General features: G+C 65.5%; 58 protein-coding genes (2 of these 58 only partly in view). 29 read left to right on the top strand and 29 right to left on the bottom strand.

Features of this window, described 5'->3' with window-relative positions; genetic code table 11:
• Positions 1 to 719, top strand: partial view of a LysR substrate-binding domain-containing protein gene (locus FN976_RS05695; protein WP_255440155.1) — the 3' portion only. Its footprint begins 148 nt before the window's first position; only the last 719 of its 867 coding nucleotides appear in the window; the start codon falls outside the window, past its left edge; its stop codon occupies positions 717 to 719.
• 4 nt (positions 720 to 723) lie between these two features.
• Here FN976_RS05695 and metG read toward each other — a convergent pair whose 3' ends face one another.
• Both metG and FN976_RS28780 read right to left on the bottom strand, forming a co-directional pair.
• Entirely contained in the window at positions 724 to 2,757 is a 2,034-nt protein-coding gene (metG, locus tag FN976_RS05690) for a methionine--tRNA ligase (RefSeq protein ID WP_145891877.1), read from the bottom strand.
• Positions 2,758 to 2,819: 62 nt separating this feature from the next.
• On the bottom strand, positions 2,820 to 3,671 hold the full coding sequence (locus FN976_RS28780; protein ID WP_186510755.1) for a hypothetical protein: 852 nt from the start codon (positions 3,669 to 3,671) through the stop codon (positions 2,820 to 2,822).
• Positions 3,672 to 3,739: 68 nt separating this feature from the next.
• Between FN976_RS28780 and apbC the strand changes: the two genes are divergently transcribed.
• Complete coding sequence (apbC, locus tag FN976_RS05680) at positions 3,740 to 4,828, top strand: iron-sulfur cluster carrier protein ApbC (RefSeq protein WP_145891875.1); 1,089 nt, start codon at positions 3,740 to 3,742, stop codon at positions 4,826 to 4,828.
• A gap of 34 nt (positions 4,829 to 4,862) precedes the next feature.
• Here the strand turns inward: apbC and FN976_RS28775 are convergent, their stop codons facing one another.
• From FN976_RS28775 to FN976_RS05635, 10 genes are all read right to left on the bottom strand, one after another.
• Positions 4,863 to 5,357 (bottom strand): hypothetical protein, encoded by a 495-nt coding sequence (locus FN976_RS28775; RefSeq protein ID WP_186510754.1) that lies wholly within the window; start codon positions 5,355 to 5,357, stop codon positions 4,863 to 4,865.
• A gap of 14 nt (positions 5,358 to 5,371) precedes the next feature.
• Complete coding sequence (locus FN976_RS05675) at positions 5,372 to 6,628, bottom strand: formate dehydrogenase subunit gamma (protein WP_432417848.1); 1,257 nt, start codon at positions 6,626 to 6,628, stop codon at positions 5,372 to 5,374.
• Complete coding sequence (locus FN976_RS05670; RefSeq protein WP_145891870.1) at positions 6,612 to 6,833, bottom strand: hypothetical protein; 222 nt, start codon at positions 6,831 to 6,833, stop codon at positions 6,612 to 6,614. Before FN976_RS05670 ends, FN976_RS05675 begins: the two co-directional genes overlap by 17 nt.
• On the bottom strand, positions 6,830 to 7,447 hold the full coding sequence (fdh3B, locus tag FN976_RS05665) for a formate dehydrogenase FDH3 subunit beta (RefSeq protein WP_145891867.1): 618 nt from the start codon (positions 7,445 to 7,447) through the stop codon (positions 6,830 to 6,832). Before fdh3B ends, FN976_RS05670 begins: the two co-directional genes overlap by 4 nt.
• Before the next feature lie 15 nt (positions 7,448 to 7,462).
• Complete coding sequence (locus FN976_RS05660) at positions 7,463 to 10,456, bottom strand: formate dehydrogenase subunit alpha (RefSeq protein ID WP_145891865.1); 2,994 nt, start codon at positions 10,454 to 10,456, stop codon at positions 7,463 to 7,465.
• A 21-nt stretch (positions 10,457 to 10,477) separates the two neighbouring features.
• Positions 10,478 to 10,714, bottom strand: a complete 237-nt coding sequence (locus FN976_RS05655) for a twin-arginine translocation signal domain-containing protein (RefSeq protein ID WP_145891863.1) — start codon at positions 10,712 to 10,714, stop codon at positions 10,478 to 10,480.
• A gap of 163 nt (positions 10,715 to 10,877) precedes the next feature.
• Complete coding sequence (locus tag FN976_RS05650; protein ID WP_145891861.1) at positions 10,878 to 11,495, bottom strand: TorD/DmsD family molecular chaperone; 618 nt, start codon at positions 11,493 to 11,495, stop codon at positions 10,878 to 10,880.
• Complete coding sequence (locus tag FN976_RS05645; RefSeq protein WP_255440153.1) at positions 11,492 to 13,579, bottom strand: 4Fe-4S binding protein; 2,088 nt, start codon at positions 13,577 to 13,579, stop codon at positions 11,492 to 11,494. Before FN976_RS05645 ends, FN976_RS05650 begins: the two co-directional genes overlap by 4 nt.
• Positions 13,506 to 14,117: a DUF3306 domain-containing protein gene (locus tag FN976_RS05640; protein WP_145891856.1), complete on the bottom strand. Its 612-nt coding sequence runs from the start codon at positions 14,115 to 14,117 to the stop codon at positions 13,506 to 13,508. Before FN976_RS05640 ends, FN976_RS05645 begins: the two co-directional genes overlap by 74 nt.
• Positions 14,110 to 14,655, bottom strand: a complete 546-nt coding sequence (locus FN976_RS05635; RefSeq protein WP_145891854.1) for a DUF3305 domain-containing protein — start codon at positions 14,653 to 14,655, stop codon at positions 14,110 to 14,112. Before FN976_RS05635 ends, FN976_RS05640 begins: the two co-directional genes overlap by 8 nt.
• Before the next feature lie 96 nt (positions 14,656 to 14,751).
• On the opposite strand from FN976_RS05635, the gene FN976_RS05630 reads away from it, so the two are divergent.
• Positions 14,752 to 15,369 carry a response regulator transcription factor gene (locus FN976_RS05630; protein WP_145891852.1) on the top strand — a complete coding sequence of 206 codons (618 nt, stop codon included), beginning with the start codon at positions 14,752 to 14,754 and terminating at the stop codon, positions 15,367 to 15,369.
• Positions 15,366 to 17,159: an ATP-binding response regulator gene (locus tag FN976_RS05625; RefSeq protein WP_255440152.1), complete on the top strand. Its 1,794-nt coding sequence runs from the start codon at positions 15,366 to 15,368 to the stop codon at positions 17,157 to 17,159. The genes FN976_RS05630 and FN976_RS05625 overlap by 4 nt, the downstream gene beginning before the upstream one ends.
• A 14-nt stretch (positions 17,160 to 17,173) precedes the next feature.
• On the opposite strand, the gene FN976_RS05620 is transcribed toward FN976_RS05625, so the two are convergent.
• From FN976_RS05620 to FN976_RS05565, 12 genes are all read right to left on the bottom strand, one after another.
• Positions 17,174 to 17,437, bottom strand: a complete 264-nt coding sequence (locus tag FN976_RS05620; RefSeq protein ID WP_145891851.1) for a hypothetical protein — start codon at positions 17,435 to 17,437, stop codon at positions 17,174 to 17,176.
• A gap of 129 nt (positions 17,438 to 17,566) precedes the next feature.
• A complete protein-coding gene (gene fdhF, locus FN976_RS05615) occupies positions 17,567 to 20,365 on the bottom strand; it encodes a formate dehydrogenase subunit alpha (RefSeq protein ID WP_186510753.1) in 2,799 nt (932 codons plus the stop codon).
• 88 nt (positions 20,366 to 20,453) lie between these two features.
• On the bottom strand, positions 20,454 to 22,187 hold the full coding sequence (locus tag FN976_RS05610) for an NADH-ubiquinone oxidoreductase-F iron-sulfur binding region domain-containing protein (protein WP_145891849.1): 1,734 nt from the start codon (positions 22,185 to 22,187) through the stop codon (positions 20,454 to 20,456).
• Positions 22,188 to 22,233: 46 nt separating this feature from the next.
• Positions 22,234 to 23,340 carry an AI-2E family transporter gene (locus FN976_RS05605; RefSeq protein ID WP_145891847.1) on the bottom strand — a complete coding sequence of 369 codons (1,107 nt, stop codon included), beginning with the start codon at positions 23,338 to 23,340 and terminating at the stop codon, positions 22,234 to 22,236.
• A 66-nt stretch (positions 23,341 to 23,406) separates the two neighbouring features.
• Positions 23,407 to 24,576: an ABC transporter substrate-binding protein gene (locus FN976_RS05600; RefSeq protein WP_145891845.1), complete on the bottom strand. Its 1,170-nt coding sequence runs from the start codon at positions 24,574 to 24,576 to the stop codon at positions 23,407 to 23,409.
• Positions 24,577 to 24,713: 137 nt separating this feature from the next.
• Positions 24,714 to 25,949, bottom strand: a complete 1,236-nt coding sequence (locus FN976_RS05595; protein ID WP_186510752.1) for an ABC transporter substrate-binding protein — start codon at positions 25,947 to 25,949, stop codon at positions 24,714 to 24,716.
• 168 nt (positions 25,950 to 26,117) lie between these two features.
• Complete coding sequence (locus FN976_RS05590; RefSeq protein WP_145891843.1) at positions 26,118 to 27,278, bottom strand: ABC transporter substrate-binding protein; 1,161 nt, start codon at positions 27,276 to 27,278, stop codon at positions 26,118 to 26,120.
• A 142-nt stretch (positions 27,279 to 27,420) separates the two neighbouring features.
• Positions 27,421 to 29,277 carry an AMP-dependent synthetase/ligase gene (locus FN976_RS05585; protein ID WP_145891841.1) on the bottom strand — a complete coding sequence of 619 codons (1,857 nt, stop codon included), beginning with the start codon at positions 29,275 to 29,277 and terminating at the stop codon, positions 27,421 to 27,423.
• 8 nt (positions 29,278 to 29,285) lie between these two features.
• Entirely contained in the window at positions 29,286 to 30,083 is a 798-nt protein-coding gene (locus tag FN976_RS05580; RefSeq protein WP_145891839.1) for an ABC transporter ATP-binding protein, read from the bottom strand.
• Positions 30,083 to 30,883, bottom strand: a complete 801-nt coding sequence (locus FN976_RS05575) for an ABC transporter ATP-binding protein (RefSeq protein WP_145891837.1) — start codon at positions 30,881 to 30,883, stop codon at positions 30,083 to 30,085. Before FN976_RS05575 ends, FN976_RS05580 begins: the two co-directional genes overlap by 1 nt.
• A gap of 1 nt (position 30,884) precedes the next feature.
• Positions 30,885 to 31,961 (bottom strand): branched-chain amino acid ABC transporter permease, encoded by a 1,077-nt coding sequence (locus tag FN976_RS05570; protein WP_145891835.1) that lies wholly within the window; start codon positions 31,959 to 31,961, stop codon positions 30,885 to 30,887.
• 4 nt (positions 31,962 to 31,965) lie between these two features.
• A complete protein-coding gene (locus FN976_RS05565; protein ID WP_145891833.1) occupies positions 31,966 to 32,841 on the bottom strand; it encodes a branched-chain amino acid ABC transporter permease in 876 nt (291 codons plus the stop codon).
• A 130-nt stretch (positions 32,842 to 32,971) separates the two neighbouring features.
• Between FN976_RS05565 and FN976_RS05560 the strand changes: the two genes are divergently transcribed.
• Entirely contained in the window at positions 32,972 to 33,772 is an 801-nt protein-coding gene (locus FN976_RS05560) for a crotonase/enoyl-CoA hydratase family protein (RefSeq protein WP_145891831.1), read from the top strand.
• Here FN976_RS05560 and FN976_RS29365 read toward each other — a convergent pair.
• Together FN976_RS29365 and FN976_RS05550 are read right to left on the bottom strand one after the other, a co-directional pair.
• Positions 33,769 to 35,370 carry a tetratricopeptide repeat protein gene (locus FN976_RS29365; protein ID WP_145891829.1) on the bottom strand — a complete coding sequence of 534 codons (1,602 nt, stop codon included), beginning with the start codon at positions 35,368 to 35,370 and terminating at the stop codon, positions 33,769 to 33,771. The two genes, FN976_RS05560 and FN976_RS29365, sit on opposite strands and share 4 nt — an antisense overlap.
• Entirely contained in the window at positions 35,367 to 35,777 is a 411-nt protein-coding gene (locus FN976_RS05550; protein ID WP_145891827.1) for an acyl-CoA thioesterase, read from the bottom strand. Before FN976_RS05550 ends, FN976_RS29365 begins: the two co-directional genes overlap by 4 nt.
• A 42-nt stretch (positions 35,778 to 35,819) precedes the next feature.
• Here FN976_RS05550 and FN976_RS05545 point away from each other — a divergent pair, with 42 nt between their 5' ends.
• Together FN976_RS05545 and FN976_RS05540 are read left to right on the top strand one after the other, a co-directional pair.
• Positions 35,820 to 37,679: an ABCB family ABC transporter ATP-binding protein/permease gene (locus FN976_RS05545; protein WP_145891825.1), complete on the top strand. Its 1,860-nt coding sequence runs from the start codon at positions 35,820 to 35,822 to the stop codon at positions 37,677 to 37,679.
• Positions 37,680 to 37,720: 41 nt separating this feature from the next.
• A complete protein-coding gene (locus FN976_RS05540) occupies positions 37,721 to 38,356 on the top strand; it encodes a pyridoxamine 5'-phosphate oxidase family protein (RefSeq protein WP_145891823.1) in 636 nt (211 codons plus the stop codon).
• Between the two features lie 22 nt (positions 38,357 to 38,378).
• On the opposite strand, the gene FN976_RS05535 is transcribed toward FN976_RS05540, so the two are convergent.
• Positions 38,379 to 39,431 (bottom strand): integron integrase, encoded by a 1,053-nt coding sequence (locus FN976_RS05535; RefSeq protein ID WP_432417852.1) that lies wholly within the window; start codon positions 39,429 to 39,431, stop codon positions 38,379 to 38,381.
• 284 nt (positions 39,432 to 39,715) lie between these two features.
• Here FN976_RS05535 and FN976_RS05530 point away from each other — a divergent pair, with 284 nt between their 5' ends.
• The 4 genes from FN976_RS05530 (at position 39,716) to FN976_RS05515 (ending at position 41,496) form a co-directional block, all read left to right on the top strand.
• Positions 39,716 to 40,147 carry a hypothetical protein gene (locus FN976_RS05530; RefSeq protein WP_145891821.1) on the top strand — a complete coding sequence of 144 codons (432 nt, stop codon included), beginning with the start codon at positions 39,716 to 39,718 and terminating at the stop codon, positions 40,145 to 40,147.
• A gap of 87 nt (positions 40,148 to 40,234) precedes the next feature.
• The gene (locus tag FN976_RS05525) at positions 40,235 to 40,522 is read left to right on the top strand and encodes a hypothetical protein (RefSeq protein WP_255440150.1); all 288 of its coding nucleotides are present in this window, start codon (positions 40,235 to 40,237) and stop codon (positions 40,520 to 40,522) included.
• 87 nt (positions 40,523 to 40,609) lie between these two features.
• Positions 40,610 to 40,930, top strand: a complete 321-nt coding sequence (locus FN976_RS05520; protein WP_145891819.1) for a hypothetical protein — start codon at positions 40,610 to 40,612, stop codon at positions 40,928 to 40,930.
• A gap of 89 nt (positions 40,931 to 41,019) precedes the next feature.
• Positions 41,020 to 41,496 carry a DUF6714 family protein gene (locus tag FN976_RS05515; RefSeq protein WP_145891817.1) on the top strand — a complete coding sequence of 159 codons (477 nt, stop codon included), beginning with the start codon at positions 41,020 to 41,022 and terminating at the stop codon, positions 41,494 to 41,496.
• A 30-nt stretch (positions 41,497 to 41,526) separates the two neighbouring features.
• On the opposite strand, the gene FN976_RS05510 is transcribed toward FN976_RS05515, so the two are convergent.
• Positions 41,527 to 42,471 carry an IS30 family transposase gene (locus tag FN976_RS05510; RefSeq protein WP_145891815.1) on the bottom strand — a complete coding sequence of 315 codons (945 nt, stop codon included), beginning with the start codon at positions 42,469 to 42,471 and terminating at the stop codon, positions 41,527 to 41,529.
• Between the two features lie 197 nt (positions 42,472 to 42,668).
• Between FN976_RS05510 and FN976_RS05505 the strand changes: the two genes are divergently transcribed.
• From FN976_RS05505 to FN976_RS05470, 8 genes are all read left to right on the top strand, one after another.
• Positions 42,669 to 43,082: a DMP19 family protein gene (locus FN976_RS05505; protein WP_145891813.1), complete on the top strand. Its 414-nt coding sequence runs from the start codon at positions 42,669 to 42,671 to the stop codon at positions 43,080 to 43,082.
• Positions 43,083 to 43,223: 141 nt separating this feature from the next.
• Positions 43,224 to 43,499: a BrnT family toxin gene (locus FN976_RS05500; RefSeq protein ID WP_145891811.1), complete on the top strand. Its 276-nt coding sequence runs from the start codon at positions 43,224 to 43,226 to the stop codon at positions 43,497 to 43,499.
• A complete protein-coding gene (locus tag FN976_RS05495) occupies positions 43,483 to 43,731 on the top strand; it encodes a BrnA antitoxin family protein (protein ID WP_222432774.1) in 249 nt (82 codons plus the stop codon). The genes FN976_RS05500 and FN976_RS05495 overlap by 17 nt, the downstream gene beginning before the upstream one ends.
• Positions 43,732 to 43,813: 82 nt before the next feature.
• The gene (locus tag FN976_RS05490; protein ID WP_145891806.1) at positions 43,814 to 44,137 is read left to right on the top strand and encodes a hypothetical protein; all 324 of its coding nucleotides are present in this window, start codon (positions 43,814 to 43,816) and stop codon (positions 44,135 to 44,137) included.
• A 975-nt stretch (positions 44,138 to 45,112) separates the two neighbouring features.
• On the top strand, positions 45,113 to 45,907 hold the full coding sequence (locus FN976_RS05485; RefSeq protein WP_222432773.1) for a DUF5984 family protein: 795 nt from the start codon (positions 45,113 to 45,115) through the stop codon (positions 45,905 to 45,907).
• Between the two features lie 71 nt (positions 45,908 to 45,978).
• Positions 45,979 to 46,632: a hypothetical protein gene (locus FN976_RS05480; RefSeq protein WP_145891801.1), complete on the top strand. Its 654-nt coding sequence runs from the start codon at positions 45,979 to 45,981 to the stop codon at positions 46,630 to 46,632.
• A 127-nt stretch (positions 46,633 to 46,759) separates the two neighbouring features.
• Positions 46,760 to 47,374, top strand: a complete 615-nt coding sequence (locus FN976_RS05475) for an SMI1/KNR4 family protein (RefSeq protein ID WP_145891799.1) — start codon at positions 46,760 to 46,762, stop codon at positions 47,372 to 47,374.
• A gap of 574 nt (positions 47,375 to 47,948) precedes the next feature.
• Positions 47,949 to 48,644, top strand: coding sequence for a hypothetical protein (locus FN976_RS05470; RefSeq protein ID WP_145891797.1), 696 nt, complete (start codon positions 47,949 to 47,951; stop codon positions 48,642 to 48,644).
• 121 nt (positions 48,645 to 48,765) lie between these two features.
• Here the strand turns inward: FN976_RS05470 and FN976_RS05465 are convergent, their stop codons facing one another.
• A complete protein-coding gene (locus FN976_RS05465) occupies positions 48,766 to 49,026 on the bottom strand; it encodes a hypothetical protein (RefSeq protein WP_145891795.1) in 261 nt (86 codons plus the stop codon).
• Positions 49,027 to 49,127: 101 nt separating this feature from the next.
• Between FN976_RS05465 and FN976_RS05460 the strand changes: the two genes are divergently transcribed.
• From FN976_RS05460 to FN976_RS05415, 10 genes are all read left to right on the top strand, one after another.
• A complete protein-coding gene (locus FN976_RS05460) occupies positions 49,128 to 49,706 on the top strand; it encodes a 3'-5' exonuclease family protein (protein ID WP_145891794.1) in 579 nt (192 codons plus the stop codon).
• Positions 49,703 to 50,122 (top strand): hypothetical protein, encoded by a 420-nt coding sequence (locus tag FN976_RS05455; protein ID WP_145891792.1) that lies wholly within the window; start codon positions 49,703 to 49,705, stop codon positions 50,120 to 50,122. Before FN976_RS05460 ends, FN976_RS05455 begins: the two co-directional genes overlap by 4 nt.
• On the top strand, positions 50,119 to 50,592 hold the full coding sequence (locus tag FN976_RS05450) for a hypothetical protein (RefSeq protein WP_145891790.1): 474 nt from the start codon (positions 50,119 to 50,121) through the stop codon (positions 50,590 to 50,592). The genes FN976_RS05455 and FN976_RS05450 overlap by 4 nt, the downstream gene beginning before the upstream one ends.
• Positions 50,589 to 51,017, top strand: a complete 429-nt coding sequence (locus FN976_RS05445) for a GNAT family N-acetyltransferase (RefSeq protein WP_145891788.1) — start codon at positions 50,589 to 50,591, stop codon at positions 51,015 to 51,017. The genes FN976_RS05450 and FN976_RS05445 overlap by 4 nt, the downstream gene beginning before the upstream one ends.
• A gap of 8 nt (positions 51,018 to 51,025) precedes the next feature.
• Positions 51,026 to 51,298, top strand: a complete 273-nt coding sequence (locus FN976_RS05440) for a DUF2164 domain-containing protein (RefSeq protein WP_145891786.1) — start codon at positions 51,026 to 51,028, stop codon at positions 51,296 to 51,298.
• Positions 51,299 to 51,317: 19 nt separating this feature from the next.
• Positions 51,318 to 51,593 (top strand): DUF2277 domain-containing protein, encoded by a 276-nt coding sequence (locus tag FN976_RS05435; protein WP_145891784.1) that lies wholly within the window; start codon positions 51,318 to 51,320, stop codon positions 51,591 to 51,593.
• Between the two features lie 16 nt (positions 51,594 to 51,609).
• On the top strand, positions 51,610 to 52,290 hold the full coding sequence (locus FN976_RS05430) for an aspartate/glutamate racemase family protein (RefSeq protein WP_145891782.1): 681 nt from the start codon (positions 51,610 to 51,612) through the stop codon (positions 52,288 to 52,290).
• A gap of 7 nt (positions 52,291 to 52,297) precedes the next feature.
• Positions 52,298 to 53,230 (top strand): LysR substrate-binding domain-containing protein, encoded by a 933-nt coding sequence (locus tag FN976_RS05425; protein WP_145891780.1) that lies wholly within the window; start codon positions 52,298 to 52,300, stop codon positions 53,228 to 53,230.
• Between the two features lie 109 nt (positions 53,231 to 53,339).
• Entirely contained in the window at positions 53,340 to 54,800 is a 1,461-nt protein-coding gene (locus tag FN976_RS05420) for an aspartate ammonia-lyase (protein WP_145891779.1), read from the top strand.
• A 100-nt stretch (positions 54,801 to 54,900) separates the two neighbouring features.
• Positions 54,901 to 55,131: the 5' portion of an amino acid ABC transporter substrate-binding protein gene (locus tag FN976_RS05415; RefSeq protein WP_145891777.1), read on the top strand. Its footprint extends 669 nt past the window's final position; the window shows 231 of its 900 coding nt (coding positions 1–231); the start codon lies at positions 54,901 to 54,903; the stop codon falls past the right edge of the window.

Here is a 55,131-nt window from a genome sequence, read left to right as displayed (position 1 = left end):
GCGGCGTGGAAACCACGCCGGCCGGGCTGCAGCTGCGCGCGCTGGCTGAAAAGCCGGTCGCCGCGCTCGAGGCCGCGGCGCACAAGCTGCGGCGCGCGCCAGAACGCATGCGGCTGCGCCTGAGCGTGGTCACCAGCCTGGGCAACTTGTGGCTGATGCCCCGCCTCGAGAAGTTTCGCAGTGCGCACCCCGAGGTGGAACTGGAGTTCCGGACCTACCACCCGAACGAGACCTTCGCGCGCGAGGACGTGGATCTGTGGATCGACCTGAAACCCAGCCCGCAGCACCGGTGGCCCCGGCAGATCAGCGCGAGCTACCTGATCGGGCGCGAGATCGTGGCGGTCTGCGCGCCGGCGTTGGCGCAAGGCGTGCGTGGCGCGGACGACCTGCTCGCGCGGCCCATCCTGTACCACTCGAACTACCCGCAGAACTGGGACACCTGGGCTGCCGCCGCCGGCGCGCGCATGCCCAAGAACTGGAAGGGCTTCGGCTTCGACCTGGTCGCCAACCTCATCGGCGCGGCGCGCGCGGGCACGGGCGTGGCCGTGGTGCAGAAGTGCGTGGTCGAGGGCGACCTGGCGGAGGGCCGCCTGGTCTCGCCCTTGCCGGTGACCGCGACGACCGGTCGCGGCTACTACCTGTGCCGACGCCGCGCGCAACCGGCCCACGCCGCGGCCGACCTGTTCGCCGACTGGGTGCGCCGCGAAGCGGCTGCCTGAAGGCTCAGCGCACCCGCATCCCCGGCTGCGCGCCCGGGCTGGGTTCCAGCACGTAGATGCCGGGGTTGGCTTTCTCGTCGCCATGGCTGGCCGCCAGCACCATGCCCTCGCTCACGCCGAACTTCATCTTGCGCGGCGCCAGGTTGGCGACCAGCACGGTGAGCTTGCCGACCAGGTCTTGCGGTTTGTACGCGGACGCGATGCCGGAGAAGACGTTGCGCATGCGGCCTTCGCCGGCATCCAGCGTCAGCTGCAGCAGCTTGGTCGAGCCCTCGACCGCCTTGCATTCGACGATCTTCGCGATGCGCAGGTCGATCTTGGTGAAGTCGTCGATGGTGATGGTGGGAGCGATCTCTTCGCCGCCAGGAATGAGCTTTTCAGGCTCGGCTTCCGCCGGCGGCTCGAACAGGGCATCGAGCTGCTTCACGTCCACGCGTTGCATCAGGTGTTCATACTTGCCGACCGTATGGCCGGCAGCGAGCGGCGCGGCGGCGTTGGTCCAGACCAGCGGCTCACACTGGAGGAAAGCCTCGGCCTGCGCGGCGAGGGCCGGCAGCACCGGCTTCAGGCACGCGGTGAGCAGCTTGAACACCTGCAGGCACTGGCTGCCGACGGCGGCAGCCTCGTCGCCCTTGCCTTCCTTGGCCAGCTTCCAGGGCGCGGCGGCGTCGAAGGCGGTGTTGACCTGGTCGGCCGCCGCCATGATCTCGCGCAATGCCTTCGCATAGTCGCGCGACTCGTAGAGAGCGCGCACGGTATCGGTCAGCGCGTTCGCGTCCACGCCGGGCAGCGGCGCGCTGGCCACCAGCTTGCCACCTGGCACGAACTTGACCGCGCGGCTCGCGATGTTCACGTACTTGCCGATCAGGTCGCTGTTGACCCGGGCCATGAAATCTTCCGGGATGAAGTCGATGTCCTCGCTGCGCCCATTCAGCTTGGCCGCGATGTAGTACCGCAGCCACTCGGGATTCATGCCCAGCGACAGGTATTTCAGCGGATCCAGGCCGGTCCCGCGGCTCTTGCTCATCTTCTCGCCGCCGACGGTCAGGTGCCCGTGCACGAAGATCGCGTCGGGCGCCTTCCGCCCGCTGAAGTGCAGCATCGCCGGCCAGAACAGGGTGTGGAAGATGATGATGTCCTTGCCGATGAAGTGGTACTGCTCCAGGGACGGATCGGCGATGTACGACGCGTAGTCGACACCCGTCTTGCCCAGGTAGTTCTTGAGCGAAGCCAGGTAGCCGACCGGCGCGTCGAGCCAGACGTAAAAGTACTTGGCCGGCGCATCGGGAATCTCGATCCCGAAGTAGGGCGCGTCGCGGCTGATGTCCCAGTCGCCCATGGCCGCCTGGCCGTTCTCGCCCGGCACCAGCCATTCGCTGATCTTGTTCAGCACCTCGGGCTGCACCGCGCCGCTGTTCGTCCATTCGTTGAGGAAAGCCAGGCAGCGCGGGTCCGACAGCTTGAAGAAGAAATGTTCGGAGCTCTTGAGCACTGGCGTCGCGCCGGACAGCGCCGAATACGGGTTGATCAGGTCGGTCGGGCTGTAGACCTTGCTGCAGACCTCGCAGTTGTCGCCGTACTGGTCCTTGGCATGGCAGTTGGGGCACTCGCCCTTGATGAAGCGGTCCGGCAGGAACATGTTCTTCTGCGGGTCGAAGAACTGCTCGATCACCTTGCTCGAGATCAGCTGGCTGGCCTTCAGGTCGCGATAGATCTGCTGCGCGAGTTCCGTGTTCTCCGGGCTGTCGGTCGAGTGCCAGTTGTCGAAGGCGATGTGGAAGCCGTCGAGGTATTCCTTGCGGCCCGCCGCGATCCCGGCCACGAAGGCCTGCGGCGTCTGGCCGGCTTTCTCGGCCGCGATCATGATGGGCGCGCCATGGGCGTCGTCCGCGCAGACGAAATTCACCTCGCTGCCCTGCATCCGCTGGTGCCGCACCCAGATGTCGGCCTGGATGTACTCCATGATGTGGCCGATGTGGAACTTGCCGTTGGCGTACGGCAGGGCGGTGGTGACGAAGAGCTTGCGCGGTGCGGGCATGAGGGTTTCCAGGGGGAACCCTCAAGTTTATCCGGGGGGCACCGCCGCCGGCGGCGCCAGGGTCAGAGCGCCGCGCCGTTGAGCCGCGAACTCGCCTGCAACTGCAGGATCACCTCGCCGCTGGCCGAGGGCGACACGCTGCGGGCCAGCACCCCCTTGCCCTTGATGACCCACTCGGTCGTCGTGGCGCCGCCGGTGTTCGACTGGAACTTGCAGGTGGTGAAGGTGCCCGCGGGGACCGTGATGCTTTCCTGGCCGGCGTAGGTCACGTTGGTGGTCGTGGTGACAGGCGTGCTGGTCCCGGGCGGCGTCACGGTGGTGGTGGCGTTCGAGGTGTAGCTGTAGGTGCCGCCGGCAGCCAGCGTGAAGCGCTTGTCGCGTGCCGGCGGAGCCAAAACGGTTCGCGTTGCGACGCTGCCCAGCCCCGGGACGGTCGCGGAGCCCTGTGCGCCATGCAGGATGACGTCGTTGCCCTCGAAGGCCTGGTACGTCGTGAGGTCCACCGTCACGGAGCCCGCCTGCGCCGCTGGCGCGGAATAGTTGGTGGTGACGGTCTGCGCCTGGGCGGTCAGGCCGCTGACGCCGTTGAAAGTGCCGCTCGACACGGTGCCGCTGGTGGCGCTGGTGCCCGTGAGGGCGCCCGACACCTCATAGTTCAGCTGGTACGTCGTGCCGACGGTGGCGGTCGTGCCGGGGAAGCACTCCGAAGCGAGCCCTGCGGCGGGTGCCGGCGACGGAGCGGGCGCAGGCGCCGGAGCGGGGGCGGGCGATGGGGAGGGCACAGGGGCGGGGGCAGGCGCCGGAGCCGGCGCGGGCGCGGCTGAGCCGTCATCGTCCGAGCCGCCGCAGCCGGCGGACAGGGCGGCGACCGCCGCGAAAAGGATGGCCAGGCCGCGCACGGAAGAAGAAGTCATCGCCAAGTCCCCTGGGTTTGTCTGGGCGGCAGCTTACCCGAGGGTGGCGCGTCAGTACACTGTCTCCCATGGCTACCCCAGAACAATTGCTCGCCGCGCTTGCCGGCGTGATCGACCCGAACACGGGCAAGGATTTCGTCAGCACCAAGGCCCTGAAGAACCTCCAGGTGACAGGCGCCAACGTGTCCTTCGACGTCGAGCTCGGCTATCCGGCGAAAAGCCAGGTCCCCGGGCTGCGCAAGGCGCTGCTGGCCGCCGCCAAGTCGGTGGGCGGCGTCGACAACGTCACGGTCAATATCACGACCAGGGTGACAACGCATGCGGTGCAACGCGGCGTGCAGCTGATGCCGAACGTGAAGAACATCGTCGCCGTGGCTTCGGGCAAGGGCGGTGTGGGCAAGAGCACCACCGCGGCCAACCTGGCGCTGGCGCTCGCGGCCGAGGGCGCGAAGGTGGGCGTGCTCGACGCCGACATCTACGGACCCAGCCAGCCCATGATGCTGGGCATCGACCGCCGCCCCGAGAGCGCGGACGGCAAGACCATGGACCCGCTGGAGAACCACGGCGTCCAGGTGATGTCGATCGGCTTCCTGATCAACCAGGAGGAGGCGATGATCTGGCGCGGCCCGATGGCTACGCAGGCGCTGGAGCAGCTGCTGCGCCAGACCAACTGGGAAGACCTGGACTACCTCATCGTCGACATGCCCCCCGGCACCGGCGACATCCAGCTGACCTTGTCGCAAAGAGTGCCGATGACGGGCGTGGTGATCGTCACCACGCCGCAGGACATCGCCCTGATCGACGCCAAGAAGGCGGTGACGATGTTCGAGAAAGTCGGCGTGCCCATCCTCGGCATCGTGGAGAACATGGCCGTGCACGTGTGCAGCCAGTGCGGGCACTCCGAGCACATCTTCGGCGAGGGCGGCGGCAAGCGTTACGCGGCCGAGCGCGGCATCGACTACCTGGGCGCGCTGCCGCTGGACATGCAGATCCGCCTGCAGGCGGACAGCGGCAAGCCGACGGTCGTGGCCGACCCCGACGGCCACGCCGCCGGCATCTACAAGGACATCGCCCGCCAGATGGCGGTGAAGATCGCCGCCAAGGCCAAGGACTTCTCGGCGAAATTCCCGACCATCACGGTGTCGAAGAACACCTGAAGACGGCGTTCCGCGGACGGCGCAGGGGCGGCTTCTAGGACTTCTTCGCGGGCGCGGTCGCCGGCTTGCTGGGTGCCATCTCCGCCGACGGCGCCTTCACGCTGGGCGGGCTGGCCGCGGTCGGTGCGGGCGAATGCGCGCCCGACGTCTCCAGCGGCTTCTGGTCCGGCGGTGCATAGGCGAACGGACCCGGGTCTGCGCAGGCCGCGGGGCCCGGGGGGGCCGCCGATGCCACCACGGGCGTGCCGCTGGCCGGCGCCGCTGCAGGGGTCGCGGGAGCAGCTGCCGGCATGGCAGCCGGCGCCATTGCGGCAGCCGGCTTGGCCGTCGCCGTCTTCTTGTAGGCGGCCGCCACGCGGTCCTGCGCCTTGCACAGCAGATAGCCATCGACCTTCGCCTGCCAGGCCGTCTTGGCGGCTGTTTCGGCCGCCTTCGCCTTGGCCGCATCGTCGAGCACCGGCGGGGGGATCTTGGCCAGTGCCATGCTGCAGGCCGCCAGCGCGGCCGCGGTGAGCAGGAACTTCTTCATGATTGCGGTTCTCCTCACGCCGGCCGCACGGTCTCGCCCGTGTCGCTGGCCATGTTGATGGGCTTGCTGCGCTGGGTGGGCACCTTGCCCGCCTTCACCTCGTCGTACCAGTATTCGTGGTGCTCCTTGGCCCAGGCCTCGTCGACGTAGCCGCGCCGCATGGCGGTGTAGGCACCGCGCATGCCGATCGTCCCGATGTAGATGTGGCCGATGAAGAGGGCCATCATGGCCACCGCCGCGACGGCGTGGATCATGTGCGCCACCTGCATGTTGGCGCGCACGTATGCCACGCCCGGCAGCAGCTGGTCGAGGAACAGCCCCGACGCGACGACGACACTGCCCAGCAGCAGCACGCCGCCCCAGAACACCACTTTCTCGCCCGCGTTGAAGCGGTGCGAGGGCAGTTCCTTGCCGGAAAGCATGCCGCCCGCGCCCAGCAGCCAGCGCAGGTCGCCGCGCTGCGGCCAGTTGTCGCGCAGGAACGTGAAGAACACCACGGCCAGCGACACGGCGAACAGCGGGCCGGCGAAGTTGTGCGCGTTCTTCAGCAGGTAGGTGAGCAGGCCGAACAGCGTCTGTCCCATGATCGGCAACAGGAAGAACTTGCCGAAAGCCATCACGATGCCCGAGATGGCCAGGATGCAGAAGGCGATGGCGTTCGTCCAGTGCGCCGCGCGTTCGAACGGGGTGAACCGTTCGATGCGCCGCCCGCCGCCGCCCAAGGCATCGCTGTGCCCCATCTTGCCCTTGGCGAAATAGAAGATGCCGATGGCCACCAGCACGATCAGCAGCAGCGAGCCGCCGTAGGGGATGATCCAGTGGTTGCGCACCTGGCGCCAGGCTTCGCCGGCCGTCGTCATGCGCACGCCCGGGTATTGAACCGGCGCCTGGATCAGGTTGCCCGCCTCGGGCGCCTGGCTCTTGGGCAGGCTGGTGAAACCCTCCGCCCCGCCCTGCACCGCCCGCCACATGGGCGAGTTGTTGCCCGGCTGGACCTTGTTGCGCTCGCCGTTCTTCTGCTCCATGTAGCCGGGCTCGGACGAAGCGTCGCGCTTCACTTCCGGCTTCACGTCGAAGATGTTCTGGCCCTGGATGCCGCCGCTGCCCGTGCCGGCCGGGACCTGGTCGTCCTGCGTCGACCTGGCCGGCGCAGGCGCCGTGGTCGTCGAACCGCCACCGGCAGGAGCCGACGTGGTGGACTGAGCCAGCGCCGGGCCCGCGGCCGCGAGGCCGAGCGCCCCCGCGATCAAGAGCTCATGGAACCTTGACATAGTCATTCTGTCCGTTCACGGTGCGATTCTTCAGCTGGGCTTCCCAACTCGCCTTGTCGCCCGGCTTCCAGCCTTGGGCGACGTAGGGCTTGCTGGTGCCGTTGAACGGGGAGGTGTCCGACTTCGTGCCGCCCGCTGTCTGTTCGCGCTCCGCGCAAGCGGCCAGCAGCAGGGCGCCCGCGGCAATGACCAGGACCTGCTTCATGACTTGGCTCCGCCGGGCTGGCCGGCCTGCTTGGACCCATAGGCCGTGCCCCAGCCCCAGACCTCCGCGCCCTTGCCGCGCTTCAGCACCCGGTTGCGGAAGATGTCCGCCACGACGTCGCCGTCGCCGGCCAGCAGGGCCTTGGTCGAGCACATCTCGGCGCAGGCGGGCAGCTTGCCTTCGGCCAGGCGGTTGCGCCCGTATTTCTCGAACTCCGCCTGCGAGCCGTTGGCTTCCGGGCCGCCGGCGCAGAAGGTGCACTTGTCCATCTTGCCGCGCACGCCGAACGTGCCGGCCGAGGGGAACTGCGGCGCGCCGAACGGGCAGGCGTAGCTGCAGTAGCCGCAGCCGATGCAGGTGTCCTTGTCGTGCAGCACCACGCCCTCTTCGGTGCGGTAGAAGCAGTTGACCGGGCAGACCGCCATGCAGGGTGCGTCGCTGCAGTGCATGCAGGCGACCGAGATCGACTTCTCGCCCGGCACGCCGTCGTTGAGTGTCACCACGCGGCGGCGGTTCACGCCCCACGGCACCTCGTGCTCGTTCTTGCACGCCGTGACGCAGCCGTTGCATTCGATGCAGCGCTCGGAGTCACAGATGAATTTCATTCTTGCCATGTGTGATCTCCTGGATTAAGCGACGCGCTCAATGTTGCAGATGGTCGTCTTGGTCTCTTGCATCATGGTCACGCTGTCGTAGCCATACGTCGTGGCGGTGTTCACCGCCTCGCCGCGCACCACCGGCGCCGCGCCGTTCGGGTAGTAGGCGAGCATGTCCGCGCCTTGCCAGCGGCCGGAGAAGTGGAAGGGCATCCAGACCGTGTCAGGGCCGACGCGTTCGGTCACCATCGCCTGCACGTTCAACTGCGCGCCGGTGGGCGACTTCAGCCAGACGCGGTCGCCGTTCCTGATCTGCCGCGCGGCGGCCGCCTTCGGATTGATCTCCACGTAGGCCTCCTGCTGCAGCTCGGCCAGCCACGGGTTCGCGCGCGTTTCCTCGCCGCCGCCCTCGTACTCCACCAGCCGGCCGGAGGTGAGGATCAGCGGGAATTTCTCGTGCACCTTGTCCTGCAGGTTCTTGTCCTGCACGGACTTGTACAAGGTGGGCAACCGCCAGAACGCCTTCTTGTCGTCGTGCGACGGGTACTTGGCCACGAGGTCCGGCCGGGTGCTGTAGAGCGGCTCACGGTGCTGCGGGATCGCGTCCGGGAAGTTCCAGACCACCGCCCGCGCCTTGGCGTTGCCGAACACGTGGCAGCCATGGTTCTTCATGGCCACCCGGATGATGCCGCCCGAGGAATCGGTCTTCCAGTTCTTGCCTTCGGCGGCTGCCTTCTCGACGTCGGTCAGCTCGCCCCACCACCCCAGCTTCTTCAGGAGCACGTGGTCGAACTCGGGGTAGCCTGTCTGGATGTCCGCGCCCAGCGAAGCGGAGCCGTCCTCGGCGAGCAGGTTGACGCCGTTGCGCTCGACGCCGAAGTTCGCGCGGAAGTTGCCGCCGCCGTCCATGACGTGCTTGGTGGTGTCATAAAGATTGGGCGAGCCGGGATGCTTCAGCTCGGGTGTGCCGAAGCACGGCCAGGGCAGTCCGAAGTAGTCGCCCTGGATGTCGTAGCCGGTCTCCTTGTCCTTGACGCTGCCCTTGGCCTTGAGCGTCTTCACGTCGAAGTGGCCCATGAGCCGCATGTGGGCCTTCAGGCGCTCCGGGCTCTGCCCGGTGTAGCCGATGGTCCAGCAGGACTTGTTGACCTCGCGCAGGATGTCCTCGGGCACGGGCTCGTCCATGCCCTTGACCTTCTGCATCTTGAAGTTCTTCGACAGCTCGTTCGCGAAGCCGAGCTTGCCCGCGAGCTGGTGCATGATCATGTGGTCGCTGCGGCTTTCCCACAGCGGCTCGATCACCTTCTCGCGCCACTGGATCGACCGGTTGGACGCCGTCACCGAGCCGCTGGTCTCGAACTGCGTCGCCGCCGGCAGCAGGTACACCGCGCGGTTCGGGTTCAGGTCTTCCGGCTTGCCGGGCATCGCCGCCATCGCCGCCGTGGCCGAAGGATAAGGATCGACCACGACCAGCAGGTCGAGCTTGTCCATGGCCTTCTTCATTTCCAGGCCGCGCGTCTGCGAGTTGGGCGCGTGCCCCCAGAACACCACCGCCTTCAGGTTGGGGTCCTGGTCGATCATCTCGTTCTTTTCCATCACGCCGTCGATCCAGCGCGACACCGTGATGCCGGGCTTGGTCATCATCGCGGGCGACGCGAAGCGGCCCTTGATCCAGTCGTAGTCGACGTTCCAGACCTTGGCGAAATGGCGCCAGGAACCCTCGACGATGCCGTAGTAGCCGGGCAGCGAATCTGGGTTGGGGCCGATGTCGGTGGCGCCCTGCACGTTGTCGTGGCCACGGAAGATGTTGGCGCCGCCGCCCGACACGCCGACGTTGCCGAGTGCGAGCTGGACGATGCAGGACGCACGAACCATCGCGTTGCCGATGGTGTGCTGGGTCTGGCCCATGCACCACACCAGCGTGGAGGGCCGGTTCTTGGCCATCATCTCGGCGACCTTGGCCATCTGGGCCTCGGGCACGCCGCAGGCCTCCTCGACCTTGTCCGGCGTCCACTTGGCCATGACGTCCTTCTTGACGTCCTCCATGCCGTAGACCCGGTCGTTGATGTACTTCTTGTCTTCCCAGCCGTTCTTGAAGATGTGGTACAGCATGCCGAACAGGAACGGGATGTCCGAGCCCGAACGGATGCGGACGTACTCGTCGGCCTTGGCCGCCGTGCGCGTGAAGCGCGGATCGACCACGACCATCTTGCAGCCGCTCTCCTTGGAGTGCAGCATGTGCAGCAGGCTGACCGGGTGCGCTTCCGCCGCGTTCGAGCCGATGTACAACGCGCACTTGCTGTTCTGCATGTCGTTGTACGAATTCGTCATGGCGCCGTAGCCCCACGTGTTCGCGACGCCGGCGACCGTGGTGGAGTGGCAGATGCGCGCCTGGTGGTCGCAGTTGTTGCTGCCCCAGAGGCTGACGAACTTGCGCATCAGGTACGCCTGCTCGTTGTTGTGCTTCGACGATCCGACCCAATACACCGAGTCCGGCCCGCTGGCCTTGCGCAGCTCCAGCATCTTCGCGCTGATCTCGTTGAGCGCGGTGTCCCAGCTGATCCGCTCGTACTTGCCGTTCACCAGCTTCATCGGGTAGCGCAGGCGGAATTCGCCGTGGCCGTGCTCACGGATCGCCGCGCCCTTGGCGCAGTGCGCGCCGAGGTTGATCGGCGAGTCGAACACCGGCTCCTGCCGCACCCACACACCGTTCTCGACGACGGCGTCGATCGCACAGCCCACCGAGCAGTGCGAGCAGACGGTGCGCTTCACCTCGATGCGGCCATCGCCGACGGCGGGGCCCTTGTTGTCGGCGGCGCGGGCCTTCTTCACCAGCGTCAGCTGGGAAGCCGCGAGGCCCACGCCGACCCCGAGGCCCGAACGGCGCAGGAAGGCGCGGCGGTCCATGGTGGGCAGCGCGGTCGACAGGCCGCGCTGCAGGCTGTGCACGAAGGGCGAGCGCGCGGATTCGGAGGCGCGTGCGAGCGCGCCGGCCTGGGCGGCACCCGATTTCTTGGTCAGCAACATGAATGTCTCCAGCGAGGGGAGTTAAACGAGCGTGGTCTTGTAGTACTGCTTGACGTGCTCGCTCAAGCGATAACCGCCGCCGCGCTCCGGCGGGGGCTGCGTCGCGGCGGCTGCCGTTTCGCTTTCGGATGGTGTGGCGGTGATCCCCACCACGGTGGCGGTGGTGGCGCCGGCAACGGCGGCCCCGATCATGAAACCCCGGCGCGAGGCCTTGGCGGGCCCGGGATTCCCGGTCTGGTGGACTTGGCTGTCGGACATCTTTCGTCTCCTGAAGCTCGGTATGTACTTCACTTCATACTCTAGACCACCCACCTGCGCGCCGCAATCGTTGGCATGCAAAAAGAGGGGCTCCAGCGTCAGGGAAAACGCCATGACGGCGCCGGGTTGCCGTCTCAGAATGAGACCGGGTACGAAGGGAGTATCAGGCGAGCATGTCGAAGCCTTGCGCCTCGACCAGCATGTAGGCCCGCGTGAAGCCGGCGAGCGCCGCGTAGAACCGCGAGCGCGGATGCGCCAATGTTGCGTCGCACAAGGGCTCGACCCAGGGCTGCAGGTGGGTCGTGAAGAACTCGCGCTGGCGCGTGAGGTTGGACACCGCGACGTCGTCACCGGCGATCAGGAAGCGCATCACCTCGCAGAGGAAGGCGATGTGGTCCTCGGTCTCGGGCATCTCGTCGCCGCGCTCGAGGCCGAGCCCGGCCAAGTCTTCCCGCAGCCGGGCGACCGGCTTCTCGTTCAGGTACCCGCTCAGGTAGTGCGAGCCGAACAGGTAGACCTCGGGCTTGCCGACGCCGCCGAACAGTGCGTCGTACTCCTGGGCGATCTCGGCGTCGCCGAGTTCGCGCGCGGCGGCGACCAGCGCTCGCCAGGGCTCCTCCAGGAAGCCGCCGCGCGCCGGCGCGTCGGTCACCGCCACCCGCAGGCCCTCCAGCAGCTCGGGGGCCGGTGGTGCGTAGTACAGGAGCGCCAGCAGGCCGTAGACCTCGGCGCGCGCGGTTTCCTCGTCCAGCGCGGACGAATCGGGCAGCGGGTCGTTCATTGGTCGGTGATGCGCGATTCGTTCTGCGCGGAGTAGATGTCGATGACACGGCAGTCGCCGCACATCTTCAGGCGTTCGATGGCGTCGCCCTGGAACATGGAATGCCCGGCCAGCTTGCCCAGCATGGCCTCGACACCCTTGAGCGTGCCGAACGGCTTGCCGCAGCGCACACAACCATAAGGTTTCATCTCGTTGAGGACCCGCGGCTGCTTGCGCTCGGCCGTGAGCAGGAGGCGCGGCTGCAGGGTGATGGCATCCTCCGGGCAGGTCGTCACGCACAGGCCACACTGCACGCAGTTCTTCTCGGTGAAGCGCAGTTGCGGCAACTGCGGGTTGTCACCCAGCGCGCTGGCCGGACAGGCGCTCACGCACGACAGGCACAACGTGCACTTCTCCTTGTCGACCAGCACGTTGCCGAAAGGCGAAGCGGCGGGCAGGGCGATGGCTTCCGGCAGCCCGCGCGCCTGGTCGATCAGGTGGTCGAGCGACAGTTCGAGCGTCGTTCGCTTCTCCGCGGCCACGGCGAAGCGGCCGCGCACCGCGGGAACGGCGCCGGCGCGCCGGGCCAGGGCCTGCATTTCGTGGTCGAGGGCGGCGGCGTCGCCCGCCTGCGCCAGGGTGAGGTGGTTGCCCGCGTAGCCCAGCCCGTTGAGGATGGCTTGCGCCACGGCCATCTGAGCGCGCAGGCCCTCGAGGTACTGCGGCGCTTCTTCCGATGTCGCGAGCACGGCCACGTGGGCCGCGCCCTGGGCGACGGCAGCCAGCCAGAGATCGATGCCCAGGCTGGCCGTGTGCCAGACCGGCAAGGGGATGACGTTGGCCGGCACGCCTTGCAGCTTGCCCACGCGCGCGGCCCGGCCGACTTCCTCGACCAGCACCTGCCCGCGTTCCTGGCTGTGGACCAGCACCACGGGCTGGGTTCCACCGGCCCGTTCGTAGGTGGCCAGCAGCGTCTTCAGCTTTGCGCCCTGCTCGGGCGCCCGCGGGTAGGTGTACGTCAGCGCCCCGGTGGGGCACACGGTCGTGCAGGCACCGCAACCCACGCACAGGTTGGGATTCACCTTGATCTGGTTGCGGCCCTTCTCGCTGCTGATGGCCTCGGCCGAGCAGATCTCGATGCAGGCATTGCAGCCCACCGCCTGGTTGCGGCTGTGCGCGCACAGCTTCTGCTTGTAAGCGAAGAACTTCGGCTTCTCGAACTCCCCGACCAGCTCGCGCAGCTTCAGCAGCGTTTCCAGCGCCTTGGCACCCGTCGCATCGGCGGGCGGCAGGTGGAAGTAGCCCTGCGGTGGCGCATGCTGCGCGAAAGCCGGGAGCTGCCGCAGGTCGAGCACCAGGTCGAAGTCGTCGCTGTGCGCCTGCGGCTCGCGCGTGAAGTCGATGGCACCGGCGACGCCGCAAGCCTTGACGCAGTCGCGGTGGCTCTTGCACGCGGCCGCATCGACCTGGTAGTCCAGGCCGATGGCCTGCTCGGGGCAAGCCGCCACGCAGGCGTTGCAGCGGGTGCAGAGGTCGAGGTCGATCGGGTTGTCCTGCGACCAGCTCAGCCGGAAGGCGCCCAGCCAGCCCGACAGGCTTTCGATCCTGCCGCCCATGACGGGATAGCGGCGCTCCTGCGCGCCGCTGCCGCCGCGCGAAAAGATGGTCACGTCCAGTGTGTCGGCCAGGCCGGCGGCGAATCGCTCCGCCAGTTCCAGCGGGCCGACCAGCAGCAGCCGGCCGGTGCTCTTGTAGGTGACGGTGGCGACGGGCTCGGGCTCCGGCAGCTTGGCCGCGGCCAGCAGCGCGGCCAGCTTCGGCATGGCGCTGCGCGCGTCGCGGCTCCAGCCACCGGTCTCGCGGATGTTGACGAAGCGGATGGGGGAGACCGCGCCTTCGGTCTGCTGGCCCAATTCGGCGAACAGCCGCTTTTCCTGGGTGCAGGCGACGACGACGTCCTCGCCCGTCTTGATCGCCTGCTGGTACGCCCCGGCTTCGCGCCGGCACAGCGTGGAATGCAGGGTCAGGTTTTCATCGAGTGCCTTGCCCAGGGCCTGGGGGTCCAGGGGCATGGTCTTGTTGCAATCGCAGATCAGGGTCGGCATGGTCATCGGCCGGCGGGGGTACTGCCTGTGGATCGCGCGCCGCGGCCGTGCCCGACTGTGCCACGGATTGCGGCGTGGGGTCATCCGCGACTTCCCTGCCCCCGGAGGCCTCGGCTTCCTTTTTCTCCTCTTCGAAGAAGTTCAGGAACTTCGCGCTGGCGAGTTGGCGCAGCCACGAGGCGGGCAGCGGATCCGGCTTGCTGTAGTCGTCGATGTAGGTGTCCAGCCGGTCCATCACGTTGAAATGCGGATCGGCGAAAAGCTTCTTCAGCGCGGCATTTTTCACATCCGGCGGGACGTCACGCGCGACGAAGCGGGTGAAGTCGCTGGTGGGGGTGAGGGATTCGGTGTCTTGCAGGGTGGGGGGAGGGGGTGCCTCGGGCGCACTTTGGACTTCACTCCCTCCCCCGGAGGGTTGCGGTGGGGGCTCGAGCGGCACGGCGACTTCCACCGGCACAACCGGCTCCGCCTCCACCGCTTTCCCCTGCCGCACCGCCTCCTTGCGCTTCGCCCAGCGGCCCAGAAACCCGTCACCCATGGCCGCCCCCGAATTTCTTCTCCGTGCTCACCGATGCCGGATTGCCGAAGCGGTCCTGCAGGGGCTTGAAGCTCTCCGGGCGCTTGCGCCGCTTGGGCTCCGGGACGTAGTGCTCCTCGGCAAAGGCGCGCACCCACTCGACGACATCGGCCGGCGCCGGCACCTGTTCGACCGTTTCCTGCGCATCGAGCCAGCGGCCGGCGTCGTGGTAGCTCAGGCTCACGGCCGTGGGCAGCGGGATCGGCTCGTCGGTGATGCCGGCCTCCTCCTCCATGCGCCACAGCACGAACCAGCATGGCGCCTCGGTCGTCACGTTCAGGTAGTACCCCTCGGCGTCGTCGCGGAACAGTTCGACCGTGTAGCCCGGATGCAGCCAGCGCTCTTCCGCATCGCTCTTGCCCAGCAGGCGCGGCGCGCTGCCGAAGGCGGGCTCGTGCATCACCACCTCCGCCAGCTCCCAGCGCCAGGGCTGCCAGCGGTTGTCGATGCGCACGCGGCGCATGACGACGGCGACTTGGAGGCTGGGGCGAGCGGTCATGCCAGCACTTTAGCCCCATTCGCGCGCACCTAGTCCATTCGGACTGAATGGGGCCCGATCCGTTGCGGACGACGTCCCGCGGCGATCTAATGCGGCATGGCAGATGATCCCCGCGTGTTCCTGGTCGACGACCATGCCCTGTTCCGCTCGGGCCTGCGGATGGTGCTGGTCATGGGGATCCCGGGCCTGCGCATCGACGAGGCCGCCTCGCTCGAGGAGGCCATGCGGCACGAAGGCCCTGCGCCCGAGGTGGTGCTGCTCGACATCCGCCTCGGGGGGCTCAGCGGCCTGGAGGGCGTCGGCATGCTGCGCCGCAAATGGCCGCGGGCGCGGGTGGTGATGCTGTCGTCCGAGGCCACGCCCGAGGTCGTGCGGCAAGCCACGGAGCGCGGCGCCGCCGCCTTCATGTCCAAGGCCGGCACCGCCGAACAGATCCTCGCGCTGGTCGTACCCTTGCTGCGTGGTGACGCGCCCACGCCGAATCCGCCCGTGCCCCCCGCGGCGCCCGGCGGCGAGCGCCAGCGGCTCACGCCGCGCCAGTGCGAAGTGCTGGACCTGATGTGCCAGGGACTGTCCAACAAGGCCATTGGCCGCCGGCTCGCCCTGTCCGAGAACACCGTGCGTGGGCACGTCCAGGCCACCTTGGCTTTCCTGCAGGTCTCCAGCCGGTCCCAGGCCGCCTTCGCCGCCCGCCGCCTGGGCCTGGTCGCGTGACGGACGCCCCGCCGGGCAGCCTGTTCCGCCTGGCCGAACCCCGGACGCTGGCGGAACAGCTGCGCCTGGTGCTGTCGAACGTCAGCGTCACCGTCATCCCGACCTTCCTGCTGCTGATCGTGCTGTTCGTGGTGTTGCAGGACGACGAGAACTGGCAATACCTCCTGGCCTGGTGCGTCATCCAGATGACGCTCAAGCTCTTCTGCGCCTGGGACGCGCGGCGGCGCCTGCGCGGCGACGTGCCGGTGGAGGACGTCTACCGGCTGGCCGCCTGGCTCACCTTTCTCAACGCGCTGGACGGCGCCATCTGGGGGACGCTGCCCTGGATCACGCTCGACTGGGCAACCATCGCCGAAGCGGTGCTGGTGATCGCCACGATCGCCGGTGTGGTCGGCAGCGCGCTGGCCTCGCTGGCCGCGGTGCCGATGGTGTTCCTGATCTTCGTCAGCTGCATGCTGCTTGCTTTCGTGCCGAAGATCTGGCTGCTGGGCGACCCGGCCTACAACGCCCTGGCCATCATCGCCGTGCTGTATTTCGGCATGCTGCTCGGGCAGGCGCGCAACACCGGCCGCGCCATCCACGGTGCGATCCGCCTGCGCTTCGAGAACCGGGAGCTGATCGAGCGGCTGCACGTGGAGACGGAGAACGCGCGGGCCGCGCACCGCAAGGCCGAGGACGCCAATCTCGCCAAGTCGAAATTCCTGGCCGCCGCCAGTCACGACCTGCGGCAGCCGATCCACGCGGAAGGCCTGTTCCTCGGCGTGCTGGCGCGCTCCGCGCTGACGGAGACGCAGCGCCAGGTGCTGACCAGCGCCAGCGCGGCTTCGCAGGCTTCGGCGGAGATGCTCGACACGCTGCTGGACTTCTCGCGCATCGAGGCCGGCGTGGTGCAGCCGGTGGTGCGCGCCTTCGCGCTGCAGCCGGTCCTGAACAAGATCGAGAACGACCTGGCGCCGCAAGCGGATGCCAAGGGGATCGTCTTCCGCTGCCGCGAGACGGGGGTGGTGCTGGATTCCGACCCCGCGCTGGTCGAACAGATCCTGCGCAACCTGGTCAGCAACGCCATCCGCTACACCGAGAGCGGCGGCGTGCTGATCGGCTGCCGGCGGCGCGGCCGCGATGCCGTGCTGGAGGTGTGGGACACCGGCATCGGCATCGCGCCATCGCACCAGAAGGACGTGTTCCGGGAGTTCCACCAGCTCGGCAACGCGGCGCGCGAACGCCACAAGGGCCTTGGCCTGGGGTTGGCGATCGCGCAGGGGATGGCGCAGGCGCTGGGGCACCCACTGGGCCTGCAGTCGCAGCCGGGGCGTGGCAGCGTCTTCCGCTTGCGGGTGCCGGTCGCGGCGACCGTCACCGTGCCACCCGTGCAGCCGGCGGCGCCGTCTTCCGACACCGCGGGCTTGCCGGGTGTGCGGGTGCTGTTCATCGACGATGACGAATCGGTGCGCGACGGCATGCGGCGCCTGCTGCGGGAATGGGGGTGTGAATGCGACGCCGCCGAAGGCATCGATGAAGCCCTGGCGCTGGTCCGCGGGCGCTGCCCGGATGTGGTGGTGAGCGACTACCGGCTGCGCGGGCCGCGCACCGGAGCCGACGCGATCGCCGCGGTGCGCGCGGAAGTGCAGGCCGGCGCGGGGCGGGCGATCCCCGCGCTGCTGATCACAGGCGACACGGCGCCCGACCGGCTACGCGAAGCCGCCGCCAGTGGCGTTCCGCTGCTGCACAAGCCGGTGGCGCCCACCGACCTGTACAACGCGCTGGCCCGGGTACTACACGGCGACGAGTAGGCCGGACCATCGCTTTACTTCCAGCCGGCCTGCGCGCTGCACGCCTTGGCGGCGTTCGGGTTCGCCTTTTCCCACTGCGTGATGGAACGGGTCTCGTTGTTGTCCATCTTGTCGTTCATGCAGGTGCAGTACTTGGTGACGACTTCGGGCTTGGCGCCTTCGTTGCGGTTGTCGTGCTGGCACTGCTTGATCCACTTCTCGTCGTCCGGCCCGGCGACGGCGGGTGCGGCGGCGGCGAACGCGAAAGCGGCGAGGGCGAGGGCTTGGACGATCTTCATGAAGGCTGCTCCTGGGGGTTGATGGAGAGCCGATGCTAGGACGGCCGCGGCCCGCGACCTATAGTCCATTTGGACCGCCGGGCAACGAGGGTGCGGCAACCATCACGAAAACGCGGAGGCGCGGGCGCCTCAGGCGAGCGCGGCCAGACGGACGGCGCAGTACTTGAACTCGGGGATCTTGCCGAAGGGGTCGAGCGCCGCGTTGGTGAGCAGGTTCGCCGCCGCCTCGACGAACGCGAAGGGCATGAACACGCTGCCATCCGGCGTGCCGTCGTCGCGCCGCACTTCGCACAGCAACTCGCCGCGGCGCGATTGCAGTTGCACGCGCTGGCCGGCGGCCAGGCCGAGGCGGCGCAGTTCGCGGCCATTGAGCGTGGCCGTGGCGGTGGGCTCGATGGCGTCCAGCACCCTGGAGCGCCGCGTCATGCTGCCGGTGTGCCAGTGCTCCAGCAGGCGGCCCGTGATCAGCACCAGGGGGAACTCCGCGTCCGGCGGTTCGTCGCCGCGGACCAGCCCGGCGGGCACCAGGTGCACCCGGCCGTCGCTGGTGGGGAAACTGGTGGTGAAGACGATGGACTGCCCCGGGTCGTCCTCGCCCAGGCAGGGGTAGGTGACGCTGCCTTCGCGCTGCAGGCGGTCCCAGGTGATGCCGGCGATCGCTTCATGCATCGCCTGCCGCATTTCCTCGTAGACCGCGGCCACGCCGTCGTCCTCGCCGGGGTAGTGCCACGGCAAGCCGAACCGGGCCGCCAGCTGCTGGATCAGCCACAGGTCCGGCTTGGCCTCGCCCGGCGGGTCGATCGCCTTGCGGCCCAGTTGAACGATGCGGTCGGTGTTGGTGACGGTGCCCGTCTTCTCCGGCCAGGCGGTGGCCGGCAGGACCACATCCGCCAGCCACGCCGTTTCGGTCAGGAAGATGTCCTGCACCACCAGGTGCTCGAGTGCGGCCAGCGCATCGCGCGCATGGTTCAGGTCGGGGTCGCTCATGGCGGGGTTCTCGCCCATGACGTACATGCCCCGCACCTTGTGCGGGTCGCTGTCCGGCGCCAGCGCCTTGTGCATGATCTCGACGACCGTGTAGCCAGGCTTGGCATCGAGCGAAGTGCCCCAGAAGTTCTCGAACCAGGAATGCGCCTGCGCGTTGTCCACGCGCTGGTAGTTGGGCAGCATCATCGGGATGAGCCCGGCGTCGCTGGCGCCCTGCACGTTGTTTTGCCCGCGCAGCGGATGCAGCCCGCTGCCCGGCTTGCCAATCTGCCCGGCGACGCTGCACAGCGCGATCAGGCAGCGCGCGTTGTCGGTGCCGTGCACGTGCTGGCTGATGCCCATGCCCCACAGGATCATGGCGGACTTGGCGGTGGCGAAGGCGCGCGCCACTTCGCGGATCCTGGCGGCTGGAATGCCACAGACCGCTTCCATCTGCTCCGGCGCGAACGCATGCACGCCGGCCCGCAAGGCGTCGAAGTTGGTGGCGCGCGCTTCCAGGAAGGCGCGGTCGGCCAAGCCTTCTTCGATGATGGTGTGGATCATCGCGTTCAGCAGCGCGACATCCGTGTCGGGCTTGAACTGCAGCACGCGCCAGGCATGCTTGCCGATGTCGGTGATGCGCGGGTCGGCCAGCACGATCTTCGTGCCGGCCTTGGCCGCGTTCTTCATCCAGGTGGCGGCCACGGGGTGGTTCGAGGTCGGGTTGGAGCCGATCACGAGCACCAGTTCGGCCAGGCCGACGTCGCTCACCTGGTTGCTGACGGCGCCGGATCCCACGCCTTCCAGCAGCGCGGCCACGCTCGACGCATGGCAAAGCCGCGTGCAGTGGTCCACGTTGTTGCTGCCGAAGCCGGTGCGCACCAGCTTCTGGAACAGGTAGGCCTCTTCGTTCGTGCCTTTGGCGGAACCGAAGCCCGCCAGCGACTTGGCGCCATGGCGGTCGCGCAAGTCCTTCAGCCGGCCGGCGGCCAGGTCCAGGGCTTCGTCCCAGGTCGCTTCGCGGAAGACCTCCTGCCAGCGGGCGCTGTCCCGTTGCACGTTGGGGTCCTTGGGGACACCAGGCTTGCGGATCAGCGGAAGCCGGAGACGATGCGGGTGGTGCGCGTAGTCGAAGCCGAATCGGCCCTTGACGCACAGGCGGTCGTGGTTGGCCGGGCCGTCGCGTCCATCGACGCCGACGATCTTGTTGTCCCGCACCTTGTAGGTGACCTGGCAGCCGACGCCGCAGAACGGGCAGACGGATTTGACTTCGCGATCGACCTTCTGCGAGCCGACCAGGGTCTTCGGCATCAGCGCGCCGGTGGGACAGGCCTGCACGCATTCGCCGCAGGCCACGCAGGTGCTGGCGCCCATGGGGTCGTCGAGGTCGAAGACGATCTTGCTGTCCGCCCCGCGCAGCGCGTAGCCGATCACGTCGTTCACCTGCTCCTCGCGGCAGGCCCGCACGCAGCGCGTGCACTGGATGCAGGCGTCGAGGTTGACCAGCATCGCGGGATGCGAGGCGTCGGGCGCGGGCTGGTCGCGGCGCAAGGCGGTGAGCGCGGCACGCGGGGCGACGTCCATGCGCTGCGCCCAATCGCTCAGCTCGCCGTGCGGCCGCCAGGGGTCGTCGCCCAGCCATTTGTGGCCCCGGTCCGGCATGTCGGCCAGCAGCAGTTCGAGCACCATCTTCTGGCTCTTGCGGGCGCGGTCGCTGGTGGCCTTCACTTCCATGCCGGGTGTCACCGCGCGGCAGCAGCTCGGCGCGAGGACGCGCTCACCCGAGATCTCGACGACGCAGGCGCGGCAGTTGCCGTCGGGGCGGTAGCCTGGCTTGTAGCAAAGCCGGGGAATCTCGACGCCCGCGCGCTCGGCCGCCTGCAGGATGGTTTCGCCCTGCAGCGCCTGGATGGGCTGCCCATCCAGGGAAAACTCGACGAGGGGGATGTCACGGGCGTTCATGAGACATTGTCCGGTCAGGCCGGGGCTGGCACCTCGGCCTTCTCTTCATCGACGCAAGAATTTTCCCCGATCTTGACCGCGATCAAGATCACGCGACTTCATGCGGAAAGTACTGCTGCACGCAGCGCACCGGGTTGGGCGCCGCCTGGCCCAGGCCGCAGATGGAGGCGTCGGCCATCACCTGGTTGATGTCCTCGAGCGTCTCGTGGTCCCACCGGGGCGCTTCCATCAGCAAGGCGGCCTTGGCGGTGCCGGCGCGACACGGCGTGCACTGGCCGCAGCTCTCGTGAGCGAAGAAACGCATCATGTTCAGTGCCGCGTCGCGGGCGCGGTCGTGCTGGCTGAGCACGATGACGGCGGCCGACCCGATGAAACAGCCGTGGGGCTGCAAGGTGTCGAAGTCCAGCGGCAGGTCGGCCAGCGACTCTGGCAGGATGCCGCCCGAAGCGCCCCCCGGCAGGTAGGCGTAGAGCTCGTGGCCGTCGATCATCCCGCCGCAATACTCGTCGATCAGCTCGCGCACGCTGATGCCGGCCGGCGCCAGCTTGACGCCCGGTCGGGCGACGCGCCCGCTGACGCTGAACGAACGGAGGCCCTTGCGGCCGCGGCGGCCATGCGAGCCGAACCAGTCCGGGCCGCGCTCGACGATGTCGCGCACCCAGTGCAGCGTTTCGAGGTTGTGTTCCAGGGTCGGGCGGCCGAACAGCCCCGTCTGCGCGATGTAGGGCGGCCGCATGCGCGGCTCACCCCGCTTGCCTTCGATGCTCTCGATCATCGCGGACTCTTCGCCGCAGATGTAGGCGCCGGCGCCCCTGCGCAACTCGATGCGCGGCAACGGGCACGGCGGGTTGGCCTGCAGCTTCGCGAGTTCCCTCTCCAGCATCACGCGGCAGTCGTGGTATTCGTCGCGCAGGTAGAGGTAGATCGCCTCGGTGCCTGCCACCTGCGCGGCGACCAGCATGCCCTCCAGGAACCGGTGCGGGTCGCTTTCGAGGTAGTGCCGGTCCTTGAAGGTGCCCGGCTCGCCCTCGTCGATGTTCACGGCCATGTAGCGGGGCGCCGGCTGCTCGCGCACGATGCGCCACTTGCGCCCGGCCGGAAAGCCCGCGCCGCCCAGCCCGCGCAGGCCGGAGGCCTCCATGGTGCGCAGGATCTCTTCGGCATCCTCTTCGCCATGGACGACGGCCGCCGCCAGCGAATAGCCGCCGCCGGCACGATAGGCGTCGTAATCGATGATCTCGCATTCGCCACGGGCGGCGCCAATGCGCCCCGCGGGCTGCTGGCCTTCCGCCACCAGCGTGTTCAGCACGGCCTCCGGGCTGGCATGCGGCACGGCAACCTGGCCAACCAGCGCAGCGGGCGCCTGCTCGCAACGGCCGATGCAGGGCGCCGCGATCACGCGCACGTCCGGCCCGAGCAGCGCCGGCAACTGCGCGAGCAACGCACGCGCGCCGGCCATCTCGCAGGACAGGCCCTCGCACACGCGCACCGTCAGGGCCGCGGGTTGTTCCCCCTCATAAACCACGTCGAAGTGGTGATAGAAGCTGGCGACCTCGTAGACCTGCGCCATCGGCAGGTTCATCTCCGCGGCCAGCGCGGCCAGGTGGGCGGTGTGCAGGCCGCCCCAATGGTCGTTGAGGCTGTGCAGATGCTGGATCAGGAGCGCGGCCGGGTGGCCGGCGGCCGGAGACCCGAGGAGCGCGCGCACTTCGGCGCGGGCCGCGTCCTCCGCCTGCCGGCCCTTGGGCTGGGACGCGCGCTTGAACGACGCCCGGAGGGAATCGGGGGTGCCGAGGGCGATCACGGGCGCGGATGAGCTCATTGCACCAAATCATCCCATAACGGCGCCCCGGCGGGCACTCGGCGCGTCAGCCGTCGCCCGGAGCCGGCGAACCGCCCTCCGGCGCCACCGTCTGCTGGCGCGCGCTGGCCAGCATGTCCCAGCTCACGAGGAACACTGCCGCGATCACCGGGCCGATGACGAAGCCGTTCAGGCCGAACACCACCAGGCCACCCAGCGTGGCCACCAGGATCAGGTAGTCCGGCATGCGGGTGTCCTTGCCCACCAGGATGGGACGCAGGAAATTGTCGACCAGGCCGATGACCACGGCGCCCCAGATGGTGAGGCCGACGCCCTTGATCAACTCGCCCGTGAAGAAGAAGTACAGCGCGACCGGGCCCCAGACCAGGATGGCGCCCACGGCCGGCAGCAGCGAGAGCAGCGCCATCACGGCGCCCCACAGCACCGCCCCCGAAACCCCGAGCACGGCGAAGGCCACGGAGCCCAGCGCTCCCTGGATCAGTGCGACGACGATGTTGCCCTTGACGGTGGCGCGGACCACGGTGGCGAACTGGTGCAGCAGGCGCTGGGTGTGCTCGCGGCGCAGCGGGATGGTGCGTTCGATGGCGCCGGCGAGCTTGTCGCCGTCGCGGAACATGAAGAACAGCACGTAGAGCATCACGAAGAAACTCACCGTGAAGTCCAGCGTGTTCTGCCCGATGCTGAACACGCGGGTGGTGATGGCCTGGCTGCTTTCGCCGGCGCTGGCCAGCAGCTTCTGCTGGATGGAAGCGAGTTCCCCGACACCGAAGCGCTGCAGGATGCCGCGCAGCCATTCGGGCAGGGCTTCCAGGGCCTTCTGGAAATAGATGGCCACGTTGATCTCGCCGGACCGCATCTTCTGCACCATGAGCGAGGCCTCCTCGACGATGGTCGTGGCGAGCAGGCTCATGGGCAGGATCACGATGATCACCACGACGAGCAACGATGCGAAGGACGCGGTGTTGCGCCGGCCGCGGCTGCCATGCAGGAAGCGCTGGTGCAGCGGCCAGAAGACGATCGCGATGAACACCGCCCAGCACACCGCGCCGAAGAAGGGCCAGATGATCAGCGCGAACAGGAGCGTCGCGAGCGCCACCAGGGCCAGCAGCGACTTGAACTCCAGCTCGGGGTCCTTCAGGGGATTCGGCGTCATGCGCGCGAGCGTATCAAACAAAAGGCCGCCCTCGGGCGGCCTTTGGCCTGGGACGTCGTCAAGCGCCTAAGGCTTGACGTAGTCCGAAACCACCTTCCATTTGCCGTCGGTGATCTGCGACATGCGTGAGAGCTCGTTGCCCAGGCGTTTGGTGGCGGTGAACTTCGCTTCCGGGCTGCCGAACATGTCGGCCGGGAAGGTCATGTTGTCCATGGCCTTGATGAAGGCGTCGGTGGTGAGGTTGGGCCCCGCCTTGCCCGCCGCCTTGGCGAACTGGTCCACCAGCGTGTAGCCGTAGACCGAGAACACCGTCGGGTCTTCGTTGAACTTGGTCTTGTACTTGTTGGCCCAGAAACGGATGTTCTGGTCGGCCTCGTCCAGGTAGGGGTGCTGCGAGGTGTGGGTGGCATACAGCCCGTCCATCGCCTTGCCGCCCAGCTTGTGGATCAGGTCGGTGTAGGCGGCGCTGGAGCCGATGAAGGTGGGGTTGTAGGCGGTCTTCCGGGCCTCGCCGATCGCGCCGATGGTCTCGCGGATGATGGTGCCGAGCACCACCATGTCGCAGCCCGACGACTTGAGCTTGGCGATCTGGGAAGAAAAGTCGGTGGCGCCGCGCTTGTAGGTGGTCTTCTCGGCCAGGTCCATGCCGGCGGCCTTCAGGCCGGCCTCGGCACCGCGCATCACCTCCAACCCGAACTCGTCGTCCTGGTACATGGTGCAGACCTTCTTGGCGCCCTTTTCCTTGGCCAGCCTGGGCACCACGGACCGCATCTGCTCGTAGTAAGTGGCAGCGAAGGAGTACTTGAGCCGGTGGAAGGGCTCGTACATTTCGCGCGCGGCCGTCACGGGAAACCAGTTGATGACGTTCTTCTCGAACTGCACCGGCATGGCCGCCATGTTCTGCGCCGTGCCGATGTGGCCGACCATGGCGAAGATCTTGTCCTGGTTCACCAGCTTCTGCGCGGCCAGCACGGCCTTCTTGGGGTCGTAGGCGGAGTCCTCGACGATCAGCTTGATCTTGCGGCCATGGATGCCGCCCTGCTCGTTGATCTCGTCGACGCGCAGCAGCATGCCCAGGCGGACCTGCTTGCCGAAGCCGGCGATGGGGCCGGACAGGTCCTGGATGGAACCCAGCGTGAGTTCGGTCTTGCTGACGCCCTGGTTGGCGTTCTGGGCGGTGGCCAGGCCGCAGGCCAGGGCAAGCACCGCCAGCGCGGCGGCGGAATGCAACTTCATCTTGAGCTCCTTTGAATAAGTGCCAGTGAAACGTTTGCATTCTTCTCCCGCCGCAGGGGGTGTCAACTGTCGTAATCCATTACGGAAAGACCATGAAAAAGGCCGCCCGAGGGCGGCCTTGGCGGCGGTGCGTGCGCTCAATCCTGGAAGAATTCCGACTCGACGGCCCACTTGCCGTCCTTCTTCTGCACCGGCTTCAGGCCGGCGAAGGCGACATAGTCGGAGACCACCTTCCAGCGGCCGTCCTGCAGCTGCGACAGCCGCGAATAGCGGTTGCCGAGGCGCTTGGTCGAGCTGAAAGTCTGCTCCGCGCCGCCGAACATCGTGCGGTTGAAGGTCATGCTGTCCATCGTGCGGACGAAGTTGTCCGTCGTCAGGTTCGGTCCGGTCTTGTGCGCGGCCTTGATGAAAGCTTCGACCGTGGCATAGCCGTACACGGAGAAGACAGTCGGGTCCTCGTTGAACTTGGTGCGGTACTTGTTGGCCCAGAAGCGCACCGGCTGCTCGGCGGCATCCAGGTACGGATGCTGCGCGGTCATGGTCGCGTAGAGGTTGTCCATGGCCTTGCCCCCGAGCTTGGGGATGAGGTCGGTGTAGACGGCGCTGGAGCCGACGAAGGCGGCGGGTGTGAAGCCGGTCTTGCGCGACTCGGCGATGGTGCCCACCGTCTCGCGGATGATGGTGCCCAGCACGACCATCTCGCAGTTGCCTGACTTCATGCGCGCGACCTGCGAAGAGAAGTCGGTGGCGCCGCGCTTGTAGCTCGTCTTCTCCACGAAATCCAGGCCGATGCTTTTCAGGCCGGCTTCCGCACCGCGCATCACCTCGAGCCCGAAGTCGTCGTCCTGGTAGATCACGCAGGCGCGCTTCAGGTTCTTGTCCTTCATCAGCCGCGGCGCGGCGATGCGCATCTGGTCGAAGTAGGTCGCGGCGTTGGAGTACTTGAGCCGGTGGTAGGGCTCATACATCTCGCGGGCGGACGTGATCGGGAAGAAGTTGATGACGTTCTTCTCGAACTGCACCGGCATGGCCGCCATGTTCTGCGCCGTGCCGAGGTGGCCGACCATCGCGAAGATGCCGGAGTCCTGCGTGACCAGCTTTTGCGCGGCGAGCACGGCCTTCTTCGGGTCGTACGCGGAATCCTCGATCAGCAGCTTGATCTTGCGGCCGTGCACACCGCTCAACTCGTTGGCCTCTTCCACGGCCATCTGCATGCCCAGCCGGATCTGCTTGCCGTAGGCGGCGAGCGGGCCCGACAGGTCCTGGATCGTGCCGAGCACGATCTCGTTCTTGCTGACGCCGGGGGTGGCCTGCGCGAGGGCCGGACCGGCAGCGAAGGCAAGCGCTGCCAGCACGGCGAATTGGATGTTCATGACGTCGTCTCCTGGAATCTCGGGGTTTGGATGTCCCGCAGTGCGGGCCAGGAGATTCTTTCTGTTACCTGACGCTAACCCTTTCGCATAGGTGACAAGCGCCCAGTAAAGAAGCCGCCCGCAGGCGGCTTTCTGTCGCGTACGCGACCCGTGTTCCGGGATGCAGAACTACTTGAGGTAATCCGAAACGACCGTCCACTTGCCGTTCTGGATCTGCGACAGGCGCGTCTGGTCGCTGCCCAGGCGCTTGGTCGCCGTGTAGCTGCTGCCGGCGGAGCCGAACATGTCGGGCTCGTACACCATCGTGTCCATGGCCTTCACGAACGAATCCGTGGTGAGGTTGGGGCCGGCCTTCTGCGCCGCCTTGATGAACTGGTCGATGATGCTGTAGCCATAGACCGAGAACACCGTCGGGTCTTCGTTGAACTTGGTCTTGTACTTGTTGGCCCAGAAGCGGATCGGCTGCGAGGCTTCGTCCAGGTAGGGGTGCTGCACCGTCATGGCGCCGTAGATGCCGTCCATGGCCTTGCCGCCCAGCTTGTGGATCAGGTCGGTGTAGACCGCGCTCGAACCGAGGAAGACCGGGTTGAAGCCGGTTTTGCGCGATTCGCCCACGGTGCCGATCGTCTCGCGGATGATGGTGCCGAGCACGACCAGTTCGCAGCCGGAGGCCTTCATCTTCGCGACCTGCGACGAGAAATCGGTGGCGCCACGCTTGTAGCTGGTCTTCTCGGTGAAGTCCATGCTGATGGACTTCAAGCCGGTCTCGGCACCGCGCAGCACTTCGAGCCCGAAGTCGTCGTCCTGGTAGATCGCGCAGACCTTCTTGGCGTTCTTCTCTTTCACCAGCTTGGGCAGCGCCAGGCGGATCTGGTCGTAGTAGGTGGCGGCGAACGAGTACTTGAGCTTGTGGAAGGGCTCATACATCTCGCGTGCGGCCGTGATCGGGAAGTAGTTGATCACGCCCTTCTCGAACTGCACCGGCATCGAGGCCATGTTCTGGGCCGTGCCCAGGTGGCCGGCCATGATGAAGATCTTGTCCTGGTTGACCAGCTTCTGGGCCGCCAGCACGGCCTTCTTCGGGTCGTAGCCGTCATCCTCGGCGATGAGCTTGAGCTTGCGGCCGTGGATGCTGCCCTGCTCGTTGAGCTCGTCGATGCGCAGCTGCATGCCGTTGCGGGCCTGCTTGCCGTAGCCCGCGAGGGGACCGGACATGTCCTGGATCGTGCCGATCAGGATCTCGTTCTTGGTGACGCCTTGCTGCTGCGCGTGCGCGGGCAAGGCACCCAGGGCCAGGACGGCGATGGCCAGGGGGAACTGCAACTTCATGAAAAGGAACTCCTTCAGGTTGGAAAAAGATTTTGGAGAGGGGAATGCAAAGGGCGCCCTGGATTCCCGCCTTCGCGGGAATGGCGGGGGAGGAGGCTCGTCATTCCCGCGAAGGCGGGAATCCAGAGCTTTCCTACAACGCTCAGCGGTACATGGCGTCGATTTGCGGCGCGTACTTCGTCTGCACCAGCTTGCGCTTGAGCTTCATCGTCGGCGTGAGTTCCTCGTCTTCCGCCGACAGCTGCGTGTCGAGGAGGAAGAACTTCTTCACCTGCTCCACGCGCGCGAACTTCTTGTTCACACGGTCGATCTCGGCCTGGATCAGCGCCTGGACCTCCGGCGCCTTGGTGAGGCTGGCGTAATTGGAGAAGGGCACGTCGTTGTCCTGCGCGTACTTCTCGACGTTCTCCTGGTCGATCATGATGATGACGGTGAGGTAAGGCTTCTTGTCCCCGATGACGACGGCGTCCGTGATGTAGGGCGAGAACTTGAGTTCATTCTCGAACTCGCTGGGCGTCACGTTCTTGCCGCCGGCCGTGATGATGATGTCCTTCATCCGGTCGGTGATGTGGAAGAAACCGTCGGCGTCGACCGTGCCGACGTCGCCGGTGTGCAGCCAACCATCGGCGTCGATGGTCTCGGCGGTCTTCTCCGGCTGGTTCAGGTAGCCCATGAAGACGTTGGGGCCGCGCACCAGGATCTCGCCGGTGGCCGGGTCGAGCTTGACCTCGTTGTAGTCGGCCGCCGGCCCGATGGAGCCGGGTTTGATGCGGTTCGGCGGAATGCCGGTGGAGGCGCCGCACGTTTCCGTCATGCCCCACACCTCGAGCATGGGCACGCCCAGCGCCAGGTACCACTTCACCAGCTCGGGCGAGATGGGCGCCGCACCCGTGACGAGGAAACGCGCGCGGTCGATGCCGATCATCTTGCGCACGTTGTCCAGTGCCAGCTTGCGGGCGATGCCGAACTTGAACTTGAGTGCGCCGTCGACCGGTTGGCCGGCCAGCACCTTCTCGGCGATCTCCGTGCCGACCTTGATGGACCAGGCATAGGCGGCCTGCTGCAGCGGGCTCGCTTCCTTCAGGCCGATCATCACGCCGGAATAGAACTTCTCCCAGACGCGCGGCACGGCGGTGAAGACGGTGGGCGAGATCTCGCGCACGTTCTCCGGCACCGTTTCCGGGTTCTCGACGAAGTTCAGCTTGGAGCCCGTGTAGAGGGCGAAGTACTCGCCGCCCATGCGCTCGGCGATATGGCAAAGCGGCAGGAACGCCATGCGTTCATCCCGCGAATCCTGCGCCACCAGCGTGTTGTAGCCGCGCACGGTGTAGACCAGGCCCTTGTGCGAGTGCATGGCACCCTTGGGCTTGCCGGTCGTGCCCGAGGTGTAGACCAGGATCGCCAGGTCTTGCGGCTTCACCTGTTTGACGCGATGCATGATCTCGTCGGGCTGGCGCGTGTTGTGCTCGCGCCCCAACTGGCGCAGCTGGGCCAGGCTGATGACGCCGGGATCGTTGAGTTCGCGCAGCCCGTCCATGTCGAACACGATGATCTTCTTCAGCTTGGGCAGCTGGTCGCGCACTTCCAGCGCCTTGTCCAGTTGCTCGTCGTCTTCCACGAACAGCAAGGTCGTGCCCGAGTCTTCGCACAGATACTGCACCTGGCTCGCCGCGTCCGTCGGGTAGATGCCGTTGGCGACGCCGCCGCACGAGAGCACGGCCAGGTCGGCCAGCACCCATTCGATGACCGTGTTGGACAGGATGGAGCAGGTCTCGCCCGGCGCGAAGCCCAGGCTGATCAGGCCGCCCGCGACTTCGCGCACCGCCTCGCCGGTCTGACTCCACGTCCAGGTGCGCCAGATGCCCAGCTTCTTCTGGCGCATCCAGACGTCGTCCTTGCGCTGCGCCACGCCGTTCCAGAACATCGCGGGGATGGTCTCGCCTTCGAGGACGACCTTGGGTTCGGGTTGGATGTGGGAGAGGTCCCAGAGATTCGACATGACAGCTCCTATCTCCAGTTTTTCTTCTTTTTCCAGCGTCGCTCACCGCGGACGCCGGCTTCCTTCATGCCCAGGTAGAACTCCTTGATGTCGTCCTTCTCGCGCAGCTTGGCGCAGGTGTCCTCCATCACGATGCGGCCGTTCTCCAGCACGTAGCCGTAGTCCGAGGCGTTGAGCGCCATGTTGGCGTTCTGCTCCACCAGCAGGATGGTGGTGCCGCGCTCGCGGTTGATGCGCACCACGATCTCGAAGATCTCCTTGGTCAGCTTGGGCGAGAGGCCCAGGCTGGGCTCGTCGAGCAGGATCAGGTCGGGCGCGGCCATGATGGCGCGCGAGATGGCCAGCATCTGCTGCTGGCCGCCCGAGAGCAGGCCGGCGTCCTGGTGCTCGCGCTCCTTCAGGATGGGGAAGTAGCGGTAGACCGCTTCCATGTCGCGGACGACGCCGTCCTTGTCCTTGCGGGTGTAGGCGCCCATCAGCAGGTTGTCGTGCACCGACAGCAGCGGAAACACCTCGCGCCCCTCGGGCACGTGCACCAGGCCCATCTGCACGATGCGGGCGGGGTCGTTGGCCGTGATGTTCTCGGCCTTGAACTCGATCGAGCCCTTGCGCGGGTCGATGATGCCGGAGATGGTCTTCAGGATGGTCGACTTGCCGGCGCCGTTGGAGCCGAGCACCGTGGCGATCTCGCCGCGGCGCACCTGCAGACTGACGCCCCGGATGGCCTTGATGGGGCCATAGGCGCTTTCGACGTTGAGCAGCTTCAGCACCGGCTGGTCGCTGATGGCGGGCGGGTTGGCGGTCATCACGCGGCCTCCCGGCGCAGTGCCGACATGTCGTCCACCGAGCCCAGGTAGGCTTCGATGACGCCAGGGTGGGTCTGCACCTCGCGCGGCGTGCCCGTGGCGAGTTCCTCGCCCTGGTTCATGGCGAGCACGCGGTCGCTGACCTTGGACACCAGCGTCATGTCGTGTTCCACCATCAGCACGGTGATGCCCAGCTCGTGCTTGATGTCCTGGATCCAGAAGGCCATGTCTTCGGTTTCTTCCACGTTGAGGCCGGAGGACGGCTCGTCGAGCAGCAGCAGCTTGGGTTCGGTGCACAGGGCACGGGCCAGCTCCACCACCTTGCGCACGCCATAGGGCAGCCCGGCCACCATGGTGTCGCGGTAGTGCTGCAGCTGCAGCAGGTCGATCACTTCCTCCACCTTCTGGCGCGCCCTCAGTTCGGCCTCGCGCACCTTGGGCAGGAAGAGCATCTCGCTCCAGAAACTCGTCTTGTGGTGCGTGTGGCGGCCGATCAGCAGGTTCTGCAGCACCGAGGCATGCTCGAACAGTTCGATGTTCTGGAAAGTGCGCGCGATGCCCAGCGACGCGATCTTGTGCGGCGGCTGGTCGGTGAGCGTCTTGCCTTCGAAATCGATGGTGCCGGTGGTGGGCTGGTAGATGCGGCTGATCAGGTTGAACACCGTCGTCTTGCCGGCGCCGTTGGGGCCGATCAGGGTGAACACCTCGCCGCGCCGCACGTCGAAGCTGACGTTGTTGACGGCCAGCACGCCGCCGAAGCGCACGCTGATGTTCTTGGCGGAAAGAAGGATTTCGCTCATCTCATTTCAGCCGGTCGGACTTCTGGAAGGACTTCATGCGCTTGAACAGGCCCTTGCGGTAGAACGGGAACAGCTGCAGGTAGGTGCGGACCTTGAGCCAGCGGCCGTAGATGCCCAGGGGCTCGAACAGCACGAAGGCGATCAGCACGGCGCCATAGACCACGGCCTTCAGGCCGGGGGCCTGGCCGATGGCGGCAGGCAGGTAGTCCTTGACCGCGCCGATGGCCTGCGGCAGGCCGATGAGGAAGATCGCACCGAGGAAGGCGCCGTGGATGGATCCCAGGCCGCCGATCACGACCATCAGCAGCAGGTCGATCGACTGGATGATGTTGAACTGGTCGGGCGACAGGAAGCGGATGGCATGCGCGTAGAGCGCGCCGCCGATGCCCGCCAGCGCAGCCGAGATGGCGAACGACAGCGTCTTGTAGCGGGCCAGGTGGATGCCCATGCTCTGCGCGGAGATTTCGGAATCGCGGATGGCGACGAAGGCCCGGCCCGTCGGCGAGCGCAGCAGGTTCAGGCAGGCCAGCGTCGCGAGGATCGCGATGGCGAGGCAGACGAAGTAGAACGACGTCCCGGTGTCGGCCGTCCAGCCGAACATCTTGACCGAACCCACGCTCTTGCCGGCGTTGCCGCCGGTGACGCTTTCCCAGCGGGCGAACACCTCCTCGACGATGAAGCCGAAGGACAGCGTGGCGATGCCGAGGTAGATGCCCTTGACGCGCAAAGCCGGCAGGCCGACGACGATGCCGACCGCGGCGGAGAGCAGGGCGCCCGCGGCCAGGGCCAGCGGGAACGGCCAGCCCATGCCGGTGAGCACCGCCTGGGCATAGGCGCCGACGCCGAAGAAGGCGGCATGGCCGATCGAGAACAGGCCGGTGAACCCCGCCAGCAGCATGAGGCCGAGCCCAACGACACCGTAGATCAGGATGAAGGTCATCTGCGCGAGCAGGTATTCGGAGAACACCCAGGGCGCGGCGAGTAGCGCGGCGACGAGCGCGCTGTACCAGAAGACGTGGCCGCCGTGCTTGGCGAGCTTGACGTCCTGGTTGTAGTCGGTCTTGAAAATGAAGCGCATGTTGTTAGACCTTCTTGCGCAGCTTCTCGCCGAACAACCCGTTTGGCATCACGACCAGCATGACCAGCACCACGATGTAAGCCGCGATGTCCTTGAAACCTTCCGGCAGGTAGAAGCCGGACAGCGACTCCACCACGCCGATGATGAGCCCACCGACGATCGCGCCAGGGAGGCTGCCGAACCCACCCACCACGGCGGCGGGGAAGGCCTTCAGGCCGATGAAGCCCATGTTGGCGTGCACGAAGGTGATGGGCGCCAGCAGCAGGCCGGCGACAGCGGCCACCGCGGCGGCCAGCCCCCACACGAGGCTGTTCAGGCGCTTGACGGGGATGCCCATGTAATACGCGGCCAGCTGGTTCTGCGACGCGGCCTGCATCGCGATGCCGATCTTGCTGTACTTGAACACGGTGTAGAGCACCCCGCAGAGCGCGGCGGTGGCGGCGATGACCACCATCTGTTCGACGTTCAGCACCAGGCCGCTGACGTTCCAGACCTGGTCCTTGTAGGGCACCGGCAGCGTGTGCGTCTCGGTGCCGATGTTGGGGATCATCGTGATGAGGCCGCGGGCCACGTAGCCAATGCCGATGGTCAGCATGACGATGGAGAACGCGGGCTGCCCGAGGATGGGCCGGATGACGACGGTCTCCAGCACCAGTCCGAACAGCGCCATGGCCGCGATGGCGCAGATGATGGACAGCCAGAAGGGGAAGCCCATCATCGTCATGGCCGCGAGGCCGCCGAAGGCGCCGAGCATCATCAGCTCGCCCTGGGCGAAGCTGACCGTTTCGGTTGCCTTGTAGATGAGCACGAAGCCCAGCGCGATCAGCCCGTAGATGCACCCTTGCGCGATGCCGCTGATCACCAGTTGTAGGAATTGCACCGGTGACGTCCTCTGAGTTCTTTTTCGGATGGCGCACTGTTATAGCTGCGCGGGGCCGCATCATGTACAGGGTTGGCCCGTAGACCTGTCGCCAAGTGGACGGGGTGTCGCTTGCGCTCTAATCACCCGCATGGACCACGCCGTTCGAATCGAGAAGCTGGGCACCGTCACGGTCGTGACGCTCGATCGCCCCCAGGTGCGCAACGCCGTCGACAGCGCCACGGCGCGGCAGTTGTACGACGCCTTTGTGGCGTTCGATGCGGATGAAGAAGCGCGCGTCGCCGTGTTCCATGGCGCGAACGGTCACTTCTGCGCCGGTTGGGACCTGCAGTTCGGCGCGGCCATGGCGCAGCAGCAAGGCGGCTCGAGCGTGCTCTCCGGCCTTGAATTTTCCGCCGCCGATGCGCAACCCCTGGGCCCGATGGGCCCCTCGCGGCTGTTGCTGAACAAGCCCGTCATCGCGGCGGTCAGTGGTGCCGCCGTGGCTGGCGGCATGGAGCTCGCGCTGTGGTGCGACATGCGGGTGATGGAAGAGGACGCGTACTTCGGCGTCTATTGCCGCCGCTTCGGCGTGCCGTTGATCGACGGCGGCACCGTGCGCCTGCCGCGGCTCGTGGGCTTGGGGCATGCCATGGACTTGATCCTCACCGGGCGCAAGGTGGAATCCGGTGAGGCCCTGCAGATGGGATTGGCGAACCGCGTGGTTCCAACCGGCAACGCGCGCGAGGCGGCCGTCGCACTGGCGGAGCAACTGGCGAAATTTCCGCAGGCCACGATGCTGGCCGACCGGCGCAATGCCTACGAGCAATGGGACCGGCCGTTGCCCGAGGCCCTGCACCTGGAATGGGAGCGCAGCAAGCACCGCATCGGCGATGGCCTGCAGGGCGCGGGCCGGTTCGCGGCTGGCGAGGGCCGCCACGGGAAGTTCTAGTCTTTCGAGTCGTCCGCGTCGTCCGCGTCCTTCGTCGAACCGGTGCTTTCCTTCTTGCGGCTGATCAGGCGGCGCAGCAGTCCGGGCTTCTCCTCGCCTTCTAGGCCGTGCTGGGCCAGCAGCTTCGCGGCCTCTTCGCTGCCTTGCTCCGCCGCCCGCTTCAACCAGACGGCGGCTTCCTTCCGGTTGTAGGAAGGCTCGTTCTTCATCAACAGCAGCTTCCCGGCCGAGAACTGCGCGCCGGCATGGCCCTGTTCGGCGGCCTCGAGGTAGTACGCGATCGCCAGTGGCATGTCGCGCTCGACGCCGATGCCGTTCGCGTACTGGAGCGCCACTTCCAGCACCGCGCCGATGTGGCCGGCGGCCGCGGCGCGCAGCCAGAGTTCGTGGGCGCGCTCCGGATCTTCCGCGGCGCCTTTGCCTTCCGCATGCTTCAGGCCCTGCTGGAACAACGCTTCCGCATCAACCACCGGCGGCGGGGTGGCGGCCGGCTTGGGCGGCAGCGACTTCTTGCGCAGCGCCTCGGGCCACAGTGGCAGCGGCAGGAGCAGCACGGCGCCAGGATGCGCATCGGAGATGACGGCCGGAAAGATGAGGCCGGACAGGCGTGCGCCGGGCAGGTGGCGGCGGTCGAAGTAGGTCGACGATGTCTTCAGCGGGTGCGCCGACAGGGCGGCCGGCACGGCGAGGCCGAACACGCGGGCTTTCTCGTCGGCGAGATGCGCGCAGAAGGCCGCGAGCGCCGGGTCGGCGGGCTTCTCGCCCTTGAGGGCCAGCACCGCCTTCGCCACGGCGGCGAGATCGGCCGGTGCCGTCCGCCCCTGCGGGTCGTACAGCAGTTCGCCGGGCGCGCCGCCGTGCGTGGCGGCGGGCAATGAAAGCTTGGGCTCCGCCTGGACCAGCGCGGCCCACACGACGCGCCCGCCGCGCAGCAGGGCCTCCTCGCAGTCGAACAGGAACTGCAGCTTGTCCCGCGCGACCCAGCCGGGCCTTTCCATGGTCACCGGCTGCTCCTCGTTCAGCCGGCCCTTGACCGGCCCGGCCTGCAGCGGAATGCCCAGGTGCTGCGGCGGCAGCGGCGGCAAGGGCAACCTCGCCTGGGCGGCATCCTGGTTGAACACCAGGGCCGCGTTCGCCCGCAGGCTCTGCATCGCGGCCTCCGGCGCGAACAGCCGGGCGGCGACCACTTGCATGGGCATCACGAAATCCACCTTCGAATCCGTGCCGGGAAAGCGGCAGGCCATGGAGGTCAGGAAGGTCCGGCGGATGGTCGCCTGCAGGCCTGGATCGGCGGCGACCAGCTGCTCATAGGTGAACCAGGTGGGCGGCCGGCGCAGGCCGCGCCCCAGCAACTCGCCCATGTAAAAGGCCAGCAAGAGCAGCAGGTTGCGGTTGGCGTCGGACTCCAGGAAAGAGGCGGCCTGCAGCTTCTGCGTCTTGCGCAGGGCGAGCAGCAGGGTGTCCACGCGGTCGAGGCTGGCCAGGGAGTAATCGAGCTGGCAGCGGCGCAACAGGGACTCGAAGGCGATGCCGCCTTGCAGGGGCGCCTGCAATTCCCAGGCCGCAAGAGTCCCCAGCGCCTGGAAGTTAAGGCTCATGCCTTCGGGATCGGCCGGGGCCGCCCTTGGTCGTCGATGGCGACGTAGGTGAGCGACGCCTCGGTCACCTTCACGTATTGCCCCTGCGCGCCGAAGCGTTCGGCGTACACCTCGACTTCCACCGTGACGGAGGTGTTGCCGATGCGGGTGATGGACGCATAGAAGCTGCAGATGTCGCCCACCCGCACCGGTTGCTTGAAGACGAACTGGTTCACGGCCACCGTCGCCATCCGGCCCCTGACATGCCGTGCGGGGATGACCGAGCCCGCCAGGTCGACCTGGGCCATGACCCAGCCGCCGAAAATGTCGCCGTTGCCGTTGGTGTCCGCCGGCATCGGGATGACCTTGAGCACCAGCTCCTTCTCGGAGGGTGGAATCAGCGGCGCGGCGCTTGCAATTGCAGACATGGGCACAATCTCGATGAAGGCTTCGTTTCCGGATTGTCTCCCATGCGCCGCGGCGGCGATATCAGTTCCTCCCGACTCCCCCCAGTGACGGCCGGCGCCAGCGCGGCCCCGGCGCAGCCGCGCTCGGACTGGATCACGCTGCGGCGGCTGTTCCCCTACCTGTGGCAATACAAGTGGCGCGTGGTCGCTGCGCTGGCCTTCATGGTGTGCGCCAAGCTCGCCAACGTGGGCGTGCCGGTGCTGCTGAAGGAGCTGGTCGACACCATGGACATGAAGCCTGGCGACGCCAGCGCCGTGCTGGTGGTGCCGCTGGGGCTGCTGTTCGCCTACGGATTGCTGCGGCTGTCGACCTCGCTCTTCACCGAACTGCGCGAACTCGTGTTCGCCAAGGCCACCCAGGGCGCGGCGCGCAGCATCGCGCTGGAGACCTTCCGGCACCTGCATGCGCTGAGCCTGCGCTTCCACCTCGAGCGCCAGACCGGCGGCATGACGCGCGACATCGAGCGCGGCGTGCGCGGCATCGAATCGCTGATTTCGTACTCGCTGTACAGCATCGTCCCCACGCTGATCGAGGTGACGCTGGTGCTGACCATCCTGGCGGTGAAGTTCGACGCCTGGTTCGCCTGGATCACCATTGCGGCGCTGGTGGTTTACATCACCTTCTCGGTCGGTGTGACGGAATGGCGCACGCAGTTCCGCAAGGAAGCCAACGAGTTCGATTCTGCCGCGCACACCAAGGCGGTGGACTCGCTGCTGAACTACGAGACCGTCAAGTACTTCAACAACGAAGAGTTCGAGGCGAAGCGCTACGACGAGAACCTGGAACGCCTGCGCCGCGCGCGCCTGAAAAGCCAGACCACGCTCTCGCTCCTGAACACGGGGCAGCAACTGATCATCGCCACTGGCCTGGTTGCCATGCTCTGGCGCGCCACGTTGGGTGTGACCGAAGGCCGCATGACGCTCGGCGACCTGGTGATGGTCAACGCCTTCATGATCCAGCTGTACATCCCGCTGAACTTCCTGGGCGTGCTGTACCGCGAGATCAAGCAGAGCCTGACCGACCTGGACAAGATGTTCACGCTGATGGAGAAGGAGCGCGAAGTGGCCGACCGGCCCGGCGCGCAACCGCTCGCGGGCGACGACTGGAGCGTGCGCTTCGAGCACGTGAACTTCGCGTACGAGCCGGCCCGGCAGATCCTGCATGACGTGAGCTTCGAGATCCCGGCAGGGAAGACAGTGGCAGTGGTGGGGCCCTCGGGCTCCGGCAAGTCCACGCTGGCCCGCCTGCTGTACCGCTTCTACGACGTGCAGGAAGGGCACATCCGCATCGCCGGCAGCGACATCCGCGACGTGACCCAGGCCAGCGTGCGCCAGGCGATCGGCATCGTGCCGCAGGACACCGTGCTGTTCAACGACACCGTGGAATACAACATCGCCTACGGCCGCCCCGGCGCGACCCGTGCTGAAGTGGAAGAAGCCGCGCGGTCGGCCCGCATCCACGGCTTCATCGAATCCACGCCGCGCGGCTACCAGACGATGGTGGGCGAGCGCGGCCTGAAACTCTCGGGCGGCGAGAAGCAGCGCGTGGCCATCGCACGCACGCTGCTGAAGGACCCGCCCATCCTGATCTTCGACGAAGCGACCAGCGCGCTGGACAGCGCCAACGAGCGCGCCATCCAGGCCGAGCTGAAGAGCGTGGCGCAGCACAAGACAACGCTCGTGATCGCGCACCGCCTTTCCACGGTGGTGGACGCGCACGAGATCCTGGTGATGGAGGCGGGCCGGATCATCGAGCGCGGCACGCACCAGCAACTGCTGGCGCACGGCGGGCGTTACGCGGACATGTGGGCGCTGCAGCAGAGCGCCGAGGGCGAGAAATTTGCGGATGTGATGGGGATGTAGCGGCTGCCCGGCCGCCGGCGCGCGTGGTGTAGCCTTGGCGGATGGCAGACCGCGACGCCTCCGGCGACCCTCATCACATCACCCATCTGGATCAACTGAACGCGCTGTTCGGTGCGGTGGGGGAAGCCTCGCTGCGCAAGGAGGTGCCGGTGGTCCACCCGGCTTACCGGCAATGGATCGAAGCCTCGCCGTTCGCGATGCTGGCGACAAGCGGCCCCGGCGGCCTGGATGCCTCGCCACGCGGCGACCCGGCCGGGTTCGTCGTGGTGCGGGACGAAAAGACACTGCTGCTGCCTGAGCGACGCGGCAACAACCGCATCGACAGCCTGCGCAACATCGTCGCTGATCCGCGGGTGGCGCTGCTTTTCCTCATCCCGGGGGTGGGTGAGACCTTGCGTGTCAACGGGCGCGCCCGCATCAGCATCGAGCCCGCGCTGCTGCAGCGCTTCGTGATGCAGGGGCAGGCGCCCAAGTGCGTGCTGGAGATCGAAGTGGACACGGTGTTCTTCCAGTGCGCGCGGGCGATGCAGCGGTCGGGCTTGTGGAAGGCGGTGAAAATGCGGCCCGCCGGCGTACCCACGGCTGGGGCTTTGCTTCAGGCGTTGACCGACGCCGGCATAGATGGGGAACAGTACGACAGGGAGTTGCCGACGCGGCAGCGGGCAACGCTGTATTGAACCCGGCAGATGCCGCCGCGCATCAGGCGCAGGCCGGTGCCGGCTCGCGCGCGGTCGGGGGCCCCACCGAGGGTGCGAATGGCATGCCCGCCAGGATTGCGTCCAGCGGGCTGGCCGTGCCACCCGCGGCCACTTTGAGCACGTGTGTGTAGATCATGGTCGTGCTCACGTCGCTGTGACCCAGGAGCTCTTGCACCGTGCGGATGTCGGTGCCGGCTTGCAGCAGGTGGGTGGCGAACGAGTGGCGCAGCGTGTGTGCGGTGACATGCTTCTCGATCCTGGCGCCGCGCGCGGCCGCCTTGACAGCGCGCGCGAACCGCTCTTCGTACAGGTGATGCCGGCGCACCACGCCCGTGCGCGGATCCATCCCGTAGGTGGGGGAAGGAAAGATCCAGAACCATGCCCACGTCGAGCCAACCTGCGGATACTTGGCTTCCAGCGCGTTCGGAACTTCAACACCGCCTCGGCCGGCGTCGCGGTCCGTCTGCCAGCGGGCACGCGCGGCCATGAGCTGCTGGCGCAGTGCATCAGCCAGTGAATGCGGGAGCATCACGACGCGATCCTTGTTGCCCTTGGCCTGCCGCACGATGATGGCCTGCCGGTCGAAATCGACATCCTTGATGCGCAAGCGCAGCCCCTCCATGAGCCGCATGCCCGTGCCATAGAGCAGGCGCGCCACCAGCCCGGTCTCGCCGTCCATTCGAGCCAGCAGCGCGGCCACCTCTTCGCGTGTGAGCACGGCGGGAATGCGCTTGGCGCGCATGGGGCGCTGCATGTTGTCCAGCCAGGGCAGCTTGATGGCCAGAACTTCGCGGTAGAGAAACAGGATGGCGCTGAGCGCCTGGTTGTGCGTGGACGGCGAGACGTGACGCTCGGTCGCCAGCATCGCGAGGAAGGCTTCGACGTGCGCCGCGCCCATGTCGCGCGGATGCTTCAGCCCGTGCCAGCGGATGAAAAATCGAACCCAGTATAGATAGGCTTTTTCAGTACTCAGGCTATAGTGCAAATAGCGCGCGCGCTCGCGGACTTGGTCGAGCAAACGACCCGGTGGCGGGCTTGTGATGCGGAAATACACAAAAAATATACTGTGATTAAATACAGTATAACGCAAATTACCCAGCACGCACAAGGCTCACCGCGCAGCCAGCTGGCGTTATCCCGCAAGGCGACAGCGTTATCCGCCATGCTATTTCGCACTTGTCAGCTTGCGGAATAGCACGCAAGCATCCAAAGCTGGGAGACGCCGAAGAAATGGAAAAGCCTAGGCTTGACGACAACTTGCACCCCAATCCGCAAAAGTTTTATCCCGCACCGAAAGTGTTATCGCTGCGCGGATGGACATTACGTTAGAGCGCAGTAGTGGCATACGTGCTCGCCGCCATCGGACTGCTCTTGATCTACGGAGCGTGGCGACTCACCCGGTTCTGGAGAGGTGTTTACGCGGAGGCGTCGGCGGAAGTCGATCGGAGATGGGAGGCCGAGGCAAAATTGGTGGAAATGGCGCCCTGGTTCGGAATCACGGGCCTCAAGGACGAAGAAGAGAGAGAACTGCCGCGCTATTTGCGTCGAGAACTGGGAGAGGTCGGTCGTGAGGGCGCGCTACGGGCCGACGAGCTACAGTACTTGGGAATTCAGTCGAACGCCGAAGGTCGCGCCCACTTTTGGAGGCTTCCGCGTAGGGAGGGAGAGGCAGATGATTCTTACGCCTATGTCGAGGTCAACGAGCAAGGCGAAGCGCTGTTCTACGGCTGGGGAGACAGGACCCCCGCACTTGGTCAAGCAGCGCTCTAACTTGCCAGTCGACACGGACGCCCAAGGGCGTCCCGCCGCTTCGCGGCTTCCTGCCCTCGGTCGCCGGTCACTTCTACGTTAGACCGCATGACGAAGACCATGCCTCGCGAACCGGATCAACACCAAATCCTGGCATTCGCTTTGTACGAGCTGCGCCTTCTGTTGGCCGGCCATCTCGGTCCAGACTCGGGCAGCGAGCCTGCTGTACGAGCAGCAGCCCACCTAGCATATGCATTGCACAATCAAGCGCTGGCGGTACTGGAAGGGAAATCGTTTGATCGTGCCCAAGCGCTGCGGGCCATCGCGGCGGTGGACGAGCGCTTTGGAGAGAACTTCATGCAGCAACTCTCGGAGGCAATGAACCGTGCGGTCTAACAAGCTAGTCAACGCCGACGCCCAAGGGCGTCCGGTCGCTGCGCGACCTCCTCTCCTTGGTCGCGGGTTACACGCACGTTAGACCTCATGATGATCCGTCTCGCCTTTCCAGAACGAGTAGCGCTCGCGAGCAGCGCCATGCTGTGGGCAGCACCCGCGCGTGCACACGACATGGGGAACGCTCTAGTTGCCTACGTCGTGCTTCTAGCGCTTCCTGTCCCAGCGGTCCTGAGAGTCGTTGGCTGGAAGTGGGCGTTAATGGCATTGCCTTTGCTGTGGGTGCTGGCTCTCTATCTCGCGAGCCTGAACTATTTCCTGTTCTACGGCGTTCTTCTGGCGCCTTACGTTGTCTGGGCAATCACGGCACTCAGGAGCAGGCGTCTCAAAGGAGCGACGAATGAGGTCTAACCAGCCAGTCAACACGGACGCCTTGCGGCGTCCGCTCGCTCCGCGAGCTCCTCTCGCAAGTCGCCGGTTACACGCACGTTAGACGCCGAATGGACACGACTGTCCTGCTTGCAGAGATTCACGCGGCTTTTCCGCCAGTGGAGATGCCTAGCGAAGCCGAGCTCCGATATCACGCCGAGGGGTGCTTTCAGTGTGACTATCTGGCAAGCGAGCTTGCTTCACTGCGGGGGAAACCGATTGACGGCGCAGTCATAAGACACATGCATCAAGAGATGTCCTGCTTGTCTGCCAAAGGGTGGGCCTGGGCGCTTCCGCACTACTTGCCGTTTTGCCTGACGCCAGAGGCTGAGTACAACAGAATGGAGACAGATTTCCTGGTCTATAACCTCGGGCCTGAGGAACAGTACAGGCAGGAGACGCGGGAGCGCATGTCTTTGCTGGACGCGCGGCAAGTGAAGTGCCTTATTAGCTTCGTCGAGTGGCTTAGGGAGCACCCTCATTGGGGCGAGTACTTCCCCGAGGAGATCGAAGAGGCATCGAGGTTCCTGCATGCGCTCGACGCTTAGATTCAACCAGCAAGTGCAACGCCAAAGAGTTCAATGATATAGCTGCGCTGGTGTTCTAAATTCAAGTCTCTTTCTCGGTCTGTTGTTCAAATCATCGGCAATCCGATCGCATTGAGCCTGTGTGACTGAACTCATGCAGCTGCCCTTGGGCAGATACTGGCGCACGAGGCCATTGAAGTTCTCGTTGCTGCCTCTTTCCCATGAGTGATAGGGCGTCGCGAAGTAGACCTTCAGCGGGAATCGCTCCTCGAGTTTGGCGTAGTCGTGAAACTCGGTGCCGTTGTCCAACGTCAAAGTCTTGAACCGGCCACGGTGGCTGCCGATCGCCTTGGTGGCTGCCCGCGTCACCTCTTCCATGTTGCGGGCGCCGAGCTTCTTGATGATGGCAAAGCCCGTCTTGCGCTCCACCAGCGTGAGCACGCAGTGGTGAAGGTCGCTGCCCATGACGGTGTCACCTTCCCAGTGGCCAATGCGCTGGCGGCCCTCGACCTCCAGCGGCCGCTCGCTGATGTGTCGCTTGCCAGGCAGCACCCCGCGTGAGTCTGCCCCGCGGTAGCGCTTGCGCCGCTGGTTGCTCATGATCCGGGTGTGCTTCCATAGACTGCCGCCTGTGAGCCTGTCCTGGCGGATCGCCCGGTAGATCGTCTCGTAGCTGATGGCCAAGTGGCCGCTGATGCTCAACGCCCCGGAGATCTGCTCCGGGCTCCACTTCCAGCGCAGCATCATTGCCACCAGTTCCATGTCCTCGGCGCTGTACTGGGAGCCGCGCCGGCAGTTCCTGCGCCTGGTGCGCGCGTAGCTGTCGGCCTTCTCGGCGCGGTAGTCGCCGTCGTGGCGCGTCACGTTGCGCCGCAACTCTCTGCTGATGGTGCTGGGGTGGCGATCGAGCAGCCGAGCGATCTGCGCCTGGGTACACCCCGCCATGCGATGGGCCGTGATGCGGTATCGTTCTTCCTGGGTGAGCTGGTGGTACATGTCTGCAACCTTCTTCTTGCCGGATAAAGGGGGCAGCAGTATCGCTCTGCTCATCCACCCTTACTCCAAGGAATCGTGTTGCATTTACTTAGTGAATCCGCGACGTCTAACAAGCTAGTCAACACGGACGCCTTGCGGCGTCCGCCGGCTGCGCCGGCTCCTCTCGCAAGTCGCCGGTTACACGCACGTTAGACCTCATGGACGACCTAGACTTCGTTCTGGAGACCATCGATCCGTGGCTGTCGAAGTACATCAACGGTGGGGCAGCCTCCCTTGAGCCAATAGAGCTTCTAGCTGTCGGCGTTTGGATGCTGGATGCCGAAGTGAACAACGGAGGGTTTCATCAGTACTACTCGAACACTCGGGGTGAGTTAGCTGTGGCAACAGTCGGTGCACTTCGCGCTATCGGCGCTGTTGGTGCGGCTTCGTTGCTGGAGGCTGCCAACGAATGCATACCAAGCTTTCCGTTGCCGGAGGATCGCGAGGCGAGACTCGCGTTGCTTGAAGAAGTCGAGAATCGCTACCCATTTCAACCGCTCGAAACTGAGTTCTATGAGGAACGCGAGGATCGAATTGCACTTCTGGCGAGCTACTTGAAGGAAGCGCAGTGAGGTCTAACAATCTAGTCAACACCGACGCCCAAGGGCGTTCGGCCGCTGCGCGACCTCCTCCCCTTGGTCGCGGGTTACACGCACGTTATACCGCTGAGGCGAGACGTTGACGCATCTACGCTGTGTATATACACTCCGTGCATGGAGTTCAACTGGTCGGAACTGAAGCGTGCCACCAACCTCAAGACCCATGGGCTTGACTTTGTGGATGCTCCTCTGGTCTTTGAGGGCGTGACTTTCACGTTCGAAGACGACAGGTTCTCCTACGATGAGCAGCGCTTTGTCACGCTGGGCCTGCTTGCCGGCATTCCCGTCTCAGTAGTGCACACGGAGAGTGAACATGAAATCCGCATCATCTCGTTCCGCAAAGCCACCAAGCGCGAAGCGCAAATCTACTTCGATGAAATCCAAGACTGACTGGGCCCGCCTGAAGGCCGACAAGCCCGCAGGTTCAACCGAGCACCCTGAAGCGGACGTGCGCCGCATTGTCAGAGGAGTTGTAAGAAAGGGGCTGGAGCCGCTCCCCTCGAAGGCATCGATCTCATTGCGCGTTGACCAAGATGTTCTCGAATGGTTCAAGGCGCAGGGGCCGGGCTACCAAACGCGCATCAATAGCGTGTTGCGCGCCTTTCGCGATGCATCGGTATAACATGTCAATCGACACGGACACGCACCTGCTACGCCTGCGGCGCGCAGGTGCGTGCCGGTCATCTTCACGTTAGCCCGCAGTCATGAGCGAGACGTTGGAAAACGCATACTGGCACGATGGTCAGCTTCGTCGTGTGTCACTCGAGCCGGACGTAGACGGTTCCGCACTGGTAGTAGTCTCGCTGGCACTCTACAAAGACGAGCAAGCCCCGGATAGAACCCCGTGGACCGTCACCTGTTCGGGCGTTTCGCGCTTGGTGACTTCGGTGGACTTGGTGGAGCTGAGAGACAATGCCCGCGCTGGAAACGTCATCGATGGCGAGTTGAGAGGTGACGGTCTTTGGTTGCGTCTCACGGGAGGCATTGTGGAAGTGCATGCACGGGAGTTCCTGCTAGATGCGCGCTAACAAGCTAGTCAACACGGACGCCTTGCGGCGTCCGGCCGCTGCGCGGCCTCCTCTCGCAAGTCGCCGGTTACACGCACGTTAACTTGCACAAGATGCCGCTCGTCTGCCCCCGCTGCCAAGGCAAGATCAGTGCAATGCACTTGAAAGAGAGCTTCACATGCCCCGGTTGCGAGACGCGACTCCATGGGAAGTCAGGGCGAGCATTCCTAGTGTGTTTCGTGCTCTGGTCAATTGCGGACCTCATCTTGATGCTTCTAGTTGGGGCAATTGGAGGCTTTGAGGGTGCGGCTTTCGCCATTCGCATCTTTCTCTCGGCATTGGTTGGACTGGCGCTTATGGTCTGGGCCCTGCCAATATGGTGCGAGGTGGAGGTGGCGCGTGAAGGTGCAAGTTAACATGGCCGTCAACACGGACGCCTTGCGGCGTCCCGGCGCTGCGCGCCGTCCTCTCGCAAGTCGCCGGTTACGTCTACGTTGTACCGTACAGTTTTCATGACTCGCCTGTCCGCGCGCTCCGGATGCACCCATGAGGAAACCCGCTCTCTCAAGAAGGTCGGCGCTCGGACCGAACACGGGGGAGAGGCTTCACTTTTCTGGGGGCCAGCCGTTGAACTTTGAACAGTCGCAGGCGAGGGTTTTCACTTCTCTGGGGGTAGCGCCGGGACGTTCAAGCAGAGAAACTCCGGGAATGTCGTGCCGCTTTAACCGAGATGCAAGAGTTCGGCGCGCCAAGACGTTCACTGTTCTGGGGGGTGGCCCGTTGAGATCGAACTGTGCTCGGGAGATCTCGGCCACTTGGGCAAGTTGGAGCAACCGAAGCGGTGCTTCGTCGTGGGAAAGTCGTCGCGCTCCGGAGCCGCCGGTCCGGTACAACATGGCAATCGACACGGACGCCCAAGGGCGTCCGCTCAGTCGCTGCGCTCCTTGCGCACCTGTCCGTGGTCGCCGGTCATTTCTACGTTAGGCCCGTCGGTACATGCTCATTAACTTCACCCTAGTCCCAGTCCAAGAAGTCGCCCCCTGGGGTACACCGGGAGACCTGAGCTTGTCATGGTTCGGCCTTACGGATGGGCAGTACTGGTTAGAAGCAGGTTCAAGCGTTCTTTTCGAGTACAGCAAGTACGCGCGCTCGCATGGCAGCAAGCAGTATTGCGACTATCAGGTCGTCCGCTTGTACGAAGACCTGACGGACATGCTTCCATCCATCTTGGAGCCTGTTCCAACCTCACTTGTCCAGTACATCTCTGGAGAGACAGCAATCTCGTGGCAAAGAACGTTCGAGCAGTGGCGCGAAGAGTATGGTGACCGCACGTCTGAGGATCGGTTCTGGGAAGTCGTGTCGGCCGCAACCGAATGGCAATCTAAGCGGCACCTCGACAGTTTGTATCTGTCGCCGTCTGCAAACATAGCAATTTGGTCCGACGTCGAGAGTGTTCATCTCGAATGGGACAACCGCGAAAAGCAAATCGATGGGCAACCCGCGTGGACCGCACTAAAGGGTGCATACAAGCTGCCGCGCTCGGATTTCGCACGCGAAGTCGAATCGTTTCATACGCGGCTAATGGATCAGATGGAAGAGCGAGTGCACCGAGTTTCTGCCGGTGCCCTGAGTGCAGAGATCGATGTCGATCTTGCCGCACTAGCAAGAGAGCATGAACAAAGACGTCAGTCGCTTCGAGTCGCATCTGATGTCAGGCCAGAAACAGATTGGCTGAAAGTGGAGCGAACGATCCATGAGATCCATTCCGACCTCAGGCGCGGACAGGCCTAACCCTTCAATCGAGAGGACGTCACCCGGCAAGCCGGGTGCCGCCTCTCATCTCAAACGTTAGACAGCATCAGATGCCTCGCACCTTTGCCAGCGTTCATACGAAGCGCGCAGTACTGGCGCCAGTCACAGAACTGCTGCTTCGGAACGGCTACAGACTCATTGAAACGGACAAGGCAACCCTGAACAGCACCTTCGAAAGGCGGCTGAGCGGTGATACTTCGGCTCGCTTATGGGTAACGTTCTTCGATGGCCCCATCGCGGGAAAGCACATCGTCTGGCTTAGTGGAATTTTCAGTTTGCGGTCTGTCCGCCTGGTGGAACTTTATGAGCGCCTCGCGGGAGAGCCAGCTGGCGGCGAAATGTTTCCGGTGTCCGCATCACTTGATCACTTCGTCGAGTCCTATGGCGCTGGCGGAGTGAAATTTGAACTTCCTGATCTTGGCCCCTCCATAGAGCGCCTGCGTAGGGTTGTTGAGATCGAGCTGGATTCCCTGGCTTCCGAGCTGGACTCCGCCGAGAAGCAAGCAGAGAAGCTGGTGGCCGGAGTGTTTCGGCATACCTACTGGAATCCTCGATTCTTCAAGCCTGTCGGACTGCTTCTCCTTGGCAAGAGGGAAGAAGCCGTCGCCGCTGCAGGTGCCGTAATGGAGCGGGATGGCGTAGACGAAGTGTTCCGAAGGTCCTACAGTGAGTTCTATGGTCGAGTTCGCGAGAATGCTGTCTAACAAGCTAGTCAACGCCGACGCCCAAGGGCGTTCGGTCGCTCCGCGACCTCCTCTCCTTGGTCGCGGGTTACACGCACGTTAGACCGCAAGGGATGTAATTCAGCATGCGAAGAATGAGGAGGCCGCATTGACCCTGAAAGCTCTTGAAAGCGCGATCCAGGCTCACGCCGGAGAATTCACGTGCTCGCAGATCCATGGCAAGAAGCGACGAACTGTCACCTTCAAGCACGTCACTACGCCACCCGTAGAAGCCGAGGACGTCCCGAAGATCGGAAAGCTTCGAGACTTCTACTCTGTCTTTGGGAGCGTGCGCTTCTACTTCGACGAGGAGAGCGGCGAATCTGCTAAGTACTTGGCTCCCGTAGAAGAGTGGGAGGAATTGAGTGACTCATTCAGCGCCTGGTTGGAAGACCTCGACGAAGATGAGCGAGAGGAAATCCTTCCTAAGTGGATCGAGTCATGCCTTGTCATTGGCGAGACGCCAAACTCCGGAAACTACGTCTTAGTTCCCACAAAGGGCACTGAGAAGGGCAAAGTGTTTGAATTCGATCATGACGGCTTCGAATTCACGGAAGAAGGCGCAAACGTACTCGAGTACGTTCAGAAGCTTCTAAAGCCCGACAGCTCCATGCTAACGGGCATCGCTTCGCATATGCGTTTTGCCGAAGGCGATCGAAAGGTCCAGTGGTGGATCGAGGAGCTTAAAAGCAATGATGGCCACGTTGCCAAAACCAAGGTCTGAGTCGCGCAGCATGGCGTCACTGCGGTCTAACTTGTCGTCCAACACGGACGCCTTGCGGCGTGCGCTCGCTGCGCGAGCTCCTCTCGCAAGTCGCCGGTTAACTCTACGTTAGACCTCAGAAGTCATGCTCGAGGCGGCAGCGGCCTATACCCTCGCAACGGTGCTCCAAGCTCCGTTCCACCTGATCATTGCGTTGCCGTGGCTTCTCGCAGCCGCCATCGTTGCTTGGTTGCTGAGGACGACGCCGTTTCCACTTGTCCGCATGTTGTGGGTCAGTTTTCTTATCGCGGTCGGCATCGCCCCAGCGTACGGATTCCACCTATCGATGGTCCCGGTCTACACCTTGGTTGTGGCAGGTTTAGCGGATCTCCCGTCCGCCCTACTTCAAATCGGAGGAACGTGGATAGTGTTGCTCTTGGTGGTGGCAGCCCACCGGCGGTATGCTCGGTTCCAAGATGAGAAGCGCAAGACCCCTGCTGAGGTCTAACAAGCAAGTCGACACGGACGCCTTGCGGCGTCCGCTCGCTGCGCGAGCTCCTACCGCAAGTCGCCGGTCACACGCACGTTAGGTCTCATGCCATACACGGGGCTCACCGTCGCGCTTGCCACGTCAGGCGCGCTTGCGGTGCTCGCACTCAGCAGCGTGGCTACCGGCAGACCAAGCGTTGCGATCGCAGCAGGCACGCTGCTGGTTGTCGTTGCTACTTTAGCGGGCTACCGGCACTGGTTGCTGACTCGCAAGCCGACTGCCGAGACTCGCAAACCGGTGGATCGGCTCACGCGCGCTGATCTGGAGACGTTTCCGGTCTGGGAGTTCTTGTACGAAGAGGACCGATATGACGAAACCTATGTCAAACCAGTTCCGGAGCAAATTATCTATTCTCATCGGCAGTGTGTATTGGCTGCCAACTACACAACTGCCGCTGGCGGCCTGTACATAGGGTCCATCGGCTTGTCGACATCGACGTCCGAGTTTCGCGACCCAGTCGTTTCGTTCACCGAAACCAAGTGGCGTGAGCTAACTGCGCCGGGAGGTGAGATCTACTGTCTTCCCGAACACGTAGATCAATTGCCACAGTTGTTTGAGCGGGACTTCGCGAAGCACCTGGCCCGCCTAGAGGCTGCTTTCGGCGCGCCATTGGAGGGTGTATTTCCAATCCGATGGCGGTTGCTCGCGGACCCTGCAAACTGGGATGGAATCAAGGAAGGTGAGTTGGTATATCCAGAGCCCGTTGGCTATCATCCCAAAGACGTGACTCCACCGGCGTAGAGATGAGACCTAACCAGCAAGTCAACTCGGACGCGGAGCTTGCTTCACTTTGATTGACACTCCGACCTAACTCAGAGAGCAATGCAGGTCCAGAACCCCGAAAAGTCGCAAGGCCGGGACCTCAAAGCTCGCAGAAGATCTTCTTCATGGCGCAGTCGCCCTTCTTGTCGTTCGGCCCCGGTTTCACAACTCCCTCCTCGAGAACCACCAGCCCTTCGATCTTCGACACGTTGAACAACGGTTCCGGCTCCGTCCCGCCCGCCAGCTGGTGAACGCGCAGGAGTTCATTGTCTTTGTGGCCGACGCGTAACATGAAGGTTCCATCAGGCGCCTTGCCGTGGTACTCCAAACGCAACCGGCGCTTCTGGCGGATGGACTCCATAGTTGCTGGTTCATGCCGGGACTTTGGATCAAGGACTTCTGCTGGGGATTCCGCTTCTGAAAGCCGGAAGCCAGCTGTGGGGCTTGCATACACTGAGTGATATGGCAGAGATCTACATCAGCACCGACGTCGAAACCGATGGCCCCATCCCTGGCCCGCACTCCATGCTGAGCTTCGGATCGGCCGCCTACACGCCCGGCAAGGAGCTGGTGGGGACGTTCTCCGCCAACCTCGAGACGCTGGAGGGCGCTTCGGCGCATCCGCGCACCGCCGAATGGTGGCAAACGCAGCCCGAGGCCTGGGCCGCATGCAGAGCCAACCTGGAGCCACCGGATGCCGCCATGCACCGCTACGTGGCATGGATCAAGGCGCTCCGAGGCAAACCGGTGTTCGTGGCGTACCCGGCGGGATTCGACTTCCTGTTCGTCTATTGGTACCTGATGCGGTTCGTGGGGGAGAGTCCCTTCAGCCATTCCGCCCTCGACATGAAGACCTATGCCATGGCGGTGCTCAAGAGGGGCTATCGCGACAGCACGAAGAAGAACATGCCGAAGCAATGGTTCGACCCGCTGCCGCATACCCATGTGGCGCTGGACGATGCCATCGAGCAGGGCGCACTGTTCTGCAACATGCTGCGCCACAACTGCGCCGAACCATCTCCCGCCTCGGAGGCACGATGAACCTGCCGCGCCACCTCTGGACGCTGGTTGCCATCTACACGGCCGCGAGTCTCGCGCATTTCAGCCACAACGCTGAATACATCGCCTTCTACCCCAACATGCCCGCCTGGCTGACGCGGGAGCAGGTGTACCTGGTATGGCTCGCTATCGCCGCCGTCGGCGCCGTGGGCGTGGCGCTTGTCCGCCTCGGGTGGCGGGCCGCCGGTGCCGCGTGCCTGGCCGCGTATGGCGCGCTGGGCCTCGACGGCCTGGCGCACTACTCGCTGGCCCTGTGTTCGGAACACACCTGGGCCATGAACATCACCATCTGGTCCGAGGCCGTATCCGGCCTCGTGCTGGCACTGTGCGCGGCGGCGTTCGCAGGCCGCGAAGTGATGGCTGGACGAACTGCACGCACGATGAGGATCGCATCATGAATGTCGCATTGGAACGACTGGCCGCCGAAGTGGACCTCGGCCACCCGTCGCGCGATGCCTTGCGGCTGGCCTTTGGCTACGCATGTGCGGCGCGCGTGGAGCACTTGCTGGAAGACCCGTTGGTGATCGCGTGCCTGAACCGGTTGCGGGAGCACGTGACCGGGACCGTGCCAGCCGATTTGGCGGTGCTCGCCGAGGAGGCGGCGCAACTGGCGAACCATCATCAGGGCTCGAAATCCATCGACGGATGTGGCCATGCCGCAGTATCCGCCACCTATGCGGTGGCGAACGCCACCGCCGGCAAGGCGCTGGAGGCCGCCAGCTATGCGGCTTATGCGATCGTGTATGCGCAGGGTGGCTATGCGGCCGTGGCGGAGCGGGTGTCTTTCGCCCCCGAGTTCACCTGGCAATGCGAGCGCCTGTCTTCGCTCGCGTCGATGCCGTTGACGCCGCGCGAGGCAGCGACATGATCGAGTGGTCCGATTCTCTGGCCGACGTCGACTGGCACGAGCTCGTCGAGCTGTACCGCGTCGCACCGCTTGGCACCAAGCAGGTTCCGGTGCTGCAGACGTCCTTCAGCAACAGCCGCTACCGTTGGTTCGTGCGCGATGAGGGCCGGCTGGTCGGGGTCGGGCGGGCGCTGGCGGATGGCGCCGATTGTTCGTACATCTGCGACATCGCGGTGCACCCGAGCCACCAGGGCACCGGCCTCGGCAAGGCCATCGTGGCCAAGCTGCTGGAGCAGTCGCGCGGGCACAAGAAGATCCTGCTCTATGCGGCACCGGGCAAGGAGCCGTTCTACCGGCGCTTCGGCTTCGAGCGGATGTTGACCGCCATGGCCATCTTCGAGAACCAGGCCGCGGCGCGCGAGCGCGGCTACCTCAGCGACACCTGAAAGCCAACATGACGATCGAGATCTCCAAGGAGGCCCGTGCGCAGGCCATCGCCTCTTTGCAGCGGTATTTTTCCGAGCACATGGAAGAGAAGATCGGCAATGTCGCGGCCGGGGGCCTGCTGGGCTTTGTGCTGGAGGAAATCGGCCCCACCATCTACAACCAGGCCGTGGCCGATGTGCAGGAGCGCATGCAGATGCGCGTCGCCGAGCTGGACATCGAGATCCACGAGGAAGAGTTCGGCTACTGGCGCAAGTTCGACAAGCAACGCCGCGGCAAGTAGCGACACCAAGGAAAGCGCCATGTGCAGGAACATCCGCACCCTGTTCAATTTCGAACCTCCAGCCACCGAGCTGGAGATCCGCGACGCCTCGCTGCAGTTCGTGCGCAAGCTGAGCGGCTTCTCGGTGCCCTCCAAGGCCAATGAGGAAGCCTTCAACCGCGCCGTGGAGGAGGTGGCCCAGTCCGCCCGCGTCCTGATCTCGTCGATGGTGACGTCGGCCGGGCCGAAGCACCGCGAGGAAGAGGCCGCCAAGGCCCGGGCGCGTTCCGCCGCGCGCTTCGGCGCGCGCGCATGAAGGGCTCGCACAACCCATCGGCATCGTCGCCTGCTCCGCCGAGGGGGCGGCGCTCTGCTACCGCACCATCTGCGTGGAGGGGGCGGCCCTGCTGGACCCGCATGCGCATCCCGAGGTGGCCATGCATTCGCATTCCTTGGCCGACTACGTGCATTGCCTCGATCAAGGCGATCTGCAAGGCGTGGCCGACCTGATGCTCTCGTCCGCGCGCAAGCTGGCCGCGGCGGGCGCGGAGTTCCTGGTCTGCCCCGACAACACGATCCACCAGGCGTTGCACCTGGTGGAGCCCCATTCCCCGCTGCCGTGGCTGCACATCGCGCGCGTGGTGGCCGACGAGGCGGTGGCGCGCGGGTTCCGCCGGCTGGGCATCACTGGCACCGGATGGCTGGTGGACAGCGAGGTGTATCCCGAAGCGCTGTCGTCTCGCGGCCTGGCTTACGAACGCCCCACACGGGAAGAGCGCGACGCGACGCACAGCGTCATCATGGACGAACTGGTCAACGGCATCTTCCGCGAGGAAGGCATCGCCACTTTCCAGCGGGTCTATGCACGCATGCGGCAAGCGGGCTGCGATGCCGTGGTCCTGGGTTGCACCGAGATCCCGCTCATCATCCACGACGGCAATTCGCCATTGCCGACGCTCGACTCGCCCCGCCTGCTGGCCCGCGCGGCGCTGAGGCGTTCAGCGGGGCAATAATCCATGCATGGAAACCAAATGGCTGGAAGACTTCGTCAGCCTGGCTGAAACGCGCAGCTTCAGCCGTTCGGCGCAGCTGCGCCACGTGACCCAGCCAGCCTTTTCCCGCCGCATCCAGGCGCTGGAGGCATGGGCAGGCACCGACCTTGTCGACCGCAGCTCCTACCCCACCCGGCTCACGCCCGCGGGCGAAACGCTCTACGCCCAATCCCTGGAGATGCTGCAGGCCTTGCAGACCACCCGCGCCATGTTGCGTGGCCACGCGTCGGCGGGGCTCGACGTGATCGAGGTCGCGGTGCCGCACACGCTGGCCTTCACCTTCTTTCCCGCCTGGGTGTCGAGCCTGCGCGAGAAGTTCGGGCCCATCAAGAGCCGGCTGATCGCGCTGAACGTACACGACGCGGTGATGCGGTTGGTCGAAGGCAGCTGCGACCTGCTGATCGCCTACCACCACCCCTCGCAGCCGTTCCAGCTGGACGCCGACCGCTATGAGATGGTGACCCTGGGCCAGGAAACCCTGGCGCCATACTGCCGGGCCGATGCCGAGGGCCAGCCGATGTTCCGGTTGCCCGGCCGGCCTGGGCAGCCGCTGCCCTACCTGGGCTATGCCCCAGGCGCCTACATGGGCCGGATCACGGATTTAATCCTGAAGCAGGCCAGCACCGCCATCCATCTCGACCGGGTCTACGAGACCGACATGGCGGAGGGCCTGAAGGTGATGGCGATGGAAGGCCACGGGGTCGCCTTCCTGCCGCAAAGCGCGGTCAAGAAGGAGCTGCGCTCGCGCCGGCTGGCCAGCGCGGCCCCGCGCGACATCACCGGCCTGGAGATCACGATGGAAGTGCGTGCTTACCGGGAGAAGCCCGTCGGCAAAGAGGCGCCCAAGGGAACGGCGCAGGCGTTGTGGGCCTATCTAGCCGCGCACAACCCCACCGTCTAGGCCTGGCTCAACTATAAATAATTTGCATAACGCCGCGCGCAAACAGCATTGGCGCGGGCGGCGCCGCGCTTTTACAGTTCGCGCCACCTTGCGCCGACCGACTGAACCGATGCCCCCGTCCACCCGCCTCGAACACGACTTCCTGGGGCCGAAACCGATTCCCGAGCACGCCTACTGGGGTGTGCACACCGCCCGTGCGGTGGAGAATTTCCCGATCTCCGGCACGCCGGTGTCGGCCATGCCGGAGCTGGTGCGCGCCTTCGGCTTCGTCAAGAAGGCCTGCGCACGGGCCAACGCGCAACTCGGGGTGCTGGACGAAGCGAAGGCCGTCGCGATCCGCGCCGCCTGTGACCACCTGATCGCGGGCCGCTTCCACGACCAGTTCGTCGTCGACGTGATCCAGGGCGGCGCCGGCACGTCCACCAACATGAACGCCAACGAGGTGATCGCCAACGTCGCCCTGGAAGCGATGGGGCGGCCCCGGGGCGACTACGCCGCGCTGCACCCGAACGACCACGTGAACGCTTCGCAGAGCACCAACGACGTGTACCCCACGGCGGTGCGCCTGGCGCTCTGGCAAGGCATCGACGGCCTGCTGGAAGCCATGGCCGCACTCCGCCAGGGTTTCGAGGCCAAGGCCGAGGAATTCCGCTCCGTGCTGAAGATCGGCCGCACCCAGCTGCAGGACGCCGTGCCCATGACGCTGGGCCAGGAGTTCTCGACCTACGCCGTCATGCTGGAAGAAGACGAGGCGCGGCTGCGTGAGGCGCGCGCTCTGATCCAGGAGGTGAACCTGGGTGCCACCGCCATCGGCACCGGCATCAACGCGCCGCATGGCTACGCCGAACTGGCCTGCCGCATCCTGGCGGAGGAAAGCGGCATCCCCGTGGTGAAGGCGAAGAACCTGGTGGAAGCGACGCAGGACACCGGCGCGTTCGTGCAGCTCTCCGGCGTGCTCAAACGGGTCGCCACCAAGCTGTCCAAGACCTGCAACGACCTGCGCCTGCTCTCCAGCGGGCCGCAAGCCGGGTTCGGCGACATCCGGCTGCCGCCGCGGCAAGCCGGCTCGTCGATCATGCCGGGCAAGGTGAACCCGGTGATCCCGGAAGTGGTGAACCAGGTCGCTTTCGAGGTGATTGGCAACGACGTCACGGTGACCATGGCGTCCGAGGCCGGCCAGCTGCAGCTGAATGCGTTCGAGCCGATCATGGGCTGGAGCCTGTTCAAGAGCATCCGCCACCTGTCGAACGCCTGCCTGACGCTGAACACGCATTGCGTCGCCGGCATCGAGGCCAACCACGAACTGCTGGCGCGCCGCGTGCGCGAGTCCATCACGCTGGTGACGGCGCTGAACCCGATCATCGGCTACGAGAAGGCGGCGCTGATCGCCAAGACGGCCATTGCCACCGGCCAACCGGTCGACGAGGTCGCACAAGCCCTCGGCATCCTCACGCGCGAGCAGATCGATGCCTTGCTGGTGCCCGAAAAGCTGACGCAGCCCTTGCGGCTGGAGATGCCCGAAGGCCTACCGGGCACAAACCCTGCTACGTCCCCGGGTTCCAGACCCTAAGCTTTCGCCTGCGGCGGTGTGCCCGAGGGTAATCCCTGAAGGTCTGCTGCCTAGAATTTCGTTTCTTGATTACCTCACACGCTTCACTTAGGAGATTTGCATGAAGAAGCACCTGCTGGCATTTGCCGTCACCGCCCTCGCGGCCACCGGCGCCCTGGCGCAAGCCAACGACACCATCGCCAAGGTCAAGGCCTCGGGCGTCATCACCATGGGCGTGCGCGAGTCGTCGGGCGCCCTGTCGTACACGCTGGGAGATGGCAAGTTCGCCGGCTTCCACGTCGAAGTCTGCCAGCGCATCATCCAGGAGGTCGAGAAGGCCGCCGGCCGCAAG

Source organism: Caenimonas sedimenti (genome assembly GCF_007833165.1).
Classification (GTDB): Bacteria; Pseudomonadota; Gammaproteobacteria; order Burkholderiales; family Burkholderiaceae_C; genus Ramlibacter; species Ramlibacter sedimenti.
The sequence above is the reverse complement of the archived record's forward strand: the minus strand, read 5'-3'. Positions and strand labels throughout refer to the sequence as shown.

Coding starts and splice junctions, on each gene's coding strand:
- metG (WP_145891877.1), bottom strand. CDS start 2,757: ATGCCCGCACCGCGCAAGCTCTTCGTCACCACCGCCCTGCCGTACGCC.
- FN976_RS28780 (WP_186510755.1), bottom strand. CDS start 3,671: ATGACTTCTTCTTCCGTGCGCGGCCTGGCCATCCTTTTCGCGGCGGTC.
- apbC (WP_145891875.1), top strand. CDS start 3,740: ATGGCTACCCCAGAACAATTGCTCGCCGCGCTTGCCGGCGTGATCGAC.
- FN976_RS28775 (WP_186510754.1), bottom strand. CDS start 5,357: ATGAAGAAGTTCCTGCTCACCGCGGCCGCGCTGGCGGCCTGCAGCATG.
- FN976_RS05675 (WP_432417848.1), bottom strand. CDS start 6,628: ATGTCAAGGTTCCATGAGCTCTTGATCGCGGGGGCGCTCGGCCTCGCG.
- FN976_RS05670 (WP_145891870.1), bottom strand. CDS start 6,833: ATGAAGCAGGTCCTGGTCATTGCCGCGGGCGCCCTGCTGCTGGCCGCT.
- fdh3B (WP_145891867.1), bottom strand. CDS start 7,447: ATGGCAAGAATGAAATTCATCTGTGACTCCGAGCGCTGCATCGAATGC.
- FN976_RS05660 (WP_145891865.1), bottom strand. CDS start 10,456: ATGTTGCTGACCAAGAAATCGGGTGCCGCCCAGGCCGGCGCGCTCGCA.
- FN976_RS05655 (WP_145891863.1), bottom strand. CDS start 10,714: ATGTCCGACAGCCAAGTCCACCAGACCGGGAATCCCGGGCCCGCCAAG.
- FN976_RS05650 (WP_145891861.1), bottom strand. CDS start 11,495: ATGAACGACCCGCTGCCCGATTCGTCCGCGCTGGACGAGGAAACCGCG.
- FN976_RS05645 (WP_255440153.1), bottom strand. CDS start 13,579: ATGCCGACCCTGATCTGCGATTGCAACAAGACCATGCCCCTGGACCCC.
- FN976_RS05640 (WP_145891856.1), bottom strand. CDS start 14,117: ATGGGTGACGGGTTTCTGGGCCGCTGGGCGAAGCGCAAGGAGGCGGTG.
- FN976_RS05635 (WP_145891854.1), bottom strand. CDS start 14,655: ATGACCGCTCGCCCCAGCCTCCAAGTCGCCGTCGTCATGCGCCGCGTG.
- FN976_RS05630 (WP_145891852.1), top strand. CDS start 14,752: ATGGCAGATGATCCCCGCGTGTTCCTGGTCGACGACCATGCCCTGTTC.
- FN976_RS05620 (WP_145891851.1), bottom strand. CDS start 17,437: ATGAAGATCGTCCAAGCCCTCGCCCTCGCCGCTTTCGCGTTCGCCGCC.
- fdhF (WP_186510753.1), bottom strand. CDS start 20,365: ATGAACGCCCGTGACATCCCCCTCGTCGAGTTTTCCCTGGATGGGCAG.
- FN976_RS05610 (WP_145891849.1), bottom strand. CDS start 22,187: ATGAGCTCATCCGCGCCCGTGATCGCCCTCGGCACCCCCGATTCCCTC.
- FN976_RS05605 (WP_145891847.1), bottom strand. CDS start 23,340: ATGACGCCGAATCCCCTGAAGGACCCCGAGCTGGAGTTCAAGTCGCTG.
- FN976_RS05600 (WP_145891845.1), bottom strand. CDS start 24,576: ATGAAGTTGCATTCCGCCGCCGCGCTGGCGGTGCTTGCCCTGGCCTGC.
- FN976_RS05595 (WP_186510752.1), bottom strand. CDS start 25,949: ATGAACATCCAATTCGCCGTGCTGGCAGCGCTTGCCTTCGCTGCCGGT.
- FN976_RS05590 (WP_145891843.1), bottom strand. CDS start 27,278: ATGAAGTTGCAGTTCCCCCTGGCCATCGCCGTCCTGGCCCTGGGTGCC.
- FN976_RS05585 (WP_145891841.1), bottom strand. CDS start 29,277: ATGTCGAATCTCTGGGACCTCTCCCACATCCAACCCGAACCCAAGGTC.
- FN976_RS05580 (WP_145891839.1), bottom strand. CDS start 30,083: ATGACCGCCAACCCGCCCGCCATCAGCGACCAGCCGGTGCTGAAGCTG.
- FN976_RS05575 (WP_145891837.1), bottom strand. CDS start 30,883: ATGAGCGAAATCCTTCTTTCCGCCAAGAACATCAGCGTGCGCTTCGGC.
- FN976_RS05570 (WP_145891835.1), bottom strand. CDS start 31,961: ATGCGCTTCATTTTCAAGACCGACTACAACCAGGACGTCAAGCTCGCC.
- FN976_RS05560 (WP_145891831.1), top strand. CDS start 32,972: ATGGACCACGCCGTTCGAATCGAGAAGCTGGGCACCGTCACGGTCGTG.
- FN976_RS29365 (WP_145891829.1), bottom strand. CDS start 35,370: ATGAGCCTTAACTTCCAGGCGCTGGGGACTCTTGCGGCCTGGGAATTG.
- FN976_RS05550 (WP_145891827.1), bottom strand. CDS start 35,777: ATGTCTGCAATTGCAAGCGCCGCGCCGCTGATTCCACCCTCCGAGAAG.
- FN976_RS05545 (WP_145891825.1), top strand. CDS start 35,820: ATGCGCCGCGGCGGCGATATCAGTTCCTCCCGACTCCCCCCAGTGACG.
- FN976_RS05540 (WP_145891823.1), top strand. CDS start 37,721: ATGGCAGACCGCGACGCCTCCGGCGACCCTCATCACATCACCCATCTG.
- FN976_RS05525 (WP_255440150.1), top strand. CDS start 40,235: ATGACGAAGACCATGCCTCGCGAACCGGATCAACACCAAATCCTGGCA.
- FN976_RS05520 (WP_145891819.1), top strand. CDS start 40,610: ATGATGATCCGTCTCGCCTTTCCAGAACGAGTAGCGCTCGCGAGCAGC.
- FN976_RS05515 (WP_145891817.1), top strand. CDS start 41,020: ATGGACACGACTGTCCTGCTTGCAGAGATTCACGCGGCTTTTCCGCCA.
- FN976_RS05510 (WP_145891815.1), bottom strand. CDS start 42,471: ATGTACCACCAGCTCACCCAGGAAGAACGATACCGCATCACGGCCCAT.
- FN976_RS05505 (WP_145891813.1), top strand. CDS start 42,669: ATGGACGACCTAGACTTCGTTCTGGAGACCATCGATCCGTGGCTGTCG.
- FN976_RS05500 (WP_145891811.1), top strand. CDS start 43,224: ATGGAGTTCAACTGGTCGGAACTGAAGCGTGCCACCAACCTCAAGACC.
- FN976_RS05495 (WP_222432774.1), top strand. CDS start 43,483: ATGAAATCCAAGACTGACTGGGCCCGCCTGAAGGCCGACAAGCCCGCA.
- FN976_RS05490 (WP_145891806.1), top strand. CDS start 43,814: ATGAGCGAGACGTTGGAAAACGCATACTGGCACGATGGTCAGCTTCGT.
- FN976_RS05485 (WP_222432773.1), top strand. CDS start 45,113: ATGCTCATTAACTTCACCCTAGTCCCAGTCCAAGAAGTCGCCCCCTGG.
- FN976_RS05480 (WP_145891801.1), top strand. CDS start 45,979: ATGCCTCGCACCTTTGCCAGCGTTCATACGAAGCGCGCAGTACTGGCG.
- FN976_RS05470 (WP_145891797.1), top strand. CDS start 47,949: ATGCCATACACGGGGCTCACCGTCGCGCTTGCCACGTCAGGCGCGCTT.
- FN976_RS05465 (WP_145891795.1), bottom strand. CDS start 49,026: ATGGAGTCCATCCGCCAGAAGCGCCGGTTGCGTTTGGAGTACCACGGC.
- FN976_RS05460 (WP_145891794.1), top strand. CDS start 49,128: ATGGCAGAGATCTACATCAGCACCGACGTCGAAACCGATGGCCCCATC.
- FN976_RS05455 (WP_145891792.1), top strand. CDS start 49,703: ATGAACCTGCCGCGCCACCTCTGGACGCTGGTTGCCATCTACACGGCC.
- FN976_RS05450 (WP_145891790.1), top strand. CDS start 50,119: ATGAATGTCGCATTGGAACGACTGGCCGCCGAAGTGGACCTCGGCCAC.
- FN976_RS05445 (WP_145891788.1), top strand. CDS start 50,589: ATGATCGAGTGGTCCGATTCTCTGGCCGACGTCGACTGGCACGAGCTC.
- FN976_RS05440 (WP_145891786.1), top strand. CDS start 51,026: ATGACGATCGAGATCTCCAAGGAGGCCCGTGCGCAGGCCATCGCCTCT.
- FN976_RS05435 (WP_145891784.1), top strand. CDS start 51,318: ATGTGCAGGAACATCCGCACCCTGTTCAATTTCGAACCTCCAGCCACC.
- FN976_RS05425 (WP_145891780.1), top strand. CDS start 52,298: ATGGAAACCAAATGGCTGGAAGACTTCGTCAGCCTGGCTGAAACGCGC.
- FN976_RS05420 (WP_145891779.1), top strand. CDS start 53,340: ATGCCCCCGTCCACCCGCCTCGAACACGACTTCCTGGGGCCGAAACCG.